Source organism: Metapseudomonas resinovorans (assembly GCF_002003485.1).
Lineage (GTDB): Bacteria > Pseudomonadota > Gammaproteobacteria > Pseudomonadales > Pseudomonadaceae > Metapseudomonas > Metapseudomonas resinovorans_D.
Window position 1 is genome coordinate 56,494 of record NZ_BDMA01000057.1, and the last position, 56,883, is coordinate 113,376.

A 56,883-nucleotide genomic window follows, 5' to 3' on the forward strand; every position below is an offset into this window, starting at 1 on the left:
GAAGGTATCGCTGTGGCCCTTGAACCAGTCGTAGCGCAGGCCGACGTTGAAGTCCCACTGCTCGCTCAGGGCGATGGTGTCGAAGACATACAGCGCCTTGTCGTCCAGCTGGTTCTCGGTGTAGCTGCTGACGGTCTTGTTGACCGGGCCTACCCAGTGGCCAGGCGGATTGGCCAGGTCATAGCCATTGCCCGGATAGACCGAGTTGCCCAGGCCGTGGTTGTAGCTCTTGAGATCGAAGTCCTCGCGGGAGATTTCCGCGCCGGTGACCAGTTCGTGGCCAAGACCGAAGGTGTCGAAGCTGGCACGCAGGTTGGTCTGGTTGATCCACATCTCGGTGGTGGTGTCACGACCGGAAGCCTGCGGGCCCGCCGGGCGATAACGGCCGGGTGGCACGCCGTCGAGGTTGACGTGGGACGCGGAAACGATGGTGTTCCGGTCGATGCGGCTGTATCGGGTCAGGTTCTGCAGGCGCAGGTTGTCGTTGATGTCGTGCTCGAGGTTCGCAGTGAAGGCGTTCTGCTCGATCTCATCCTTGTCCAGGTTGTCCCAGCCGAAGTAATCCTCGCGGCTGACACCGCCGAGCTTTTTGCCGTTCAGGGCCGGCACGCCATAGTCAGGCAGGTTGTCGTCGGTCTGATGGAACGCGCTCAGGGTCAGGCGGGTGGCATCGTTGAAGCCCAGGCGCAGGGAGGGCGCAACGCCCCAGCGCTCGCGATCGATCTCGTCGCGGCCCGGCACGTCGTTCTCGTGGGCCATCAGGTTCACGCGGAAGGCGCTGTTGCTGCCCACACCGTCCAGCGGCTGGTTGGCGTCCAGGGTGAGGCGATGGTAGTTGTCCGTCCCGAGGCCGCCACCGAGGGTGGTGAAGGCGCGGTCCATGGGCTGCTTGCTGATGATGTTGATGCTGCCGCCGGTGGTGCCGGCGCCGCCGAACACCGAGTTCGGGCCTTTGATGACCTCGACCTGCTCGATGTTGAAGGTGTCGGTACGGCTGGTCTGGGCGCTGTCGCGCAGGCCGTCGATCTGGATGTTGTTGTTCGCGGAGAAGCCGCGAATGTTGATGCTGTCGCCAGAACCACCGCCGCCTTCACCGGCGTTGAAGGTGATACCGGACACGTTGGACAGCACCTGGCGCAGGCTCAGGGCCTGCTGCTCCTGGATCACTTCCTTGGGCACCACGGTGATGGTTTGCGGAGTATCCAGCAGCGGGGCGGTGTATTTCACCGAGGAGGATTGCTCGACCTTGTAGGTTTTCTTGGCCGCTTTGCCATCGACCTTGACGGTGCCGAGTTCGAGGGCCTTGCTCTGTTCCGCGGCAATGGTCAGGCCGGTAGTGGAAGCAGTGGCGATACCGATGGCAGATGCCAGAAGAGCACGCTGCGACAAATTATTCTTTTTGCTCATAAGAATCACTCCCCAGTGAATTTGAGGCGCGATTCTATTTGAGAATGTTTATCAGTAAAGATTTTTATACGAACTTTACACAGTCTTTACATTTCTCGCGCATTGGTACGGAATTACTAAAAAAGCATGCTTTCTCGATCATGCGCCAATAATTCACAAAAATGACTGGATAAAGCGACATCTATACGACGCTAAGGCTCGCAAGAAATACCGTGACCGGCCGGTCACTTTCTAGCCTTGAAAGGAAGCCTGACGAGCTCATCAATCAGAAAAAACCAGGCAGATGGGCCCTGATCAGGTCATTGCTCGCTGCTGGCAGGGTCGGCAGGTTCAGCGCCAGATCAGCGAAGCATCAATATCGGTCAGCCTGGCACAGCCAGTAAGCGCCATGGCCACCTCCAGCTCAGTGCGCAGCAGGTGCAGCACATGGGCCACGCCGGAGGCCCCCGCAACAGCCAGGCCGTGCACGTAAGGCCGGCCGATCATTACGGCACTGGCGCCCAGGGCGAGTGCCTTGAATATGTCCGTGCCGCGACGTACGCCACCATCCAGCAACAGCGGCACCCTGCCCTGCACCGCCTGGGCGATCGCGGGGAGCACATCCAGGGTCGCCGGCAGGCTATCCAGGGTGCGGCCGCCATGGTTCGACACCACGATGCCGGCCACGCCCTGCTCCACCGCCCGAACCGCATCGCGCGGGTTCATCACGCCCTTGACCAGTACCGGCAGGCGGGTGAGCGATTGCAGCCACTCGAGGTCTTTCCAGGTTGGCGCGCTGGCCAGCAGCGGGCTGCCGAACAACGGACTGGAGCCTGGCTGGGCGACGCTCGGCGGTAGGCTGCGCATGCCCTTCAGGTTGATTGCTTCGACGTTGGCGGGAAGCGTGAACGCGGCCCGCTGTTCGCGGTTGCGCAGGCCGTTCACTGGCGCATCGACCGTCACGACCAGTGCGCGATAACCCGCCGCTTCGGCGCGCCGCACCAGTTCGCGGGTGAATTCGCGATCCGGCTGGATGTAGAGCTGGAACCAGAGCGGCGTTTGCGCCGCCTGGGCGATGTCTTCCAGGCTGACGCTGGCCTGGGTACTGACCACCATCGCCGCACCCATGGCGGAGGCGCCGAGCACGCTGGCCAGTTCGCCGTCCGGGTGGGCCAGCTTCTGGTACGCCACAGGCGCCAGCAGAATCGGGTAATCGAGTTCGAGCCCGCAGAGTTCGAGGCGCGTATGTCCACCGCCAAGGTCTTCCAGCACCCGGTTGAGCAGGCGCACGCGCTGGAAGGCGGCCAGGTTGTCCGCCAGGGTCAGCTCATCGGCCGCTCCACCGTTGAGGTAGGCCCAGGCCGCGGGCTTCATGCGCTCGCGGGCGAAGGCTTCGTAATCGGCGACAGCGGCGATTTCAGCGGGTATTTGGACAGTCACGGCGGCAGGCACTCCTGGCCCGCAGGGAGCCGGCTGACAAGCGATTGCAAATGGAAACGGCGCTCATCTTACTGCCGCTGCGTAGCGCGCGAAATGACAGGCGCTGCGACACGGAATCGCCCCGTACAAACGACAAGGCCCGCCATGAAGGCGGGCCTTGTGTGAAGCACTCGAAGGCTTACAGGTAGAAGGCCTTCAGCGGCGGGAAGCCGTTGAATTCCACCGCGCTGTAGCTGGTGGTGTAGGCGCCGGTGGACAGCCAGTAGAGGCGGTCTTCAGCGGCCAGGTTCAGCGGCAGGCCGTACTTGTAGTTCTCGTACATGATGTCGGCGCTGTCGCAGGTCGGGCCGGCGATCACCACTTCTTCCATCTCGCCTTTCTTCTCGACCCAGATCGGGAACTTGATGGCCTCGTCCATGGTTTCGATCAGGCCGGAGAACTTGCCCACGTCGGTGTAGATCCAGCGCTCGACGGCGGTGCGCGACTTGCGCGCCACCAGCACGACTTCGCTGACCAGGATGCCGGCGTTGGCGATCAGGGAACGGCCTGGTTCGAGGATGATTTCCGGCAGTTCGTCGCCGAAGTCTTCCTTGAGGAAGCGAATGATTTCCTCGGCGTAGGTTTCCAGGCTGTTGGTGCGCTGGATGTAGTTGGCCGGGAAGCCACCGCCCATGTTGATCATCTGCAGGGTGATGCCGTCTTCTTCCTTCAGGCGCTCGAAGATCACCTTCACCTTGGCGATGGCGGCGTCCCAGACGTCGATGTCGCGCTGTTGCGAACCCACGTGGAAGGACACGCCGTAGGGCACCAGGCCCAGTTGCTTGGCGAGGATCAGCAGGTCCAGGGCCATGTCCGGGTTGCAACCGAACTTGCGCGACAGCGGCCAGTCAGCCGAGGTGGAACCTTCGGTGAGGATGCGCACATAGACCTTGGCGCCCGGGGCGGCCTTGGCGATGTTGCGCAGGTCGGCTTCGGAGTCGGTGGCGAACAGGCGCACGCCCTTCTCGAAGAAGTAGCGGATGTCGCGGGCTTTCTTGATGGTGTTGCCGTAGCTGATGCGCTCGGGGCCAACGCCGGTCTTCATCACCTTGTCCAGCTCATAGATGGAGGCGATGTCGAAGTTGGAACCCTTGTCACGCAGCAGTTCGGTGATCTCGGTGGCCGGGTTGGCCTTCACCGCGTAGTAGACCTTGGCGAAGGGGAAGCAGCTGACCAACTGATCGTAGGAATCAGAAATGGTCTGCTTGTCGATCACCACGAACGGGGTTTCTTGCTTGTCGGCGAATGCCTTCATGCGCTGGAAAGTTTCGGGCGAGAAATAGTCTTCGACCTTGATCGACATGCGAGGGACTCCATATGGCAAAACAAACGAAAGTTGTTAGGGGTGGCCCGGTGTTGCGTTGGACAACAGGCCTGAACGTCTGATCAGTTTCCCCACTTTGGTTCGCCTACTTCCCAAGGCATGTCGCCGAGGATCTTCAGTCGTTTCCGACATCAAACCTCTCGTCGTCAGTACTTGAGCCGGATGGATCGTTGCCAGCATGGACGTTCGGGCGCGAACTTTAGGACCACAAGAAGCGCAGATCAATCAAAAATTGCCGCTTTCTCGCATCCCTTTGTCGCTTGCCCTGTTGACTGTTTCGAATCCTCAACAAAACGTCATGAAATGCTGCACACATGCGGGTTTCAGGGTGATGACAGGGGGGGCTCTGGCGGAGGTGATTTGATGAGCCCTGTAGGAGCGAGCTTGCTCGCGAACAGCCCCAAGCACGATCTTTCGCGAGCAAGCTCGCTCCTACAAAGTGTGTAGGCCCGGCTGGTGATCCGGGCGTAGGGTGCCCCCGAATGCCCGGCGGCGCTGAACGACCGCCCATTTCCCGTTATAATCCCGCGTTTTTCCGGGCCGTCCGCTGCCCGTCACATTTCCAGTCAGGCACGCACCCATGACCATCCAGGCCGCCGAAGTCGCGAAACGCCGCACCTTCGCCATCATTTCCCACCCCGACGCCGGTAAGACCACCATCACCGAGAAGCTGCTGCTGATGGGCAAGGCCATCGCCGTGGCCGGTACCGTGAAGTCGCGTAAATCCGACCGTCACGCCACCTCCGACTGGATGGAGATGGAAAAGCAGCGCGGCATCTCCATCACCACCTCGGTGATGCAGTTCCCCTATCGCGAGCACATGATCAACCTGCTCGACACCCCCGGCCACGAAGACTTCTCCGAAGACACCTACCGCACCCTGACCGCGGTGGACTCGGCGCTGATGGTCCTCGACGGCGGTAAGGGCGTAGAGCCGCGCACCATCGCCCTGATGGAAGTCTGCCGCCTGCGCGACACGCCCATCGTCAGCTTCATCAACAAGCTGGACCGTGACATCCGCGATCCCATCGAGCTGCTCGACGAAATCGAAGCGGTGCTGAAGATCAAGGCTGCGCCCATTACCTGGCCGATCGGCTGCTACAAGGACTTCAAGGGCGTCTACCACCTGTCCCAGGACAAGATCATCGTCTACACGCCGGGCCACGGCCACGAGCGCACCGAGATGAAGGTGATCGACAAGCTCGACTCCGACGAAGCGCGCACCCACCTGGGTGACCTCTACGACCGATTCATCGAGGAGCTGGAGCTGGTGCAGGGCGCCTGCCACGCGTTCGACAAGGAAGCCTTCCTCAATGGTCAGATGACCCCGGTGTTCTTCGGTACCGCCCTGGGCAACTTCGGCGTCGACCAGGTGCTCGATTGCATCGTCGACTGGGCGCCGAAGCCGCTGTCCCGCGCCACCCATGAGCGCAGTGTCGAACCGATCGAAGAGAAGTTCTCCGGCTTCGTGTTCAAGATCCAGGCGAACATGGACCCGAAACACCGCGACCGCATCGCCTTCATGCGCATCTGCTCGGGCAAGTACGAGAAGGGCATGAAGATGCGCCATGTGCGCCTCGGCAAGGACGTGAAGATCGGCGACGCCCTGACCTTCTTCTCCTCCGAGCGTGAGCAGCTGGAAGAAGCCTTCGCGGGCGACATCATCGGCCTGCACAACCACGGCACCATCCAGATCGGCGACACCTTCACCGAAGGTGAAGCCCTGGGCTTCACCGGTATCCCGCACTTCGCCCCGGAACTCTTCCGTCGCGTACGCCTGAAGGACCCGCTGAAGTCCAAGCAGCTGCGCCAGGGCCTGCAGGAGCTGGCCGAGGAAGGCGCCACCCAGGTGTTCTTCCCCGAGCGCAACAACGACATCATCCTAGGCGCCGTGGGCGTGCTGCAGTTCGATGTGGTCGCCAGCCGCCTGAAGGAGGAATACAAGGTCGAGTGCGCCTACGAGGCGATCAACGTCTGGTCGGCACGCTGGATCGAATGCAAGGACGAGAAGAAGCTCAAGGAGTTCCAGGACAAGGCCTTCGAAAACCTTGCCGTGGACGGTGGCGGCCACCTCACCTACCTGGCCCCGACCCGCGTGAACCTCAGCCTGATGGAAGAGCGCTGGCCGGACGTGAAATTCCGCGCCACTCGCGAGCACCATTGACGGCTGCCCGTGCTGCCATCCCCTCCGTAGGGTGCGCCATGCGCACCGAGCCCCAGCGCGGGAGTCGCGGTGCGCGCAGCGCACCCTACGGTCGGAAGGCGCCGAATCACGGATCGAGGGCGCCGGAAGTCCAGGTGCTCGAGGGCGCAGAACCGGTGAACTTGGCAGCTATCGCGCCTTCCGGGATCAGCCGGTCGCGATAACGAGTGACCATCACCCCCGCCTGAGGCGCCAGCAGTCGGTGTTCGCTGGACGGATCGCCGGGGATGGTGATGACACGGGCGAAACATTCACCGGCCTGAACGGCGTCGCCAAGCTCCCGCTCGAACACCAGGACCCCGGAAGTCGGCGCGAACACGGTTTCCATATGCCCGATAGGCACCGCCCTGCCCTGCCACGCCGGTAGCTGCTCCGGCTCGGCGATAAGGCCACGGGCACAAAGGAAGGTGTAAAGCCCATCGGCGTCCTGTTGCGCCAGGGTGTCACTGACGTCCGCCTGCCCACGCAACTCGACGGTGGACACCAGGCGACCTTCCACACGTCCCTCCGCCAGCCAGGGCGCAATCACCACCTCTTCGAAGGCGCCATCGCCATCTCCCTCCCAGATGATCGCGACCTCGGCCCCAAGGGCTGCCGCAAGGTCCTGGCCGGCGGGCCAGAAGCACTGGTGCAGGTAGACGTATTGCAGCGCTTCGTCGTCCGTGTGCAGGTCAAGAACGATGTCGGCATCTGCCGCCAGTCCGGACAAGGCCTTTTGCCAGACTGCCAGGTTGCCCACGGGCCGGGCCTGCGCCGCTGACCCGGGGAAGCCGCGATTGAAATTGCGGCTGCTGGACTCGTGCACGCGACCCAGGATGCGCCCATGACGGAACTGGCCGATGCCCAATGGGTTGGCCTGGGGCACCACGGTGACGCAGCCGCGCAACAAACCGTTATCAGCGGCCTGGACGAGGAGCGGCAGCAGCTTGTGCAGCACCAGCATGCCGGCGATCTCGTCCGCGTGGACCCCTGCCTGCAAGTGAACCCTGGGGCCCGGTTTGCCACTGTCCAGGCGCCAGGCCGGTACCCGCAGCTGGACACCGGAATCACTCGGAACATACAGGGAGACGTCTTCGATCATGTCCTACCTCCTCTTGGCCGCCAGACGAGTCCGGACGGTTGGTTTGTCCTCGGGCCAGGCGGTACTATCCAGGCCCATCGAGCGAAGGAAATCGCCCCTTGGATACGCCCCGCGAACGACAGCCCCGCACCAACCCCGACGAACGCCGTGAACATCTGGTGCGCGCGGCGCTGCGCTGCCTGGTCGCCGAGGGCCACGCGGGTATTTCGGTGCGCCGCATCGCCAAGGAGGCCAACGTCGCCGTTGGCTTGATCAATCATTACTTCGGCAGCATCGACGCCCTGGTCGCACAGGCCTACGAGACCCTCGCCAGCGAGGTCGCCCAGGCCCTGGTCGCCCGCATCGATGCCGCCGGCCCGGCACCTGCCGCGCGCCTCGAAGCCTTCCTGACCGGCTACTTCTCGCCGGTCACCCTGGATCCCGACCTACTCAGCCCCTGGGTGGTGTTCTGGAGCCTGATCCGCCATTCCCCGCAAGTGAACGAAGCCCACGAACGCACCTACGGCGGATCCCTGGTGCTGCTGGAAAAGCTGCTCTCGGAGCTGGCTCGCGAAGAAGGCTTTTCCATCGCCAAACCGCGTCTGGCGGCCATCGGCCTTTCGGCCATGCTCGACGGACTGTGGCTGGAGTGGTGTCTCAATCCCGCCAACTTCAGCGCTGAAGAAGGCCTCGAGATCAGCCGCCGCTGGGTCGATAGCCTGCGGCGCGGGGCTTATGCCTGAACCTATAAAAAGCCCCCTTCGCCCCTCATCACCACGCGTCCTAATTCGCCCGGCGAAACATGCTTCGTCGCTCCGCCAGGCCGAAGCCCATTTCGATCATGAAGGTCAGGCAGACGTAGATGCCCGCCACCAGCAGCAACGGTTGATAGATCTGAAAGGTCTGCGCACGCACCACGTTGGCGGCCCCCAATAGGTCGACCACTGCAACGGTGGAGGCCAGGGCGGTGGACTTGAGCAACATCACCGTTTCACCGGCCAGCGTCGGTAGCAACAGACGGATCGCCCTGGGCAGCCAGACGCGGAGCAGCACCAGGCGCTGGCGCATGCCGAAAGCCGCCGCGGCCTCCAGCTCGCCCCTGGGCACGGATTTCATGCCGCCACGGATGACTTCGCCGACATAGGCCCCCACGGAGAGCACCAGGGCGAAGACGATGTACCAGAAGCCATCGCGCAGGTACGGCCAGAGGAAGCTGCCGCGAATCAATGGGAACTGGGCAAACAGGCTCCCCAGGCCGTAGTAGAAGATGTAGATCTGCACCAGCAGCGGCGTGCCGCGAATCACGCTGGTGTAGGCAAGGCTCGTCCCCGCCAGCAACGGGTTGCGCGACATCCGCGCCAACGCCACCAGCAGTGCGAGGACGAAGCCCAGGCCGGCGGAGATGACGAGGATGAGCAAGGTGGTGCCGAGGCCGTTGAGCAGCAATTTGCCGTAGTCGAATATCCAGGTAACGGTCATCACAGGCCCTCGCTCACACCGACGGGGTCCAGCGGCGGAAGCGCCGCTCGAGCCAGCCGGAAAACAGGTTGGAGAGCACCGTCAGCAGGTAATAGAAGGCTGCGGCGGTGAGGTAGAAAGTCAGGTATTGGCGGGTCGAGCCGGCCGCCTGCTTGGCGGTGAAGAGCAGCTCGTTGGTACCGACCACGCTGATCAGGGCGCTGTCCTTGATCAGGTTGACCCAAAGGTTGGCCATGCCGGCCAGGGCGTTGGGCGCCATGATCGGCAAGGTCACCCGGCGGAACAGGCTGAACCCATTCAGGCCGAATGCGCGTGCCGCCTCGATCTGCCCATGGGGGATGGCCTCGATCGCACCCCGGAATATCTCCGAGGCATAGGCGCCCTGTACCAGGCCGAGCACAGCGATGGCCACCACCGTGCCGTTGAGTTTGAGGTCACCGTAGCCGAGCCAGGCGAACAGCTGGTTGAGCCCCATCGAACCCACGTAGTAGAGCAGCAGGATCAGCAGCAGCTCGGGCACCGCGCGACACAGGGTCGTGTAGCCACGCATGAGCTGCGCAACCGGGCGCGGACCGTTGAGCTTGCCCATGGCGACGGCAAGGCCGATCAGCATGCCGACCAGGAAGGCACCGACGGAAATCTGCAGGGTTACCCACAACCCCTTGAGCAGCGCTGGGCCCCAGCCCTGGGCACCAAAGCCGACCAGTTCAAAGTAAGACTGCATTGCAGGCCCTCATCGAGGCGGAAATGCGCCATCCCGGTCGGGCCGGGATGGCTCCGGAGGTCACTGCTTCGGCGCGACGCTGACGTCGAAGTACTTGGCGGAGATGGTCTTGTAGTCCTCGCTGGCGAGCAGCTTGCCGATGGCTTCGTCGAGACGGGCCTTGAGGGCGGTGTCTTCCTTGCGCAGGCCCGCGCCCACGCCACGGCCGAACAGCGGATCGTAGGGCACCTCGCCCTTGTTCTCGATGCCGGCGGCCTGGGCATCAGGGGATTTGACGAAGGCGCTGACAGCAATGCCATCGGCCATCATCAGATCGATGCGCCCCGCCACCAGATCGGCGTTCACCGAGTCCTGGGTGTCGTAGTAGCGCACGTCGGCGATGGCTTCGTAGTGCTGCTTCAGGTAGTTGGAGCTGACGGTGGAAAGCTGCACGCCGACCACCTTTCCTTTCAGTCCTTCGGGGTTGACGGTGACATCCAGCGCCTTGGGCGCCGCCACGGCGACCGGGGTGTCGTAATAGGCGCGGCTGAAGGCGATCTGTTTCTCGCGCTCCTCGGTGACGGACATGGAGTTGAAAATGACATCCACCTTCTTCGCCATCAGGGCCGGAATCAGGCCATCCCAGGCCACCTCGTCGATCTCGCACTGGGCCTGCATCTGTGCACAGAGCGCGCGGATCAGGTCAGGTTCGAAGCCTGCCCACTGGCCGTCCGGCTGCTTGCTGGAGAACGGCGGATAGGGTTCCGCCGCCATCGCGAACTTCAGGGTTTCGGCCTGCGCGCCCACCGCGCCGGCCATGAGCATTACCGCACCCGCCATCCAACGTGCCAGTTGAGACTTCTTCATGGTTTCTGCCCTGCTTGATGTTGTTGTGGTTAGAGCTTGTCGAACTGGCCGTGCCCGGCGGCCGGAATCAGCGATTCTGGTGGGCGGTGACGAACTGCCGGCAGCGCTCGCTGCGCGGTCTCAGGAACACTTCCTGCGGCGGCCCTTCCTCTTCGATGCGCCCCTGGTGGAGGAAGGCGACATGGCTGGAAACGTCGCGGGCGAAGGCCATTTCGTGGGTGACCAGGATCATGGTGCGGCCCTCTTCGGCCAGGGAACGGATCACCCGCAGCACTTCACCCACCAGTTCCGGGTCCAGCGCCGAGGTCGGCTCGTCGAAAAGCATGACCTTGGGCTCAACCGCCAATGCGCGGGCGATCGCCACACGCTGCTGCTGGCCGCCGGAGAGGAACGACGGGTACTCATGTCGCTTGGCGGCGAGGCCCACCCGCTCCAGCAATGCCTCGGCCCGCTCAGTGGCTTCGGCACGGCTTTCACGCAGCACCTGGATGGGCGCCTCGATGAGATTTTCCAGCACGGTGCGGTGGGGCCAGAGGTTGAAGCTCTGGAACACCATGCCAAGACGCGAGCGAATCCGGGTCAGTTGCTTCTGGTCCGCCACCATCGGTTCGCCGATACGGTTGGTGGTGAGACGAATGCTCTCGCCATCGACCGTGACGGTGCCCTGGTTGGGGATTTCCAGCATGTTGATGCAGCGCAGCAAGGTGCTTTTGCCCGAGCCGCTGGCGCCGATCAGCGACACCACTCCGCCCTCCCGGGCGGTCAGGGAAACGCCCTTGAGCACCTCGAACTGGCCAAAGCGCTTGTGGATCGAGTCCACCTCCACCATTTTCGGCCGCTCGATTTTCTCGGCCCGAACATCGGCGGGAACGGTCGGGCGCACGTCGATGAACGAGCCTGATCCCAGGGTGCTGGCAAAGCGGCGAATGCGTGCGCAGGCGTCCGCCAATTGCGCTTCGCCCAAGCTGTAGGACAGGCGCACGAAGCCATCTGCGGAAGGGCCGAAGGCGGCGGCGTCCAGCACCGCGACGCCGGTTTCGCGGAACAGTTTCCAGGCGAAGTCGAGGGAACTGAGGCCGCTGCCGCGTACGTCCAGCAGGACGAACATCCCCGCCTCGGGCTTCAGTACCTTGAGCGGTGCGCAATTCTGCAGCGCATCGACCACCAGGTCGCGGCGACGGCGGTAGAGCTCACGCATTTCCCCAGTCACCTGGTCGTATGTGCGCACGGCGGTCAACGCCGCTTCCTGCACGAAACCAGGAAGTCCATACAGAACGTTCAACGCCAGGTTTTCGATGTGGGCCACCAGCTCGGGGCCAGCCACCACCCAGCCGGTGCGCCAGCCGGTCATGGCGTGGGACTTGGACAGGCTGCCGATACTGACGGTGCGCTCGTGCATGCCCGGCAATGTGGTGAAGTAGCGATGCGGCTGTTCGAAGGTGAGGCTCTCGTAAACCTCATCCACGACAACCCATAGGTCATGCTGTTGCGCCAGCCCGGCGATGGCCTGCAGTTCCTCGGTGTTGAGTACCACGCCGGTTGGGTTGTTGGGGTTGGCGAAGAAGATGGCGCGAGTTCGTTCGCTGACGGCCGAGCGCAAGGCGTCGAGGTCAGGCCTGAAGCCGCCCTCCGCCGGGCAGGGCACACGCACCAGCGTGGCGCCGGTAGCCTTCAGAGTCGCTTCGTAGGTGACGTAGACCGGATCGAAGACGATGACCTCATCACCAGCTTCCAGCAGGCACATGGCCGCCGCATAGAGTCCGTTCTGCGCGCCAGCCACGAGGATCGCGCTGTCCGCCGTTACCGGCTGGCCGGTCAGGCGGCCGTGCAGATCGGCGATGGCTTGGCGCAGCTCGGGGCGGCCGGCGACGTCGCAGTAGTGGGTGTCACCCGCTTGCAAGGCCTGGATGGCGGCGGTGGTGATGGGTTCCGGGGTGGCGAAGTCCGGGTCGCCGATGCTGAGGACGATCACATCTTCGCCCGCACGTTGGGCGGCGATGGCCGCGTAATGAATATCCCAGGCGGCTGTGCCTGGCCCTGCCATTCTCTCCACAAGCGAAGCGAAACGCATGTTCGGGCCCCATTTCTAAGGGTGGAATCCGGGTCACGTGGCTGCATCGGCGAACCGGCGAGTGGGCCAACCATAGCCCAGCATGAACGAGTGTTCAATAGCGTTTTCAGCCTTGTCTCCCTGGCCCTCCTCGATGCCCCGAGGCAGAGCGGATGCACCGCAAAAATCCGCCCGAACGCCCCGGGAATGGGCATGTCGAACCGGGAAAAGGCGGTATATGCTGGCGCCATGCTGATCGATACCCACAACCACCTGGACTTCCCGGACTTCGACGCCGACCGCGACGAGGTACTGGCGCGCTGCCGCGCACGGGGCGTGCGCCGCCAGGTGCTGCTCGGCGTATTCCGCGAGAACTGGGAGCGGGTCTGGGACATGGCCAACGCCGGGGATGACTTCTGCACCGCACTCGGCCTGCATCCGATCTACCTGGCGCAACACCGGGACGAGCACGTGCGGGAACTGCGCCAGTGGCTGGAACGCCATGCGGGCCACCCCCGGCTTTGCGCGGTCGGGGAAATCGGCCTGGACTACTTCGTCCCTGAACTCGACCGCGATGCCCAGCAGCACCTGTTCGAGGCCCAGCTGAAGCTGGCGGCGGAGTTCGAGCTACCGCCGCTGCTGCATGTACGACGCAGTCATGCAGCGGTGATCGCCACCCTGAAGCGCTTCCGTCTCAAGCGTCCCGGCATCATCCACGCCTTTGCCGGCAGCCTCGAGGAAGCGAAGGAGTACCGCAAGCTGGGCTTTCGCCTGGGCCTTGGCGGTGCGCCCACCTGGCACCAGGCCAATCGCCTTCGCAAGGTGGTGGCGCAGTTGCCGCTGGAGGACATCGTCCTGGAAACCGACTCGCCGGACATGGCCCCCGCCATGCATCCCTATGGCCGCAACAGCCCGGAGTTCCTGCCGGACATTTGCCTGGCCCTGGCGGAGATCCGCGGCGTTACGCCGGAAGAGCTGGCCCAAGCGAGTACGCGCAATGCTTGTGCGGTATTCGGCTGGAGCGATCTGGCAGGGTGAACATTCCGTTGTAGGGGCGAATTCATTCGCCAAGGGCAACGCAGTTGTCCCTCCTGACCACGTTAGGCAGACCTTCGGCCTGCTTGGCGAATGAATTCGCCCCTACAGAAAGACCGCGAACACCGAGCACAAAAAAAGCCCGCCAATCGGCGGGCTTTTTCATGAGGTCAAACCTCAGACCCGGAACGCACCAATCAGCTGCTTGAGCTGCGCGACCTGGCCGGACAGTTCGCGACTGGCCTTCTCGGTCTGGTTCGCCCCTTCGGCGGTGCGCTCGCCCGCGTGGTTGATCTCCACGATGTTCTGGTCGATATCGTGGGCCACTGCGGTCTGCTGTTCAGCGGCTGCGGCGATCTGCTGGTTCTGGTCGACGATCATGCCCACCGCGCCAAGGATGTTCTCCAGCGCTGCCTGCACCTTGCCGGACTGGTTGACGGTGCCGTCGGCCATCTGGTGGCTGACGTTCATTGCCTTGACCGCAGCGCCGACACCGCCCTGCAGCCTGACGATCATCTGCTCGATTTCCTCGGTGGACTGCTGGGTACGCTTGGCCAGCGTACGCACCTCATCTGCCACCACGGCGAAACCACGTCCCTGCTCGCCGGCACGCGCCGCTTCGATGGCAGCGTTCAGGGCCAGCAGGTTGGTCTGCTCGGCGATGCCCTTGATCACTTCCAGCACGCGGCTGATGGAGGCGCTGTCCGCAGCCAGCTGGTTGATCACGTTCACCGACTGGTCGATCTCGCTGGCCAGTTTCTCGATGCTGCCCAACTGGGACTCCACCAGAGCGCGGCCGCTGACGGTTTCCTGGTTGACACTCTGGGCGCTGTCCACGGCTGCGGCGGCACTGCGCGCCACTTCTTGCGCGGTGGCCGACATCTGGTTCATGGCCGTGGCCACCTGCTCGATCTGGCTGCGTTGCCCGGCGACGGCGATGTTGCTTTCACCCGAAACCTGCTCGACGCGCCCGGCCTGGCGCTCCACTTCGGACACGGTATGGCCAACCAGTTCGATCAGGTCGTGGATCTTCGCGACGGTGCCGTTGAACACCTGGCCCAACTCACCCAGCTCATCACGACTCTCAGCCCGGAAACTCACGGTCATGTCGCCGCCGGCAACCTGATCCATCACCTTGCCCAGGCTCTTCAGGGTAGTGCGCGTGGACACATAGAAGCCGCTGTAGAGGTAGACGATGGCGAGGAACACCACCACCAGCGCTACCACCAGCAACACGGTCTGTACGCGCTTGCCAGCCAGGCGGCTTTCCAGCTCTGCCTTGAGGAACGCCAGGGCGCCGTCGTTGAGCTGGTAGGTCTTTTCCAGAGAGGTGCTGACCTGGTCGTAGAACTGCTGCCAGGGCGTGTCGAGAGTGTCGGCCATGATGACCTTGTCCTCGAACAGCGTGGCGTTCTGCTTGAGGGTGTCGCGGCTGGCGGCGGTCAGCGCGTCCAGTGCCTGATGACCGCGCGGGCTGCCGTCGAGGGCATCGGCGATCTTCAGGCCGTATTCGGCGTTGAGTTTGTCCAGGTCCAGCAGCAGGTCGTCGAGCTTGGTGCTGGCGGCGGAGTTGAGGAAGCCCTGGCCCAGGGAATAGGCGCCAATGGCGCGGCCTTTGCCGAGTGCCATGGTGACTTGCGGCGTGGTAGTGGTGACCAGCTCGGTGATCTGGCGAACGTCAGCCTGGTCGTCCTGGCCGAGCCCGGCCTGCCCGGCGACGAACTTCATGAAGACCTGGGAGTTGCCCAGCAACTTCTCGATCATCGCGCTCTTGCTCTGCAGGGACGTCTCGCCCTTGGCAGTCTGCAGGGCAGCGACCAGCTCGTCGCGCTTGGCATTGAAGGCTTCGACCTGCTCAGGCTCGGAGGCGACCGGCGCCAGGCCCTGGAGAGTCTTGAGCAGATCCTGCTCGAGACTGGTGATGCGCTTCTCCAGGTCCCCGGCCTGACCCGACTGGCCAATCATCGAATTGATCAGGACCAGGTCGTTGAGACTTTCCAGATTGCGCCGCACATTCAGGCTGGCACCCAGCAGGTCCAGGCTCTGCAGCTCGGAACGGGTATTGACGAATTGACGGTAGGAGTCGCGCACCAGATAGAAATTGGTGATCAACATCGGCAGGAAGAACAGAACACTGATCAGGCTGAACTTCATGCCGAAGCTGAGTCGGTTCATTAGGGCGATGGCAGGATACAACAGGGTCTTCACGAGACTTCTCCTGTTCTCATTTATTGTTATGGGCGCGTTCCGAATGACTGACAGTGCTCCGCCGAGGCCCGGCAGCTTCTCCCCACTGCCAGACGGCGGCCGGATTTCAATCAGCTGCTTCTGTGAGCCATGTCAGACAATTCTGGCGCGCTCATCTGTGTACCCGATATCGGCAGGAGTTTCTGTAACTAAAGGTTAAGCAGGAAGGGCCCGCCCGACGGTTGCGTCAGGCAGGCGATGGAGCGGAGATCAGAACAGGAGCGCCCAGACGGCGAAGCCGGCGTACCAGAGCACGGCGGCGCGAACCAGCAGTTGCCAGAGAGCGTCCAGGGTTGCCACGCCGGCATCGCCACTGACGGGCTCCGGCAGTTCGGCAGCGGCACGACCGGCCAGTTCGATGTACTGCCGAGCCGAGATGTCCCAGTTCAGCAATTCATGCAGCAGCACCCGGCTGACCCCGACGAAATTGCCCACCAGCGAGAAACTCGCTGCCAGCACGCGGACAGGTAGCCAGTCGAAGGCATGACGAATCGACTCCGCACGCTCTTGCAGGGCAGGCGTCGCAGCATGCTCGGCCGCCAGCGCAAACAGCCGGTAGGCCAGGGCCGCCACGGGCCCCAGCAGCGCATACCAGAAGATCACCGCAAAGAAGCCTTGATACGCCTGCCAGAGCTGATAACCCTGAACCTGTTGCAACAGGTCGCCGCCCTCGTCCGCCTCCAGTCCGAGGTCGCGTTCGGCGACGTGATAGGCAGCCTGGGTGTCACCGCGACGCCAGGCATCACGGAAGGGGCCGAGGTCGGCCAGCACGTCTCCACGTCCCAGGCTGTAGATGATCACCAGCAGGTGCACCGGAAATGCCAACCAGCCATAGGCCACCGGCTCCAGGAGCAGCAGGAGCAGCGCCAGCAACACCAGGGGCGGCAAGACCAGCAGCGCCAGAATCGCCCAGGGACGCTCGCTCAGGCGTGGATTGTTTTCAGCCTTGGCCAGCTCGCGCAGCCAGAAGCCGTCTTGCTGGATATGCCGACGCCAGGCGGAGAATTTCTCGATCCAGAGCACCAGCAACAACACCAGAAAATACATGGGTCCCTCCTCTTCCTAAGGTTTGAGTGCAGCCCGCAGACGCGCCCAATCGAATGCCGGCCCCGGATCGGTCTTGCGCCCCGGGGCGATATCGCTGTGGCCACAGATCCGCTCCGGCGTGATGGTCGGGAACACGAGGCGCAACTGCTCCACCAATGCGATCAGCGCAGCGTACTGAGGTTCCGTGAACGGCAGATCATCGGTGCCTTCCAGCTCAATTCCCAGGGAAAAATCGTTGCAGTTGTCCCGTCCATCGAACAGGGAAACGCCCGCGTGCCACGCGCGTTCATTGCAGGACACGAACTGGGTGACGGCGCCATCGCGCTCGATCAGGAAATGCGCGGACACCTTGAGATCGCGAATACCCTCGAAGTAGGGATGCTCGGCGGGATCAAGGCGATTCTGGAAGAACTCCTGCACCTTCCCCGTGCCGAACTGCGCGGGCGGCAGGCTGATGTTGTGGATCACCAGCAGGGAGACTTCCCCCTGCGGGCGACAGTTGAAGTTGGGCGATGGGCAGTGGCTGATGCCCTGGCACCAACCGGATGCGAGGTCCAGCTGCATGTCGGCTCCTTGGTATGCCGCCCACTTTAGGCGCAGTGGAGCCATTTTAGCGAGAGGCGCAATACGGAGCGGAGCCTTGTAGGGTGCGCTGCGCGCACAGCAACCCTCGCGCGGAGGCGTTGGTGCGCACGGCGCACCCTACCTTCGCTCTAAGTCGTGCCCCCACCAGGCCGACTCAATCAAGCCCCCTTGAGCCGCCGCAGGTTGCCGATCACCGACTCCAGGGCACGATCAAACAGCAGGGCGTCGTCCAGCAGGCGAATCGCCTGACGGCGGAACTCCACCGCGAGGCCCATGCGGGTCTTCTCCAGCACTTTCATGCCGGTACGGTTGACGAAGATATACTTGCCGGTGGGCTTGATCAGCGCCGCCAGCTTGCAACGCAGCTTGTGCTCTTCGTCTTCCTGGAACTCGACCCAGCTGCCGACGCGCAGGTTGTCGACGAAGCCAAGGGCCTCATCGTCATCCGCCAGGCTGACCTCGGGCTCCTGCACCTGGGTTTCACCGGGTGCGGCCAGGACGATTTCCTCGACCACGGCAACCATGGCCGGTGCGTGCTCATCTTCCGGCTCATCTTCATCCGGCAGATCAAGCAGCAGAGGCGGTGACTCGAGGCCGTCGTCGGCAACCACTTCCACCGGTTCGGGCTTGCGGAAACGCTGGAAGGCCTGGACGTGCAAGGCCTCCAGCTGGCTGAAGAATTCACTGGTGGAGAAGGGATCGAACGCGGCGCTGGCCAACCCTTCGCGCAGGGACTTGAGCAGGCCCGGCACCAACTCCAGCAGGCGGGCACGCGCCTCGGGAGCCTCGTGGGGCTCCACGCTCCAGATCAGGTCGTCCATGGTCTGCTGGCTGGCTTGCCATTCAGACGACTCCACGCCGTGCTTGAGGCAGCTCAGCAGCATGACCTTGCTCCAGGCTTCCTGCAGCAGGCGCACCACCACTTCCGGCAGGGTGCGGCCCAGCAGACGCTGGTTGAGCGCTTCCTCTACCTGCCGACGAGCCAGTTCTGCCTTCGCGCGGCCTTCTTCGGCATCGCGGGTGCGCTGCTCCAGGAGCTCGCTGCGACGGCGCTCGTCACCGGTGTAGGAAAGGAACTCGGCAAGCAGCTCGGAGAAGATCGCCGGATCGTCGACGAAGTCGTTCAGCAGGCGCTGCACCACTTGTTCGATGCGCTGGTAGAGGTTGTCGCGCTGGGCATCGTCCTGCTCCACCCACCCCAGGGCGGCAGAGGCAATTTCGTTGAGCAGGCGACGTGCTGGATGGCTGCCGCGGCTGAAGAAGGTCTTGTCCAGCAGGGCGACCTTGAGCATGGGGATCTGCATCCGGCCGATGAGGGCCTTGAGCGAATCCGGCAGGGTGCGGTCGTCGAGGATGAACTCGAAGAGCATGGACACCAGGTTGATGACATCGTCGTCCACCTGACCCACCACCCGTGAACGGCCGCTACGGGCACTGGCGCGGGTCAGCAACTGGTCGAGGCTCACGCGCAGGTCGTAGTCATCGTTGTGCTGTTGTGGCAGGTGCTGCTGCAGGTGCGATAGCAGTCGCATCAGATCGATGCTGCTCACCGGCACCGCGTCGGCGGGATGCTGGCGTGCTGGCAACGCGGTGCCACGAACCTGGGACAGCAGGTCCTGGAGCACCCCAAAAACTTCCTGAACGCCTTCGTCATGGGCCTGGCCAGCGCCCACAGTCGCAGCACCGGACTGGGTCGACGGCGCACTGGGGGCGGAATGATGCGACTGGCGCCGCGCCGGAGCCGAGCGCAGCTCCGGCAGCACGCCGGCCGCCACCAGTTGTTGGTTGGCTTCGGCGTAGATCTGGTCCAGCTCGGTGAGAACGTACTTCTCGAACAGCTTGAGGATGATCAGCTTGACCTTGATCTCGACGCCAAGGCTGCGGCACGCATCGAGGAAAACCTCGCACAGCAGGCGCGGGCCCAGCGGGTTGGACTTGTCGTCGACCTTCTTGCTGACCAGGGTGTTGAGGCGAGTGGTGAGGTGGCCGAGGGCAATACCATCGCGTGCCATCACCTTGGCGACCATGGCGTCCAGCGCCACGGCTTCCTCGAGTTCGTCGTTCTGCACCAGGGACAGGCTATCGAAGGACACCGCGTCCAGTTGCGGCGCCTTGCCTATCTCGTACTGATTGAGGGACGAGAATGACTCGAAAACCTTCTGCAGGAAGGTTCGCTCGATGCTCTTGCGCTTGAGCCGCAGGTCGCGCATCGCCTCGAAGAAGGCATTCTGCTCGGCGTTACTGGTGGCACGGTCCGCCATCTCGAAGAGGGTGTCGTCCGCATTGTCGAACAGCACCTGAAGCGCCTGCTTCAGCTGCAATGCCACTTTGTCGCGCACCTGGATCAAGGCCACGGGCAGCCTTCCTACCGGCGAGGTTGGCGATTGCTGGGCGGCCCCCTTGTTCAGCGGCACCACCTTAGCGTCGGTCTGCATCACGAGCCTCCCGCAGGCCGAGCCCTTCCAAAGGACCTATCGGACCACGATTCGAACATGGGGAGTCATCCATAACGTCAAGCATCTGGCGTCAAAAATAGAAATTTCCGACGTCATTATAGGGATGCTGCCGTGACAACCAAGCGGCGTTTTCCTACAGACATGAATTAAGTCACAGATGCAGGGCTTCCCACCGACAAACGCACGGCACGCCCCGTGACTTCTAGCAGAAAGCGCGGACCGGTTGTTCATCGGCACTGCGCCGGTCGTCGGCAGCCTTTATAATCGCCGCCATCCTGCTTGCGGAGCCCACCATGCCCAACCTTCTTCTCGCTGACCTCGCTGCTGAAATCGAGGCCAACGTACGCACCGCCCTCAAGGAAGACATCGGCAGCGGCGACATCACCGCCCAGCTCATCCCGGAGGATCGCCAGGCCCGCGCAACCGTGATTACCCGCGAAGCGGCCATCATCAGCGGTACCGCCTGGGTAAACGAGGTATTCCGCCAGCTCGATCCGCGCGTGAAAGTGGAATGGCAGGTCCAGGACGGCCAGCGCGCCGAAGCCAACCAGGCCCTGTTCCATCTCGAGGGCCCGGCCCGCGCCCTGCTCAGCGGCGAGCGCAGCGCTCTCAACTTCCTTCAGTGCCTGTCGGCCGTCGCCACCCGCGTTGGCCACTATGTGGAGCTGGTGAAAGACACCCAGGTGAAGCTCCTCGACACCCGCAAGACCCTGCCCGGCCTGCGCCTCGCGCAGAAATACGCCGTGACCTGCGGCGGCGGCCACAACCACCGCATCGGCCTGTACGACGCCTTCCTCATCAAGGAAAACCACATCGCAGCCAGCGGCGGTATCGCCCAGGCCATCGAAGCAGCCCACCGCATCGCCCCCGGCAAGCCCGTGGAAGTTGAAGTGGAAAGCCTGGACGAACTCCAGCAGGCCCTCGACGCCGGCGCCGACATCATCATGCTCGACGAACTCAGCCTCGACGACATGCGCACCGCCGTCACCCTCACCGCCGGCCGCGCCAAACTCGAAGCCTCCGGCGGCGTCAACGAAACCACCCTGCGCACCATCGCCGAAACCGGCGTCGACTACATCTCCATCGGCACCCTGACCAAAGACGTCAAGGCCATCGACCTGTCGATGCGCCTCAGCCTCTGAGCCAAACGCCAGACAACAAAAAGCCCCGCGATTGCGGGGCTTTTTGTTTGGATCATGGTGCCGGTGAAAGGAATCGAACCCTCGACCTTCTCATTACGAATGAGCTGCTCTACCGACTGAGCTACACCGGCGTGCGATGCGCCTCTAGGGCTGCGCGATGATACCCAAACGCGCTACGCAGAAAAAGCCCATCAATCAACGAGCAACAGCTGGAAGCTGCCCATCACGCACATTACTTCGCATCCGGACGAACTCCCTGACTTGGGGGTTGTCCCCACGCCAAATAACGTTATCGATGAAGTAGTGGTGAATATTGATAAAGAGAATAAACGACAGCAGGAATAAGTTAGGCGTGATCTCACCGGAATGCAGTGCCATACCGTCCAAACCTTTCGGTATCAGATAGAAAGCCAATGCAGCGAGAACGAACGCCCCGCCCCACCATAGCAAGTGCCCCTCTACTACACCACGCCCGGAATGCTCGACTTTGTTACGCGTAAAGACGCCACTGAACAGGAGGTACTGTAGGGAATGGAAGAATGGAATCATGTAAAAGAAGAAGTGGTGCGACAGTAACGGCGAGAGCCAAAGATAAATCACCAGCAAGGGCGTCACAGCCGTAAGGCTCGGCAATTTTTTATTGCTCAGGCTTCTTGCAATGAACAGACCTAGCAGCGGAACCACTCCCAAGAAAGAAGCGGCATAGATGAGGTCCGCCCAGTTGGAAAGCAGGGAAAACGTCGCATACTTCAATCCCCAGTAGTCAACCTGTCCCTTCCCCGTGAATAGCTTGAGAAATGACACCCACCACAGGGGAAACAGCGAGTACCTGACAATACACTGCTCTAGCTTACTGAAGTAAACACCTTGGCCGCCCGAATACACAATGAAGCAGCCATAGGCTTGCTTTACATAGTGCCAACCGACGAAGAAGAACATACTATAGAGCAAGCCACTGAAAAGCTGAGATGAGTCTTGAACAAAGCCAAATACGATGACACCCAGCAGTACGAGCGGCACTACAATCCCTGCAAAGAAGAAACGAGGGCTTTTCAAGATTTTTGAGAAATGCCCTCCATAAAAAATCTCATAGCTGATCAGAAAGTGGGGGCCATTTACAAAGAAGGCCAGCACCCACATCCACCAAGCAATATCAAGAATGTCAGAATCAATCCCACTCGCCAAAACCGATATATACACGATTATCGACAAGCCACCGATCAATAGGAAATCAGTGACTGGACTAAAGAACGACCTACTGGCTACGGTATTCATTTTTCTTCACCTAAAAGAAAATGCACCACTGAGGGTGCATTTTCTATACCAATACCGTCGTAAAGATTACGGGGTGGTCGGACCAGGAGTAGCCGGACCAGGAGCAGCGGGAGCAGTGATGTTGTTCTTGGTAATAGCACCTTGAGCAACGGTGTTAGTAACGGTGGTAGTGTTGTTCCAAGTGAGCGAAGAACCACCGGCGTTTGGTGCAGGAGTCATGGTGATAACCAGACCATCCACACCGGTGCCAATGCCAGTTGCCAGGGTCAGAGCAATGACTCCGTCGGTAACAGTTGCGCTAGCAACTTCTTTAGTCGGAGTGAAGGTCGGAATACCAGTTGCACCACCATCACAGGAAGTCAGAACGCCACCTGCTTCTTGCGAGCACAAAGCAACCGCAGTCTTAAGCGAGTCAGCAGCAGTCAGCGCGTTACCAACCTTCGCTTTGATGGTGTAGTCCTGATACTGCGGAATGGCCACAGCAGCCAGAATACCGATGATCGCAACCACGATCATCAATTCAATCAGGGTAAAACCTTTTTGTGCCTTCATTCGTTGATCCTCAAATGTGTCAGGCAAGTTGCCTACGCCACATCTAGCAGAAGGCATGCCAATTCACCCAGCCGCTCTTATATGGCCGAAAATCATTGACCCCAGCGCGCTGCACCGCTGCTGCGGAATCTTGACCGTAGCACTCCATCGAAACTCACAAGCCTCCCCATCCAGCCACTAACTGCCATTTTTTGTCACTCGCCATGGACGCATTTGGCGCCATGGTTCAACTACGTTATAAGGCAGAGTCAAATCCGGCAGACTGACGCTTCCTCATGAACGAGACCGCTCCCACGCTATCTGGCCTGGCCAAACAACTGGTGCTGACCAATCTCCTCGATGAGCGGAGCGCCCTGCAGGCCCATACCCAGGCGCAGCGCAACAAGATCCCGTTGATCACCTACCTGGTGCAGAACAAGCTGCTGAAAAGCCGGGACTTGGCCGAGATGGCGGCAGAACAGTTCGGCGTTGCATTCCTGGACTTGAGTTGCATCGACAAGGACTCACAGCCCAAGGAGCTAGTCAGCGAGAAGCTTATTCGGCAGCACCGAGCCCTGCCCCTGTGGCGGCGCGGTAACAAGCTGTTCGTGGCTATCTCCGACCCCACCAATCATCAGGCCGTAACGGACATCCAGTTCAGCACCGGGCTCAACACCGAAGCCATTCTGGTAGAAGACGACAAGCTCGGCGATGCCATCGAGAAGTTCTTCGACAGTGCCAATAGCGGCATGGAAGACCTGGGCGACGTCGATCTGGATGGTGTTGATGTCGAGGCCGTGGATGACGACAAAAACGACAGCTCCGGCGGCGTAGATGCCGACGATGCCCCGGTCGTTCGTTTTGTCAACAAAATGCTATTGGATGCAATTCGCGGCGGCTCTTCAGACCTGCACTTCGAACCCTACGAGCGCTCCTACCGGGTTCGATTCCGTACCGACGGCATGCTGCATGAAGTGGCCAAGCCTCCGATCCAATTGGCCAGCCGGATTGCCGCGCGCCTCAAGGTAATGGCGGCCCTGGATATTTCCGAGCGACGAAAGCCTCAGGACGGCCGGATCAAGATGAAGATTTCCAAGGCGAAATCCATCGACTTCCGCGTCAACACCCTGCCCACCCTCTGGGGCGAGAAAATCGTGATGCGTATTCTCGACCCTACCAGTGCACAGATGGGTATCGATGCGCTGGGTTATGAGGAGGAACAGAAAGAGCTGTATCTGATGGCGTTGAAGCAGCCACAAGGCATGATCCTGGTGACAGGCCCAACTGGCTCAGGGAAAACAGTTTCCCTCTATACCGGCATCAATATTCTCAACACAGTGGACATCAACATTTCCACGGCCGAAGACCCGGTGGAGATCAACCTTGAGGGCATCAACCAGGTCAACGTCAACCCAAAACAGGGCATGGACTTCGCCCAGGCGCTACGTGCTTTCCTGCGTCAGGACCCGGACGTGATCATGGTGGGTGAGATTCGTGACCTGGAAACGGCCGAGATCGCCATCAAAGCGGCCCAGACTGGCCACATGGTCCTCTCGACGTTGCACACCAACAGCGCCGCAGAAACCCTGACCCGCCTGCGCAACATGGGCGTACCTGCCTTCAACATTGCCACGTCGGTCAACCTGATCATCGCGCAGCGGCTGGCACGTAAATTGTGTAGCCATTGCAAGAAGGAAGTGGATGTCCCTCGGGAGACGCTCATCAATGAAGGCTTCCCGGAAAACCGGATTGGCAGCTTCAAACTTTACGCTCCCGTCGGCTGCGAAAACTGCAATCAGGGTTACAAGGGGCGAGTAGGTATTTATGAAGTGGTTAAAATCACGCCCCCCCTGCAGCAGCTTATTATGGAGGAAGGCAACTCCATCCAGATCGCCCAGCAGGCGCGCCGCGATGGCTTCAATGACCTGCGAACCTCCGGCCTCGTGAAAGCCATGAACGGCATCACCAGCCTCGAGGAAGTCAACCGCGTGACCAAGGATTAAGCATGGCGGACAAAGCGCTGAAAACCAGTACCTTCGCCTGGGAAGGTACCGATAAGAAAGGCTCGAAGGTCAGAGGTGAAATTTCCGGCCAGAACCCTGCACTGGTAAAGGCCCAATTGCGCAAGCAAGGCATCAATCCCACCAAGGTACGCAAGAAGTCTGCCTCACTGCTTGGCGCCGGCAAGAAGATCAAGCCTCTGGATATCGCGCTTTTCACCCGGCAGATGGCGACCATGATGAAGGCTGGCGTGCCGCTCATGCAGTCCTTCGAAATCATTGGGGAAGGCTTCGAAAAGCCGGCAATGCGCAAACTGGTGGAAGAGGTGAAGCAGGAAGTCTCTTCCGGTAACAGCCTTGCCAACTCGCTACGCAAAAAGCCAGAGTACTTCGACGAGCTCTATTGCAACCTCGTGGATTCCGGCGAACAAGCCGGCGCACTGGAAACCCTGCTGGATCGTATCGCCACCTATAAAGAGAAAACCGAAGCTCTAAAGGCCAAGATCAAGAAGGCGATGAACTACCCCATTGCGGTAGTCGTGGTAGCCATCATCGTGTCGGCGATTTTGCTGATTAAAGTGGTACCTCAATTTCAATCGGTTTTCTCGAACTTTGGAGCTGAACTTCCCGCATTTACCCTGTTTGTCATCGGAATCTCCGAGCTGCTGCAGGAGTGGTGGTTTATCGTCTTGCTCGGGTTCTTTGCTGTCGGCTTCCTGCTCCAACAGGCGCACAGGAAGTCGGAGAAGTTTCGTGACTGGCTCGACCATACAGTTCTGAAACTTCCAATTGTCGGCGACATTCTCTACAAGTCCGCTGTAGCCCGTTTTGCCCGCACCCTGGCCACGACTTTCGCTGCCGGCGTTCCCCTTGTAGATGCGTTGGACTCCGTAGCCGGCGCCAGCGGTAATGTGGTTTTCAAGAACGCTGTACTCAAGGTCAAATCGGACGTCTCCACCGGCATGCAGCTGAACTTCTCCATGCGCACCACTGGTGTATTCCCCGCCATGGCCGTACAGATGACCGCCATTGGTGAAGAGTCTGGCGCATTGGATGAAATGCTGGACAAGGTCGCCAGCTTCTACGAAGCCGAAGTGGATAACGCCGTTGACGGCCTTACCGCACTCATGGAACCCATGATCATGGCCGTGCTTGGTGTGTTGGTCGGCGGCCTGATCATCGCGATGTATCTCCCCATCTTCCAGCTCGGCAACGTCGTCTAAACCATGCAATTGATCGACTTTCTGGCCAGCCACGCGCTGGCCTTTGTTTTCAGCGTCCTGCTGCTTGGCCTGCTAGTGGGCAGTTTCCTAAATGTGGTGATCCATCGCTTGCCTGCGATGATGATGCGCGACTGGCAGGAGCAAGCCCGTGAAGCGCTGAGCCTGCCCGCAGAACCCAAGGGACCGGTATTCAACCTGATTCTGCCGAACTCCCGCTGCCCTCATTGCAGCCATGAAATTCGCGCCTGGGAGAATATCCCCGTCGTGAGCTACCTGGCGCTGGGCGGCAAGTGCTCCTCCTGCAAGGCTCCCATCAGCAAGCGCTATCCCTTGGTGGAGCTCTTGTGTGGCGCGCTGTCCACCTATGTCGCCTGGCATTTCGGTTTCGGCTGGCAGGCAGGCACTTTCCTGGTTCTGACCTGGGGCCTGCTGGCGATGAGCATGATCGACGTCGATCATCAGCTGCTGCCAGACGTGCTGGTCCTGCCTCTGCTCTGGCTTGGCCTCATCCTCAACAGCCAAGGTCTGTTCGCCAGCCTGGAAGACGCACTCTGGGGGGCAGTTGCCGGTTACATGAGCCTGTGGTCGGTTTACTGGCTGTTCAAGCTGGTGACGGGCAAGGAAGGCATGGGCCACGGTGACTTCAAGCTGCTGGCGATGCTCGGCGCCTGGGGTGGCTGGCAGGTGCTTCCGCTGACCATCCTGCTGTCGTCCCTGGTGGGCGCGGTGTTGGGCGTGATCATGCTGCGCCTGCGCAACCAGGACACCGCAACCCCCATCCCCTTCGGCCCTTACTTGGCGATTGCCGGCTGGATTGCTCTGCTCTGGGGTGATCAAATAACGGCGACCTATCTTCAATTCGCCGGTTTCAAATGAACAAACCCTGGATTCTTGGCCTTACGGGCGGTATTGGCAGCGGCAAGAGCGCCGTCGCCGCCCACTTCAGCGAGCTTGGCGTGCATCTGGTGGATGCCGACCATGCCGCGCGCTGGGTTGTCGAACCCGGTCGCCCTGCACTAGCGAAAATCGCCGAGCATTTCGGTGATGACGTACTGCAAGCGGATGGCCAGCTTGACCGCGCCGCGCTGCGCCAACGGATCTTCGACAACGCCGACGAACGTCGCTGGCTAGAGGCTCTGTTGCATCCGCTGATCGGCCAGGAAATCAGCCAGTACCTGGCTCGCGCCGAATCCCCTTACGCCATTCTGGTCTCGCCGCTGCTGATCGAGTCCGGCCAGCATCGTCTGACCCAACGCGTGCTGCTGGTGGACGCGCCGGAAGCTCTGCAGGTTCAGCGCACAATGCAGCGGGACAAAGTGCCCGAAGAGCAGGTCCAAGCCATATTGAAAGTGCAGGCCAGCCGCGAGCAGCGCCTCAAGCATGCCGACGACGTGCTGCTCAACGACCGCGGCCTGGATTGGCTGCGTGCCGAGGTGGAGCGCCTGCACAACTTCTACCTGACCCTGCGAGGAGGCCAGCCATGAGTCAACCCGTCACTGTGGAGTGCCCGACTTGCGGCGCTCCGGTGGAATGGGGCCCGCAAAGCCCTTCCCGACCCTTCTGCTCCGAACGCTGCAAGCTCATCGATCTGGGTGCCTGGGCCGCCGAGGAACACGCGATTCCCGGCGACAACCTGGAAGACGAGCTTTTCTCCGGCGACCTGCCCCCGCGCGAACACTGATTCTCAGGGACGCATGAAACCGTAGTCCCGTTCCGGGTCGAGGTTGTCCGCCAGGAAAGTCAGTTCCTGAGCCAGATCGTCCGTCGGGCGCAGTTGCGCGCTGCGCTCGACGACCGCGCTCAGCAAGGCGCGTAGAGCCAGCTCTTCACTGAAATCGTCCCGTTTTGCCGTGTCGAGACTTTGTCCCAATGCGGCTCTCGCCCAATCGTGAATCCCCATGCTGTCTGCCCCCTTGGTTGGCGGATGGAAAAGCGCCATCCACCCTACGAACCCATCCCTGCGAAATACTTGATACAGATCAGGCCTCAGCACGGCATCAAACAGACGAATCCCGGGCAATCAGCGAGGCGTGTCGTCGTCTTTCCAGGGCGCCTGGAGGTAACGGGTGCGATTGAAGGTTTCCAGCCAATCCGGGCAGAACACCACGAAGGCAGTCACTGCCGTGCCGTTGATGAACGCCTCGGGGAACATCACCAGCCAGAGATAGCCGATGAAGTCTTCCAGCCAGGGCGGCATGGGGAAGACGCCATCCATCCACAGCAACCCAAGCCCGATCAGCACACAAAGCAGTGCCGCCAGGGCCGCAGGAAAGAATCCGCAGCAGAAGATGTACACGAACAGATTGCGCGGCTGGTAATGCTCGACCCACTTGGCGCACAGCTCGGTGACCAGGACCGGCAGGAGCACCAGCAAGGCGCCATTGATGCCCAGGGCCGCCAGATCCTGCTTGCCCAACGCCAACAGGGCGAGTTGCGCCGCCAAGCCGCCGAGCACCGCCAAAGGCCAATCCAGCAGCAGAGTAACCGCGGTCAGGCCGATGAAGTGGTAGGACACACCTGACTCGAAATCCCGCCGCATCAACCAGAGCAGGAAGAGCACCAGCACGGTACCGAAAAGCAGGTGCTGGCGGCGGGAATCGCTGAACAGTTCGACCCACGGAGTACGCCAGATCGCCCACACGATGACGGGGAGGTAGATCGCCCAGCCAAGCGTCAGGGTTTCGGTGGACAGGAGCTCTGCAGCAATCACGGCACCAGAGACTCCAGCGCCGTGCGCAATGCCGCAGCGTCACGGAACTCCTGGCGATCTGTCAGCGTTCCGTGGTCCAACTGCAGCCAGAGCACGCTGGACTCATCGCCCGGATAGCGGCTGGCGACGCGGGATTCTCGATCCAGCAGGACGCGATAGTTGTAGTCCTGCATGGCCGGCACCGCAAAGAGCGAGGAAACAAACGAGGGCATACGACTGATATCGGCCACAAACACCGTATTACGCGCTTCCAGGTACCCCTTGGGTTGACCTTCCAGCGCGGATTTCACGAGTTTTCCGCCATCCATGCCGCGGGCTACCAACAGCACCTTCAGGCCTTCGTCGAGGCTGTAGGGCTGATCGAACTGGTCCAGAAGGGTCCAGGGAGCGAGGCGCTCCCCCAATTCGAGCGCCTGACTGAATGAAGTGAGCAGGCAAAGCAGCAGGCCAACGCAGATCCGCATCGATTCAATCTCCAGTGGTCGAGTAAACCCGAATGTCCTCGCGCTCCGACCAGCCCCGCTGCATTTGCCAGAAGGCGAGCGCCTCCGGGGCATCTTCCAGCACGAACACATGGGACTTGCGGATACCCAGCGCGGTCAGCCGTCGCAGCGCTTCCTGCAACAAGGCGCGCGCCCAACCCTTGCCTCGAAACGGCCCATCTACCACCAGGTGCTGCAAATAACCGCGCCGCCCGTCATGACCTACCAGCAGGCTTCCGGCCATATGTCCGTGGTCATCCTCGAGCAGCAGGGAGAGGTCCGGGTTGCGCTGCAGATAGGCGCAGAAAGGTTCAAGTTCATCCTCTGCACGTACGCGAACTCCAGGTGTGCGACGCCAGAGGTCAAGCAGGGCGGCGTGGTCAGCGGAGGTAATGGGGCGAATGCGCATGGTCGGCTCCAGGCAACTGCTGGAAGTTTACACCGCCCAGGCGCCGATCAAGCTGTGTGCATTTGTCGCGAGAGCGTCTCCGCTGGCGCTTCAGGGGTACCCAGGGGCCCAGCGGGAAGGCTAAGCTGCGGAGCATGAACGAGTCCGACTACCTGCGCCTGCTGACGCGGCAGGCCGAGCAAGCCAACGACTTTCTGTCGAATGCGCGCAAGTGGGAACGCGAACGCTGGGTCTGCCAGCGGCTCCTGCAGGCGCTCAACCTGCCCTATCGGCTCGACGACTTCAGTACCGGGCAGGAACCGCCGGACGTGCAATTCCGCGAGGCCAACTTCGAAGTATTCTTCGTGCTCGATGAAGGCCGGCGCCTGAACGAGGAATGGCGAGCTGAACTGGAGCGACGACGCAGCGCGTTTTCTCTCGCGCAACTCGTTCGCCGGGAAAGTCGCCCAAAGCGCATTGGCGCCGCCGAACTCCAGGCGCGTTTGGCACCGACGCTGCGCAAGAAGGCACGCAACTACGGCGAGCGCGGCCTCGATCTGGGCGACCTGGACTTGCTGGCCTTCGTCAATCTCAAACGCGCTACGCCGGACTTCAACAGCCCGTTTCCACCTCCAACCGAGTATTTGCGACAGGGCTGGCGATCGCTGTCGCTCATCGGACCGAACTTCGCCCGAGTGCTTTTCGCCCACGGAGACGCTCCCGACTTCCTGCGCAGCAACCTCGGCCGGACCATTCTCTTCGATGTGGGCATCGGCCTTTGACAAGCACCCCGCAAATTTCCCCCGCCGCGCGTTGAGCCCCTGTGAATTCGCCGGCTAGAATGCCAACCACTCCAGAGTCGAGGCCCCCATGCCCAGCCGCCTGACGCCCGAAGACCAGCAAAAGGTCGACCAGTACCTGAACCTTCCCCAGCACCAGGTGGAACGCCAACCGTTCCGCCCGTGGCGCCTGCTGTGGATCGTACTGGCCATCGTCATCGTCCTGGGCATCCTCAGCCGCCTCCTGAGCCGACTGGTGCTATGAGCTGCCTCCTGCGCTCGCCCTCGGCGAAAAAGAATTCCTATAGCCTTGCGAGACTTTCCCATGTCCCATCGTATCGTGATCGTCGGCGGCGGCGCCGGCGGCCTGGAGCTTGCTACCCGTCTGGGTAGAACCCTCGGCAAGAAAGGCCTGGCCAAGGTCGTCCTGGCCGACGCCAACCTCACCCATATCTGGAAACCCCTGCTGCATGAAGTGGCCGCCGGCTCGCTGAACTCCACCGAGAACGAGCTGAATTACGTGGCCCAGGCCAAGTGGAACCACTTCGAGTTCCAACTCGGCCGCATGAGTGGGCTCGACCGCAAGCGCAAGGTCATCCAGCTGGCCGCGACCCATGACGAGGACGGGCGCGAGTTGGTGCCTGCCCGCGAGCTGGCCTATGACAGCCTGGTCCTCGCGGTCGGCAGCACCACCAACGACTTCGGTACCGAAGGCGCGGCCCAGCACTGCATTTTCCTCGACACCCGCGAGCAAGCCGAACGCTTCCACCGCAAGCTGCTCAGCCACTATTTGCGCGCCCATGCCCAGCAGGACGCGAACGACCAGATCAGTGTCGCCATCGTCGGTGCGGGCGCCACCGGCGTCGAACTGGCCGCCGAACTGCACCATGCGGCCCATGAACTGGCCGCCTATGGCCTGGATCGTATCCAGCCGGAAAACATGCGCATCACCCTGATCGAAGCCGGCCCACGCGTTCTTCCAGCACTGCCGGAACGCATCAGCGCGCCGGTGCACCGTACCCTGGAGAAGCTTGGCGTCACCGTGTTGACCGGCGCGGCAGTGAAGGAAGTAACCGCTGAGGGCCTGCTTACCGCCCAAGGCAAGAATATTCCCGCCAGCCTCAAGGTCTGGGCCGCGGGTATTCGCGCCCCGGGATTCCTCAAGGACCTGGATGGACTGGAGAGCAACCGCATCAACCAGCTCGTTGTGCGCCCGACGCTGCAAACCACCCGTGATGACGACATCTTCGCCTTTGGCGACTGCGCCGCCTGCCCCATGGGCGATGGCACCGAACGCAACGTGCCGCCTCGCGCGCAGGCCGCGCACCAGCAGGCCTCGCTGCTGGTGAAGTCGTTCAAGTTACGGCTGCAGGACCAGCCCTTGCCTGACTATCAGTACAAGGACTACGGCTCGCTGATTTCGCTGTCGAGCTTCAGCGCCGTCGGCAACCTGATGGGCAACCTCATGGGCAGTGTGAAACTGGAAGGCTGGTTGGCGCGGATGTTCTACATCTCGCTCTATCGCATGCACCAGATGGCGCTTTACGGCGCCTTCCGCACAGGCCTGCTGATGCTGAGCGATCGCATCGGCCGCAGCACCGACCCTCGCCTGAAGCTTCACTGATACGCACCAGGCAAGGCGGGGCTTCGAGTACCGAAGCCCCGCCTTGCCTGGCACATCGCGCCGGAGCCCCGTCGTGACACAAAAAATCGACGCAAACAAAAAAGCGGTAAGGCTTTCGCCTTACCGCTTCTTCGGACCTCTCGAGAGGTCTTATATGGTGGGTCGTGTAGGATTCGAACCTACGACCAATTGGTTAAAAGCCAACTGCTCTACCGACTGAGCTAACGACCCAAAATAGAGGTGGTCGGGGTAGAGAGATTCGAACTCCCGACATCCTGCTCCCAAAGCAGGCGCGCTACCGGACTGCGCTATACCCCGTCTGGAAGTTGGCTCCGCGACCTGGACTCGAACCAGGGACCCAATGATTAACAGTCATTTGCTCTACCGACTGAGCTATCGCGGAACTTCGATCTTCCAACTCTTATTCGCTTCACCGTTTTGGTTTAGCGCTTCAGAGGCGCGCCATTTTACGGATAGCGAACGGCCTGTCAACCCCTAAAAAAACGAATTCCTACAATGATTTGCAGATGGCCGTCCGAGTGCTATACCTGAGCCGTGGTGAGATCATTACAGGTCGTGGTCGCGGCCTGTCTCCCTACAGGACAGCTATGAGCAATCAGGATCGCCCTCCACCCCCTACCGGCCCCGTGACGACCCTGGCCAGCCGCGGCATACAACCGCGCTTCGGTGAATTGGTACAAAGCTGCCGCAAGCTGGTCATGAACCGGCTGGCGGAACATCTGACCGGTGTATTTGGCCAGGTGGACGACACGCTCTTCGAATGCGCCGAAAAGGCCGAGAACAACCAGGTCCAGACCCTCTTCTTCGATAGCATGCGGGACATCCGCAAGCAGCGCCCCCAGATAGAACGCGCTTACCACCAGCGCATCGCCAAGACCTTCGAAGATTTTCTCAGTGGAAAGCTCAAACCCGAGCTGAAGGCCAGCGAACTGGACGCGGATCACCTTCAGCTGATGGAAAACGACGAGTACGAGGAAAGCCTGCTGGTCACCAATATGGTCAGCCGGGTCAAGGCGCGCTGCTCGCAATCCCTGTTTGCCCTCGACCAGCGCCTGGCGGTGCTCAACGGAGGGCGCAAGCTGGGTGACGATGAAAACCCCTTCGGCCCGCAAGCCATAGCGTTGGCCTTCCGCGAAGCACTGGAACCCTGCCCATTCCCGCTGCGGATCAAGACCATCCTATATATGCTCTTCGACCAGCATGTGATGCACGGCCTGGACAGCGTCTACGAGGCGCTCAACCAGCGACTGATCCAGGCTGGCGTGTTGCCTAACCTCAAATACGGCGTACAACGCTCCACCAGCGCGACCCAGCCGCAATCGCCCACCGCGAAACAGCCCTCCACCGCCGAGCAACCGCCGCACACGACACAGGGCACTCAGCCCAGCGGCCCGCCGGATCTGACGGGTGCGCCTCCCAGCGACCCCGGCCAGCTGTTCAGTGGCCTGGCCGCGTTACTGGGCGAGCGCCGCACGCACCACAGTGATGCCCCGCTGCCAGGCGGCACACCGAGTATTTCGAGCTTCGCCCCGCGTGGAGCGACGCGCACCTACAGCGCGGCCGAGTTGCTGGAGGCCCTGAACCGGCTGCAGCAGCAATCGGCCCAGGACCTCGCCAGCAAGCTGCGTCAACCGCAGCGGGTCGAGGGCCTGAAAGCCGACCTGCAACAACAACTGGAAAGCCACAGCAGCCTGCCCGGACAGCAGAAACTGTCGGATTACGAAGCCGACGTGATCGACCTGGTGGGCATGCTCTTCGATTTCATCCTTGACGACGACAACCTGGCCGACGTTTACAAGACCGCCCTCTCCCACCTGCACACGCCCTATCTCAAGGTTGCCCTGCAGGACAAGGCGCTCTTCACCCAACACCATCACCCGGCCCGCCGGCTGCTCAACTGCATGGCCCAGGCTGGCGTGCTCTACGCCGGCGAGGGTGAGGAGCGCGGACTGCTGGCGAAAATGCACTGGGTCGTCGAGCGCGTCGTACATGGGTTCAGTGGCGATTTGCTGCTGTTCGACAGCCTGCTGGATGAGTTCAACGAATACGTCGGCACGCTGAGGCACAAGGTGGAGCTGCGCGAACAGCGCGCAGTGGAAGCAGCCAAAGGTCGCGACAAGCTGCTCGGTGCCCGTCAGCAGGCTGTCGATACAGTGGGCCGATTCCTCGCGGGTCGCGAACTCCCCGGCATCATCCAGCACTTCCTCGAACTCACCTGGACCGACGTGCTGGTCTTCGTCCTGCTCCGCCATGGCGACCGCAGCAACGAATGGCAGCGCTCGGTGGAAGTCGCCGAACAGTTGGCATGGAGCGGCACCCCGCTGGACGCCGATGGCCGCGCCCGCCTGCAACAACTGCGCATCCCCATGCTGGAAGACCTGCGCAAAGGCCTGGAATTGCTGGGCGGCTACCACGAAGACGGCATACGCCGCCTGCTGCAGGACCTCGTAGCCTGCCAGCACGCCGTTCAGTCGCAGCAACCCCAGGTGGCCGCGCGCATCGACAGCCCGCTGCCGGAAAGCAAGCTGGGCGAGATGCTCGGTGATGACGCGGATCTGGCCAACACACCGCGCCCGGTCACCCTTTCCAACCGTGCCCAAGCGCTGATCCGGGAACTCTCCCGCCTGGAGTTCGGCACCTGGTTCGAATTCATCGATGGCCCCGACAGCCGAATCCTCAAGCTGTCCTGGTACAGCCCGACCACACGCAACTATATGTTCGTCGACCACAGTGGCCAGCGGGTGGCGATCATGCCTATTACCCAGCTGGCCCTGGACATGGAGCAAGGACTGGCCCGCCTGGTCCCGCCGGACCGCAGCGCCCCGCTGGTGGATCGCGCCCTGGGCGCCATCTACCGGGTACTGCAGCGCTTTACCGGCCGCACCACCTGAGCCCGCCGTAGGAGTTCGCCATGGAAGAACGTCGCCAGCACAGTCGCCATCCCACAGAGCTACAACTGGAAGTATTCGATCTGCACTCGGGACAGCGCCTGGGTCGAATCGTCGATTTGTCGATGGATGGCTTCATGCTGCTGAGCGAGCTGCCACTGGTCGCCGACTCGGTGTGGGAGTGCCGGCTCGTTCCCCTGACCTGGGTGGAAGGGCTGGAGGAAATCCGGCTAGGCGCCGATTGTCTCTGGACGCGCAAGGGCGAAGACCAACACAACTGCTGGGCGGGCTTCCATATCATCGACCTGGCCGAAGACCAGGCCATCGTTCTGGAAGACCTGTTGCAATCCATTCGTACGCCCTGACCCTCTGCGGCGTGACAAAAAAGGGCTATGTCTGCGTTAGCTGTTGCCAGAAATCGATAGTCGGTCCAGGAGCCTTGTAGGAGCTAGCTTGCTAGCGAAAAGAGGCCATTCGCTGGCAAGCCAGCTCCTACGGGCGATGCAGCTACTTACAACACTTAATGCAGACACAGCAAAAAAAGCCCCGCATAGCGGGGCTTCTTCGTATCAGCGGGAATCAGTTAAAGACGATTTCCTCGCCTTCCACCTTGGCCTTGATAGTGGCACCCGGCGCGAATTGGCCAGCAAGAATCTGCTGGGCCAGCGGGTTCTCGATCCAGCGCTGGATTGCCCGCTTCAGCGGACGAGCACCGTAGACCGGGTCGTAACCAATAGCAATCAGCTTGTCCAGGGACTCCGGACTCAGCTCCAGGTTCAGCTCGCGCTCGGCCAGGCGCTTGCGCAGGCGTTGCAGTTGGATCTCGGCGATGCCGCCGATCTGGTCACGCCCCAGGGGCTCGAAGACCACCACTTCGTCGATCCGGTTGATGAACTCTGGGCGGAAGTGCGCACTCACGGCGTCCATCACCGCCGCGCGTTGCGCTTCTCGATCGCCCACCAGTTCCTGAATCTGCGAGGAGCCCAAGTTGGAGGTCATCACGACTACCGTATTACGGAAGTCCACGGTGCGGCCGTGGCTGTCGGTCAGGCGGCCGTCTTCCAGCACCTGGAGCAGCACGTTGAACACGTCCGGGTGAGCCTTTTCCACCTCATCCATCAGCACGACCGAGTACGGTTTGCGGCGAACGGCTTCGGTCAGGTAGCCACCTTCCTCGTAGCCGACATAGCCCGGCGGCGCGCCAATCAGGCGAGCCACGGAGTGTTTCTCCATGAATTCGGACATGTCGATGCGCACCAGCGCCTCCTCGGTATCGAAGAGGAACTCGGCCAGGGCCTTGCACAGCTCGGTCTTGCCCACCCCGGTCGGGCCGAGGAACAGGAAGGAACCGCTGGGACGATTCGGATCGGCCAGGCCGGCGCGGGAGCGACGCACGGCATTGGCCACGGCGACCACTGCCTCGTGTTGGCCGATTACCCGCTTGTGCAGCCCCTCTTCCATCTGCAGCAGCTTCTCGCGCTCGCCTTCCATCATCTTGGCCACGGGAATGCCGGTCCACTTGGAGACCACCTCGGCGATTTCCTCGTCTGTGACCTTGTTGCGCAGCAGCTGGTTTTCGGTCTTGCCGTGCTGATCAACCATCTGCAGGCTGCGTTCCAGGTCCGGAATCACTCCGTATTGCAACTCGGCCATGCGCTGAAGGTCGCCCTTGCGCCGCGCCGCTTCCATATCCTGACGAGCCTGCTCGATCTTCTGCTGAATCTGCGCCGAGCCTTGTACCTCGGCTTTCTCGGACTTCCAGATTTCCTCCAAGTCAGCGTATTCGCGCTCCAGCTTCTGGATGTCCTCTTCCAGCTTGGCCAAACGCTTCCGGGTAGCTTCGTCCTCTTCCTTTTTAAGGGCCTCGCGCTCGATCTTCAGCTGGATCAGGCGACGATCGAGCCGGTCCAGTGCCTCCGGCTTGGAATCGATCTCCATGCGGATGCGGCTGGCGGCTTCGTCGATCAGGTCGATGGCCTTGTCCGGTAGCTGGCGGTCGGTGATGTAGCGGTGCGACAGCTTGGCGGCTGCGATGATGGCGCCATCGGTGATGGTCACGCCGTGGTGCACCTCATAGCGCTCCTTCAGGCCGCGCAGGATGGCGATGGTGTCTTCCTCGCTCGGCTCGTCCACCAGTACCTTCTGGAAGCGGCGTTCCAGCGCAGCATCTTTCTCGATGTACTGGCGGTACTCGTCCAGGGTGGTCGCGCCAACGCAGTGCAGCTCGCCACGGGCCAGGGCCGGCTTGAGCATGTTGCCCGCATCCATGGCGCCTTCGGCCTTGCCGGCGCCGACCATGGTGTGCAGCTCGTCGATGAAGAGAATGATCCGGCCCTCCTGCTTGGAGAGCTCGTTGAGCACACCCTTCAGGCGCTCCTCGAACTCGCCACGGAACTTGGCGCCGGCGATCAGGGACCCCATGTCCAGGGCCAGCAGGCGCTTGTCCTTGAGACCGTCCGGAACTTCGCCATTGACGATGCGCTGGGCCAGGCCTTCGGCGATGGCGGTCTTGCCGACGCCGGGCTCGCCGATCAGCACAGGGTTGTTCTTGGTGCGGCGCTGGAGAACCTGGATGGTCCGGCGGATTTCGTCGTCACGACCGATAACCGGGTCCAGCTTGCCTTCTTCGGCACGCTTGGTCAGGTCGACAGTGAATTTGTCCAGTGCCTGGCGGGACTCCTCGACATTGGGGTCATTCACGGCCTGGCCACCGCGCAGGTTGGCGACGGCATTTTCCAGCGCCTTGCGGGTCACGCCCTGGCCAAGCAGGAGCTTGCCGAGGCGGGTGCTCTCGTCCATGGAGGCGAGCAGCACCAGCTCGCTGGAGATGAACTGGTCGCCCTTCTGCTGGGACAGGCGATCAGCCTGGTTGAGCAGGCGCGCCAGGTCCTGGGACAGGTTCACGTCGCCCGTGGGATTCTGGATCTTTGGCAGGTGATCGAGCTCGCGGGTCAGGCCCTGGCGCAGGGCCGCAATGTCGAACCCCACCTGCATCAGCAGCGGCCTGATGGAGCCGCCCTGCTGGTCGAGCAGGGCCAGCACCAGGTGCACGGGCTCTATAGCGGGGTGGTCATGGCCTACTGCCAGGGACTGCGCATCGGAGAGCGCCAGTTGCAGCTTGCTGGTCAAACGGTCAATTCGCATGGATTCGTCCTTCCTTCAGATAGCGGGCGGCACGATGAAGGCGCCGGAAACGAAAACCCGCCGGGATGAAGCTTAGATAGGGACGATTCCTGGCGATTCAACCTTTCCGTGATTGACCGGCATCATGTGGCGTTGCAGCAGACGGCCTGTCGGCGCGAACTCGCTCGCTCCGGTCAGGGAGCGAATCCGCAAACCCCGTAGGATGGGTTGAGGAACGAAACCCATCATCCGAGTCCGATGGCTTGCACAAGACCGTTACAGGCAGTCAGTCGGCCAACCAGACCAGGCTGGCGAAACGGCCGGTGCACGAAGCACGACGGTAGGAGTAGAAGCGAGGGTCGCTTACGGTGCAGAAGCCACCGCCAGAAACGGCGTGCACGCCTCGCGCCGCCAGGCGGATGCGAGCCAGTTGGTAGATGTCGGCCATGAACTTCCCAGCGTTGCTACTGGCCTGAAATGCCTGTTCAGCCTGCGGATGCGGGGTGACGAAGGCTTCGCGCACTTCGGGGCCGACTTCGAATGCCGAGGGGCCAATGGCCGGCCCCAACCAGACCAACACCTCTTCGGGCGGCAGGACCAGCGCATCCAGCGTGGTTTCCAGCACGCCGTTGGCCAGCCCACGCCAGCCGGCATGGGCGGCGGCAACCTTGGTGCCGGCGCGGTCGCAGAACAGAGCGGGCAAGCAATCGGCGGTCAGAACCGCGCTGGCAACACCCGGTTCGTCGGTCCAACTGGCATCCGCTTCGTCCACTTGGGACGGATCGGCCCTGGAAACCCGTACGCCGTGCACCTGGCTCAGCCATGCGGGGCGGCAGCCCAGGGCGGACGTCAGCAGAAGACGGTTCTGTTCCACCGCCTGCAGGTCATCGCCGACATGGCTGCCAAGGTTCAGATCTTCATAGGGAGACTGGCTGAATCCACCCTCGCGAGTGGTGACGCACGCCTTCACCCGCGCCGGGGCGGGCCAGTCGGGCGTCAGCCAGGTATTCATTGCTCGAAGGACTCGCGGTCCTGACGCAGCAGGCTCAGCAGCCAGACGAAATCATCAGGCAGCGGAGACTCCCACTTCATGCGCTCACCGCTCACGGGATGATCCAGTTCGAGGAAGCGCGCATGCAGGGCCTGGCGCGGAAACTCCTTGAGGGTCTGGACCAGCGTCGGGCTCGCCGCGGGCGGAATGCGGAAGCGACCGCCGTAGACCGGATCGCCCACCAGCGGGAAGTTCACATAGGCCATGTGCACGCGAATCTGGTGGGTACGGCCGGTTTCCAGCTTGACGCGGGTATGCGTATGCGAACGGAAGCGCTCCAGCACCCGGTAATGACTGACTGCGGGCTTGCCACCGGCAACCACAGCCATGCGCTGGCGCTGCTGACCATGACGACCGATGGGCGCATCAACCTTGCCGCCAGAGGTGATCACCCCGACCACCACAGCCTCGTAAATACGGCTCACGCTACGCGCCTGCAGCTGCGCCACCAGGCTGGTATGGGCCTCGAGCGTCTTGGCGACCACCATCAGTCCGGTGGTGTCCTTGTCCAGGCGGTGGACGATACCAGCGCGCGGCACGTTCTCCAGCCCCGGCACATGGTGCAGCAGTGCGTTCAGCAGGGTGCCGTCGGCATGGCCGGCGGCCGGATGCACCACCAGTCCTGCGGGCTTGTCCAGCACCAGCAGGTGATCGTCTTCAAAGACGATATCCAGCTCGATGTCCTGGGCTATCCACTCGCCCTGGGACTCCTGCTCGGCATTCAGCTCCAGCAGAGCGCCCCCGTGCACGATGTCGCGCGGACGCAGGACGCTGCCGTCAACGGTAAGGAGCCCGTCCTTGATCCAGCCGGAAAGGCGGGAGCGGGAGTGCTCGGAAAAGAGTTGCGCTGCGATCTGGTCGAGACGTTGCCCGCCCAGTTCGGAAGGCACTTCGGCGCTGAGTTGAATGACCTGCTTGATATTGGAAGACATGCTCGGGAACGGAGGGGGCGCAGCCTTTGGTTTCGGTTGCGCGCTTGTGGTTAAATACTGCGTCTTTGTCCCGGGGGTACCGGGGCGCCCATCATAACAGGACGGCTCCAGCCAAGACAGCCAGCCGTCACAGGGACGCAAGCCGCCATGCAAGTGAAACACCTGCTGCTGATCGCCATTCTCGCCCTCACCGCTGCCTGTTCCTCCAACAAAGAAGTAGTGGACGAGAACCTGAGCGAAGCCGAGCTGTATCAGCAGGCCCAGGCCGATCTGGACAACAGCAGCTACACCCCCGCCATCGCCAAGCTCAAGGCCCTGGAATCCCGCTATCCGTTCGGCCGCTATGCCGAACAGGCCCAGCTCGAGCTGATCTACGCCTATTACAAGAACGTCGAGCCGGAGGCTGCCAAGTCCGCCGCTGAGCGCTTCATTCGCCTGCACCCGCAGCACCCGAACGTCGACTACGCCTATTACCTGAAGGGCCTGGCGTCCTTCGAACAGGACCGTGGCCTGCTGGCGCGCTTCCTGCCGCTGGACATGACCAAGCGTGACCCGGGCGCCGCCCGCGACTCCTACAATGAGTTCGCCCAGCTCACCAGCCGCTACCCGAACAGCCGTTATGCCCCGGACGCCAAGCAGCGCATGATCTACCTGCGCAACCTGCTGGCCGCCTACGAAATCCACGTTGCCGACTACTACCTGACCCGTCAGGCCTATGTCGCCGCTGCCAACCGCGGCCGCTACGTAGTGGAAAACTTCCAGGAAACCCCTGCTGTCGGCGACGGCCTGGCCGTGATGGTTGAGGCCTACCAGCGTCTGGGCCTGAACGACCTGTCTGCTTCCAGCCTGGAAACCCTGAAACTGAACTACCCGGACCACCCGCAACTGGTTGACGGGCAGTTCGTGGCTCGCGAAGAGGAAGCCGACAACCGCTCCTGGCTGGCCAAGTCGACCCTCGGCCTGATCGAGAGCGACGCGCCGCTGCCGCCGGGCGAAACCCGCGCCGCGCAGGACGTGATCAAGCAGTACGAAAACGCCAAGGAAGAAATTCCTGCAGAACTGCTGCCGGAGAACCAGGACGAAGTGCAGGAAGAAGAGCACGAGTCCGAAGCCAACCAGAACGATCGTTCCTGGTTCAGCTACATGACCTTCGGCCTGTTCGACTGAACAACGCTGCAAGCGATAGAGAAGGGAGGCCACTGGCCTCCCTTCTTCGTTTCAGCCGCCTGCATCAGTCCCCCAATCGCCATCCGGAGGTGACCGGATAACGCCGGTCCCTGCCAAATCCCCGCTGGGTCACGCGGATACCGATCGCCGCCTGGCGCCGCTTGTGTTCGTTGCGATCGACCATGGCCAGCACGCGATTCACCATGTCCGCATCGAACCCCTCGGCGATGATGGCGTTGGCCGACAGGTCGTGCTCGATGTAGAGCTTGAGAAGCTCATCCAGCACCGGATAAGGCGGTAACGAGTCCTCATCCCGCTGTCCGGGTGCCAGCTCCGCAGAGGGCGGTCTTTCGATCACCCGCGGCGGAATCACCGGCCCAAGGCTGTTGCGGTACTCGGCAAGACGGAACACCAGGGTCTTGGGCACATCCTTGAGCACATCGAAGCCGCCGGCCATATCGCCATACAAGGTCGAGTAGCCCACGGCCAGCTCGCTCTTGTTGCCGGTGGTCAGCACCAGGCTGCCCTTCTTGTTGGAAATCGCCATCAGGATCGCCCCACGGCAGCGCGCCTGCAGGTTCTCCTCACTGGCATCGCGCGAATGGCCGTCGAATACCGGCGCCAGCACCTGCTGGAATCCGTCGAGGGCAGGCGCGATGGGAAGCACGCGATACGCCACGCCGAGCAGATGCGCCTCGGTCTCGGCATCCTCCAGACTGATCTGCGACGTGTACTGGTAGGGCATCATCACTGCCTCCACGCGCTCGGCGCCCAGGGCATCGACAGCCACGGCCAGGGTCAGCGCCGAGTCGATACCGCCGGACAACCCCAGCACCGCCCCCTTGAAGCCATTCTTCCGCACATAGTCGCGCACGCCCACCACCAGCGCCTGGTAAACGCTGGCTTCCACCTCTGGCAGCTCGGCGCAGTGGGTCCGGCGAGGCAACCAGCGCCCCTCCAGCAATTGCAGGTCCACCGGGTACAGGCCTTCGACGAACGCTGGCGCACGCTGGCAGATCATCCCACTGGCGTCCATGACACAACTTCCGCCATCGAACACCAGTTCGTCCTGACCGCCGACCTGGTTCACGTAGATGATCGGCATCTCACCCTCGGCGCCCCGCTCGGCCAGCACTTCCTCACGCTCCAGTTGCTTGTCCAGATGGAAGGGTGAGGCATTGAGACTGAGCATCAGCTTCGCCCCGGCAGCGCGGGCCTGGGCCATGGGCTCGGGGAACCAGATGTCCTCGCAGATCGACAGCGCCACCGGCACGCCCTTGATATCCACGACGCAAGGTTGGTGCCCCGGCTCGAAATAGCGTTTTTCGTCGAACACCCGGTAGTTGGGCAGGCATTGCTTGTAGTAGCTGGCCAGCAGCTGGCCGTCGGCGATCACCGCGCAGGCGTTGTAGCGCAGCTCTTCTTCGAGCCACGGATACCCCACCACCAGATAGATGCCACGGACTTCGTCGCGCAGTTGCCGCAGCCCCTGCTCGATGCGCCGCTGCATGCTGGAACGCAGGAGCAGATCCTCCGGTGGATAACCACACAGGGACAGCTCAGGGAAGACGATGACATCCGCTTCCCAGGCCTCACGGGCGGCGTTCGCTTCCTCGATCATCCGCTCGACATTGCCCTGGACATCACCGACTCGGAGATTGAGCTGGGCCATCACGATTCGCAGGCTCTGGCGCATGACCGCCTCCCGGGCGTTGAACACGGCATCGAATACGTCTCAACGCCAACATACTCCGCAGCGCCCGCAGCGGAAACCACGCAAGTCGCAACAGCGTGCGACGGGTCTCTGTGCGAGGAGAACCGGCTTGGCTAAACTGCCAGCTTTCCAACAAGAAGAGAGCACCTTCGGCATGTTTCGCCTGCTGTTCTGGATTGTCGTGATCTTCGCCGCCATCTGGCTGTGGCGCCGCTTCAAGACCCCTTCCAAGCCCCGACCCCAGCCGCGCCAGCAGGACGACAACCAGCCCATGGTGCGCTGCGCACAATGCGGCGTGCACGTTCCCCGTAGCCACGCCCTGTCCCAGGACAATCGCTGGTATTGCAGCCGGGCCCACCTGGAACAGGACCAGAGCACTGGTGAGCGCTGATACCCTACCCGCCCCCGCTGCACTCAGCGCCCAGGGACGGCGCATCTTCCGTCTGTACAGCCTGTATCGCCTGCTGATCGGCCTGGCACTGGTCCTCCTGATCTCCAGCGAACTAGACGACAGCCTCCTGGACCTGGCGCGACCGGAGCTGTTCCGCAACGCCAGCTGGTTCTACCTGATCCTCAACACCCTGATCGCCGCGCTGGTACCTCGCCCGCGCAGCATGGTGCAGGTCTTCAGCCTGGCGGTAGTGGACGTGCTGCTGTTGTGCTGCCTGTTCTTCGCGGCGGGTGGCACCCCCAGCGGCATCGCCAACCTCATCGTGGTTTCGGTCGCCATTTCCAACATCCTGCTCCGCGGACGCATCGGCCTGCTGGTGGCCGCGGTCGCGGCGATAGGGCTGATCTACCTCACCTTTTACCTGAGCATCAGTCACCCCCAGGCTGCCAGCCAGTTCGTCCAGGCCGGCGGCTTTGGCGCCTTGTGCTTCGCCGCGGCGCTGCTCCTTCAGGGCCTGAGCCGGCGCCTGCAACTCAGCGAAAACCTCGCGGAGCAACGCGCGGCGGATGTGGCCAATCTGGAAGCACTGAACGCGCAGATTCTCGAACGCATGCGCACCGGCATCCTGGTACTCAACCCGCAGAACCTGATTCTCCTCGCCAACAATGGCGCACAGTCCCTGTTGGGCAAGGAATCGCTGGCCGGACGCCCCCTGGTCGGCCAGTGCCCCGAACTGCTGGAGAGCCTGCAACAGTGGCTGGCCAACCCCACCTTGCGCCCGCAGAGCCTCCAGGCGTTCGCCAATGGCCCAACGCTGCAGCCCAGCTTCGTTCACTTGCAGAGTGGCAATCAGCAGAACGTCCTGGTCTTCCTCGAAGACATCTCGCAGATCACCCAGCAGGCCCAGCAGCTGAAACTCGCCTCCCTTGGCCGCCTGACCGCAGGCATCGCCCATGAGATCCGCAACCCGTTGGGCGCTATCAGCCATGCGGCCCAGCTCCTGCAGGAGTCGGAAGAGCTCGAAGGCCCGGATCGGCGGCTGGCGCACATCATCCAGGACCATTCGCGACGCATGAACCTGGTCATCGAGAACGTGCTGCAACTGTCCCGACGTCGACAGTCGGAACCGCAGCTGCTGGACCTCAAATACTGGCTGACCCGCTTCGCCAGTGAGTTCCGCACCTCTGCCGGCCCCAACCAGACCCTGCATCTGACCACCCTTGGCAGCACCTTGCAGACCCGCATGGACCCGCACCAGCTCACTCAGGTGCTGACAAACCTGGTACAGAACGGCTTGCGCTACAGCACCAAGAAAAACCCCCAGGGCCAGGTCTGGCTCAAGCTCTTCCGCGATGCTGAAAGCGACCTGCCGGTGCTGGAAGTGGAAGACGACGGGGACGGTGTTCCATCCGAGCAGGTGCACAATATCTTCGAGCCCTTCTTCACCACCGAAAGCAAGGGCACCGGACTTGGCCTTTACATCTCCCGCGAACTCTGCGAGAGCAACCAGGCCCGACTCGACTACAAACCGCGCGAACAAGGTGGCAGTTGCTTCCGCATCACCTTCGCCCATCCGCGCAAATTGAGCTGACCATGACCCGACAACGAGCCCTGATCGTCGACGACGAACCCGATATCCGCGAGCTGCTGGAGATCACCCTCGGGCGGATGAAGCTCGACACGCGCAGCGCCCGCAACCTCAAGGAAGCCCGCGAGTGGCTCGCGCGCGAGCCCTTCGACCTGTGCCTGACCGACATGCGCCTGCCCGACGGCACCGGCCTGGAACTGGTGCAGTACATCCAGCAGCGTCACTCGATGGTCCCGGTGGCGATGATTACCGCTTACGGCAGCCTCGACACTGCGGTGAATGCGCTCAAGGCCGGCGCCTTCGACTTCGTGACCAAGCCGGTGGACCTTGGCCGCCTGCGCGAACTGGTCAACACCGCACTGCGTCTGAGCACCCCGGATGAAGGCGAAGCCCCTGTGGATGGTCGCCTGCTGGGCACCTCGCCGCCCATGAGCGCCCTGCGCAAGCAGATCCAGAAACTCGCCCGCAGCCAGGCGCCCGTGTACATCAGCGGCGAATCAGGTAGCGGCAAGGAACTGGTCGCACGGCTGATCCATGAACAGGGTCCGCGCACCGAGCGCCCCTTCGTACCGGTCAACTGCGGCGCCATTCCGTCCGAACTGATGGAAAGCGAATTCTTCGGCCACAAGAAAGGCAGCTTCACCGGCGCGGTCGAGGACAAGCAGGGCCTGTTCCAGGCGGCCAACGGCGGCACACTGTTCCTCGACGAAGTGGCGGACCTCCCACTTGCCATGCAGGTCAAGCTGCTGCGCGCCATCCAGGAGAAGGCCGTGCGCGCTGTGGGTGGTCAACAGGAAGTCGTCGTCGACGTGCGCATCCTAAGCGCCACTCACAAAGATCTCGCTGCTGAAGTCGCGGCCGGCCGCTTCCGCCAGGACCTCTACTACCGCCTCAATGTGATCGAACTCAGCGTGCCGCCACTGCGCGAACGTCGGGAAGACATACCGCTGCTGGCCGAAACCATGCTCAAACGCCTGGCCCAGCAAAGCGGACTGCCCGCCGCCAGCCTCGCCCCTGAAGCCCTGGACAAGCTCAAGTGCTATCGCTTCCCAGGCAACGTGCGCGAGTTGGAGAACATGCTCGAGCGTGCCTACACGCTCTGTGAGGACGACCAGATCCAGGCACGCGACCTGCGGCTGGCCGAAGCGGGCGGTGCGGTCGAAGGCGGAGAGGCCAACCTCGCGCACATCGACAATCTGGAAGACTACCTCGAAGACATCGAACGCAAGCTGATCATGCAGGCGCTTGAGGAAACCCGCTGGAACCGCACGGCCGCAGCCCAGCGCCTGGGCCTGACGTTCCGATCCATGCGCTATCGCCTGAAGAAGCTGGGCATCGACTGACATTCACCAGCAAGCAGGCTCCCGCAAAAAGTAGGAGCCAGCTTGCTGGCGAATAGGTTCCTCACGCCAATCTACCGGCAGGAGCGTACGGCGCCGGGTCAATAATGGGCGCCCGCTCCAGCATCAGGTCCGCCAGCAACCTGCACGAGGCCGGTGCCAGCACCAGTCCGTTGCGGTAGTGACCACAGTTCAGCCAAAGCCCATCCGCCCCCGGCACCGGACCGATGAAGGGGATACCTTCCGGTGAACCGGGACGCAACCCCGCCCAGTGCCCCACCAGTTCGGCCTCAGCCAGTTGCGGCAACAGTTCGAAAGCCGAGGCCTTGAGACTTTCCAGCGCGTCCCCCGTGGGCGTCTTGTCGAAGCCGGCATGTTCCAGGGTGCTACCCACCAGGATATGACCATCCCGGCGCGGGATCGCATAGCGCCCCTTGGCCAGCACCATGGCCGGCAGGAAATCCGCAGCGCACTTGAACAGGATCATCTGCCCCTTGACCGGCTCCACCGGAAGCGTCAGCCCGAGCAAGCCAAGCAGCTCACCGCTCCAGGCACCAGCAGCCAGCACGACCCGATCTGCCAGCACCTCGCCCAGGGCCGTTTCCACTCCGATCACGCGCCCGTCCCGACGAACGAATCCACGTACTTCGCAGTGTTCCTGCACAGACACGTTAGGCATCCGCAGCAGCGCTTCACGCAGCGCTCGCGTCAGGCGCGGGTTACGCACGTTTGCGACACCGGACATATAGATAGCCCGCTGGAATCCCGTTCCCAGCGGCGGCACCGCGGCATGTACCTGGGCGATTTCCACTGACGCCAACGGCCGCCCTTCGCGCGCTGCCCAGGCCAGGGCCTCGGCTTCGTCGTCCAGATCCAGCCAATAGAGGCCGGTCTCGTGGACCTCAGGATCTATCCCGGTTTCAGCGAGTAATCGCTGACCGAGTTGTGGGTAAAAGTCCTGGGACCAATGCGCCAATGCCGTCACTGCACTGCTGTATCGCCATGGGTACAGCGGCGAAACGATACCGCCTCCCGCCCAGGAAGACTCGCGCCCCGTGTCGCCGCGCTCCAGAAGGCAGACCTGCTGCCCATTGCGCGCCAACTCGAGCGCACTGAGAAGGCCTATGGCACCGCCACCCACAATGGCGACGCTTTTTCCTACATCGGTTGGCATCAAAAAACCCCACCTTAGACTGCCCGCACACACATTTCCGCCCCGGCAAGGACGCCGACCATGAAATCACGTTACGGCCATACGCTGGTCGAGCTTCTCTTTTGTTTGCTCATTGCCGGCATCCTGCTTGGCCTGGCCATGCCTTCTTTCGTAACGACCATCGAACGCAGCCGCGAGACGGCAGCGGTCAACCAACTAATCGGAGCGCTGCATTATGCACGCAGCACCGCGGTGATGGAGCGCAAGGTGGTAGGGATATGCGCTGGACAAGGCTTCTGCGCTGACAAGCCACATTGGCAAGGTCAGGTACTGATCTTCAATGACCGGAACAGGAACGGGCAGCTCGACACCGACGAAGATCTGCTTCGCGCCTTACAACTTATCGACAATTTCGATCTGTACTGGCGAGGATTTCGCCGAACCAATTACCTGCACTTCAAGATGGACGGCACAACGCCAGCCATGAATGGCACGTTCACTTTCTGCCGCGCAGGCTCAGCCAGGAAGCAAGTCGTGATCAACCTATCAGGCAGAGTGAGAACCCACGCACCCTCTGATGACGCACCTTGCAGCTAAGGTGCAACTCGTCGTGGATTCTGCTCGCTGGTCATCTGAAAAGCGCTGATAATCCGTTCATCGGGTAGGGTAAGCCCAAGCAGATATGGATCGCGGCGATGCAGTTACGAAATGGATTCACTTTGATCGAATTGATGGTAGTGATTGCCATAGTGGCAATCCTGGCGAGCATTGGTATTCCAAGCTTTCAGGCACTAATGCAGAACAACAGCATGACCAGCCAGACCAACGGACTGTTGGGCGTATTGCAACTGGCGCGCAGTGAAGCTGTGACTCAGCGGCAGCAAGCCACTGTCTGCCCCAGCAACGACCAGGGCACGTGCAATAGCGCCAGTTGGAATGACGGAACGCTTGCGCGGCGCGATGACGGCACGGTCATCCGCGTCATGCAAGCCAATGCAGACTTCAATATTGTCGGACCCGCCTCGATCGTCTACGCAGCGGACGGTACGAGTGTCGGCGGAACCCTGCGAGTCTGCGACTCACGCGGCAACGCCGACTCCAGAACCATAATTGTCAATGCTGCGGGCCAGGCCGGTAGCCGTACTTATCAAGCTGGAGATTCGGCATGTCCTCCGTAAGAGCCTTAGCCCGAGAAAATGGCTTCAGCCTGATCGAAGTACTGATCGCACTGTTGGTTCTTGCCATCGGCCTGTTAGGCATGGCCAGCCTGATGCTTACCAGCATGAAGTCCAACCAGAGCGCCTACCAACGTAGTCAGGCCAATTGGCTTGCCTACGATATAGCCGAGCGCATGCGGCTCAATCGGAATGTGGCGATCACCGGTAACAGCTATGTGGTCACTACTGCCACAGCCACTCCGAGCGACCCCGGGTGCAAGGCAAACGGCTGCTCCGCTACGAATGTCGCGCAACTGGACGTACACGAATGGATGACCCAACTGGCCCTAGCAGGAGTCAGGGGCACAGTGGCGCGCCTCAATACCAACCAATACACCATCACTATCAGTTGGCAGGAAGACAGTTCCAGAGCCTGCGCACCGGTCAACGGCACTCCTCAGTGCTCCTTCGTATTAAGGGTCAACCTATGAAGTATCGGTATCACTCTTCGCGGGGAAAGCAGCTAGGACTCTCATTGATCGAGTTGATGGTCGCAATCCTGCTCAGCTCTCTGCTGCTCTTGGGCATACTGCAAATGTTCAGCAACACAAGTGCAAGCGACAAGGCCAATACCGCTCTTGCCCGCCTGCAGGAAAGTGGTCGGGTGGCGCTCGAAATACTCAAGGAAGACTTACGGAGTACGGGCTACATCGGCTGCGCAGATCCTAACCCATCGAAACTAGAAGACTTGTATCCCAGCGACCACAAACCTGTCCGCGAATTTCCAGCTGCTGCCATAGGCCAAATAGGCACAGACACTCGTGAAGGGGCCGGCACCTCAAGTGACGAGATAACAATTGTTCATGGTTCTTCTATCCGCGCCGAACTGTTCAACGTTACTGGCGCCACCGCGACACTGGTCACCAGCGACCCTAACCTTCGAATTGGCAATGGCCAAGGTCAGGAGTTCGTCTTGACCGATTGCGAAATAGCTTACGTATTTACTGCAACCGTATCCACATCCAGCTCAAACGATGTTTCCAGCAGTACTGATAGCCGCACCAAGATGCCGTTCAAATACTCCCTGACGCAAATAAAAGACAAAAACGGCAATACCCCAAACTTTTTTGGAAACACCACGGCCGAAGGTTCGGAAATCACGCGACTTGGTCAAGTGAAATATGACGTCAGCAATGGCGCCCTGCGAAAGAACGGCAGTGAAGTAATTGCCAATGTCGAGAACTTCCAGGTGCTCTACGGCATCGACAGCGGTGGGCAAACACGCTGGTACGACGCCAATGGTTTGGCTGGCGATCCCAATCTGCCGGTTCAGGTCCGTCAGGTGAAGATCAGCCTGGTGATCGCCAGCCCCGAGAACGCCGCCAGCGGCACCAGCAATCAGGTCTTCGACATCGCTAATATCAGTGCAGACAACCAGTTTGCCGCGGTTAACGATCAGAAAATTCGTCGCGTATTCAATACCACAATCGACATGCGGAACCGGAATTGACCATGACAACTCTTGCCCGGAATCAGCGCGGTGTTGCCCTGATCGTCAGCTTGATCTTTCTGCTGCTATTAACCGTACTCGCAATATCGGCCTCCAGCACCTCCTCACTGCAGGAGCGCATGGCATTCAACTCCCAGGAAAACAATATCGCGTTCCAGACTGCGGAGAGTGGTCTTGCCTCGATAAACATCAGCAAGATGACTACGTGCTCCGCCCCTGAGAGCCAGACAATTCAGTCCGTCACTTATGCCAGCGGTCGCGTCACCCGGGCTCTTGTGACTGTCACTTACGACGAAGTAGGCGACTTGGACGTGAAGCCGGGGTCTCCCATAACCGGGCGTTACGACATCACCAGCACGGCAACTCTCGAACCCGCTGCGACCACCGCAGCCGCTATCGAAGACAATACCCACTCATTGCACCGTCGCGGCTATCGCTGCCTTGGATTCAATTGAAACTCGCTGATGCAAGATGAGGGCACAGCCTTGAAAACTCGTATAAGAACCCTCCACCGCCTGGCCCTCAGCACGCTTTCCAGCTTGTTGATCTTCAGTGCAGCGAATAGTTATGCAGATGACACCGAGATTTTCTTCGGTGGGCCGGCGATCGATACCGGTATTCGCCCCAATGTACTTTTCATCCTCGACAACTCCGGTTCCATGGCCTGGCGGACGGCCAGTAACAACACTCCGTCGGGTAGCGAGAAATCGCGGATGCAGATCCTCAAGGAATCCTTCTCTAGCATCATAAATAGTGCTGGCGCCATCAACGCCGGGATCATGGTGCTCAACGAACGCAGTGCGTACAACAATACGCGCATGGTCTACCCGGTCAGCAATATAGATGCTCCGCTCCCTGGTTCTGTGCAACAGGTTGCCAGTACGCCGGAGATTCTGGTCAGCGGTGACGACGCAACGCAGAGCAATCTCGGTGGTGGAGCGACGATCGACGGTCACACACTGCAGATGGGCTATATCACCACCAGCACCACGACGGTCAATAACAGCAAAAGCGTCCTGGCGCACAACGACGCATTCTTTCAGAGTCGCTACAACAACAAGGATTGGGCGTGCCGCCTGAACGAACCCAGCGACGATCACGATGCGTCGAACGACGCCTGCGGCAACAACGACAGCGAGAGGATCAATGTCCGCTCCAACAGCGACACCAACACCGGTTCCGCAAGTGGTGGGGGAAACCCCACAGTAACTGGTAGCGCACTGCTTTATTTTCGAAGCTTGAGCATTCCCGCGGCCGTCCACAACGACGCAAGTTTCAAGGCTTACCTAGACCTACGACCGACCAACAACCAGAACAACAACCTTCCTACCGTTCAGGTAACGATGCAGGACAGCAAGGCCCCTGTCGTGCCGAACGACCTGAGCGAGATCAATCCGAATCGGACCTACATCACGGCCAACATCGCCGCAACGTCCTGGAACTCGTCGAGCACTACGACGCTGGACATCACCGATCTGGTCAAGCAGGTGCTGGACAATGATGCCGACGCGCTGCAATCCATGCTCATCAAGCTGCGCGCGACTGGTGCGAATGACTACACCTTCTGCGCCATAAGCGGCTCAAGCAGCAGCCCGGGTTACTGCGGCACCAGCAATGGCATGTTCAACGCTCCGACCATCCGTATCACCTACAACAGTACCGCGCTCCAGAATGAGGTTAAGACCGGCCTGTTGCGCTTCCAGAACGTGGGCATCCCCCAAGGAGCCACTATCACCGGAGCGCACCTGAACTTTGCCCCGGCGACCACCAATGGCGACCCGCTGACCCTCGAGATAAAGGCTGAGCAGGCCGTGGACGCGGCTGTGTTCACAAGCGGCAGTGATGCTGCAGGCCGAACCCCCAAAACGACAGCGGCAATTGGATGGAGCGCCCCGGCCTGGACTAACCAGAATCCGCCTGTGCATGAGGAAGGTCCGGACATCAGAGCATTGGTACAGGAAGTGGTTAACCTGCCAGGCTGGTGCGGGAACAATGCCATGGCCTTCTACCTCAAACCCACCTCGGGCACCGGCTCACGCACCGCCCATAGCCTGGATGGCGCGCCCGGCCTGCAGCCGACTCTGACCGTCAGTTATACCGGCGGTACCGGCGGTTGCCTCAATCCGATCATAGAAGCCAGCGTCACCAACCCGAAGAATGATGCCTTCGAGGAGAATGACGGTGACATGGCGCTCGGTGGCAACACCCTCCCCATGGACAGGAGTCGTTTCGCCGCTCGTTATGAGAACGTCCCGCTTATCAACAGTGCGACCATTCTCGATGCCCAGGTGATCCTGACGCCCGCCAATACCGTCAACACGCCTAACGTAACCACCACAGTGCGTTTCGAGAACGCCGACAACTCGGCCCCCTTCACCAATTCCGAAGACAATATCAGTGACCGCAACGACACGTCGGACAGCAGTTGCGTAATCACCAGCTGGGTCACCGGAAGTCCGGTCACCTGCCATGGCACCCAGCTCAAGACCGGCCTGCAGAGCATCGTCAACCGAGGCGGCTGGACACCCGGCAACGCCCTCACTGTGATGTCGGTGCAGAGTAGCGACACCAACCTGGACGTCCAGGCCTACGAAAGCAACCCGGCGCAATCGGTGAAGCTGCGCATCAAGGTTGCCAGTGGTGGCTTGGCGAACAGCACCTACACCGTGCGCCAGCACCTGAATGCTCTTGTCCAAGCAATGACCGCCAATGACGGTACACCAATAGTGCCGACCTACTATGAGGCCGCGCAGTACCTCAAAGGCCAACTCAGTGGGTACCCGAGCCCCGTTACCAGTGCCTGCCAAGCTACTCACGTCGTGTTGCTGACTGACGGCCAGGCAAACGGCTCGACCGATGCTTCGAGAGCCGGTATTGGCACTTGGGCCGGCAGCTCTTGCACGGGAGATGCAAGCGCTAGCGATGAAAAATGTGGCCGAACTTTGGCGACCTATCTGGCCGACAACGACCAGTCCACCTTCGACGGAGACAACTTCGTCACCACCCATACCATCGGCTTCGCCCTGGGCGCCCTGGCTCCGAACACCGCGCCACAGACGTTCCTGAACGATCTTGCCAGCAACGGCAACGGCAACGCCTATACCGCCGCCAACGCCAGCGAGCTGAGCGCGGCATTCAGCCAGATCCTGCAGAACGTGCTGAGCATCGACACCACCTTCGTCAGCCCCGGTGCTGCAGTGAACCAGTTCAACCGCCAGAGCAACAAGAACGAGGTCTACTTCGCCTTGTTCAAACCCTCGGAAACCAACCGCTGGCCCGGCAACCTGAAGCGCTACGCCCTCAACAGCAGCTCAGGTGATGTCATTCTCGATGCTGACAATGTCGGCGCTGTCGACCCCCTTACCGGGTTCTTCAAGACCACTGCCCGCAGTTTCTGGACCGCTTCGGCCGATGGCAACAACACCGTACTTGGCGGTGTCGCCAATCAACTGCCGGCGGCCGCCAGCCGCCGTACCTTCACCTTTATCGGCACCTCGCCCAGTGGCGTCTCAGGGACAGCGGTCAGCCTGAATAGCAGCGCTCATCGCCTCGAAGATGCCAACGCGGCAATCACCAGTGCTGCACTGGGTGCAGCCAACGCGACTGAGCGCACCGAACTGATCAACTGGATTCGTGGCTTGAACACCGATGGCAGTGCCCGAAATGCGATCGGCGATCCGTTGCATTCGGTACCACGCTTGGTCACCTATCAATGCAATAGCTTCACGGACAGCAGCCTGACCGCGTGCGCAAGCGAGGACCAGAGCGCCTTCGTTGGTACCAACGAGGGGTTCTTGCATGCGTTCAATACCAATACGGGCGTCGAGCAACTGGCCTTCATGCCGCAGGAGCTGCTCGGCAACATCAAGCAATTGAAGACGAACGCCCGCTCCACCTCACTGGTGCCACGCAAGTACGGGATGGACAGCACCGTTGCCATCTGGGTCAACGATGCCAACCGCAACGGCGTCATCTACGGCGGCCGTGACCCGGACTCCACGACGACGCCTCCAGCCAGCCTTAGCGGGCTGAACACTGGGGAGTTTGTCTATGCCTATGCCACCATGGGCCGGGGAGGACGCAGCCTCTATGCGCTGGATGTCACCGACCGAGACAATCCGAAAATGCTCTGGTTCAAGGATAACAGCAGCACCGGATTCTCCCGCCTCGGCCAAACCTGGTCGGTGCCGGTGGTCACCAAGGTCCAGATCGGCGCCGCGAGCAGCAGTAATCCGCCAACCGATGTACTGGTGTTCGCGGGCGGCTACGATCCGAATCAGGACGAAATCAGCGCGCGGACAGCCGACACCATGGGCAATGCCGTCTACATCGTCAACGCCAAGACTGGCGCCCTGATCTGGTCTGCCAGCAGCGCTACTGGCCACACCCTGCAGTTGAGCAAGATGGTCTACAGCATGCCTGCCAGCTTGCGGGTCATTGATATCGACCGCGACGGGGTCGCCGATCAGTTCTTCGCCTCCGACATGGGCGGTCAGGTCTGGCGCTTCTTCATCAATAACGGCAGTGATGCCAGCAGCCTGGTCAGCCCCTTGGACAGTGCATCAGGCAGCGCTGACGACGGAATCCTCGCCAACGTGATCCCGGCCGATACCGGTAGCGAGACCCCAGCCCAGCTGGAGTCCAAACTCCGGCGTTTCTATAACGAACCCAGCGTTGCCCTGCTGACCGTAGCAGGCGGCAAGACTCTGGTAGTCAGCATCGGCTCGGGCTATCGCGGTCACCCGCTGGACAACGGAACGGCTGATCGCTTCTATTCCTTCCGCACGCCGATCATCTCCAGCAATGCATCCCACACGGTTCTGACTGAAAGCAACCTGTACGACGCTACCGACAATTTGATCCAGAACGGCAGCACTGCGGAGAAAACAGCAGCCGCCAGTGCCTTCGCCAGCTCACCTGGCGGCTGGTATATCCGTCTGACCAATACTGGTGAGAAGGTTCTTTCGGATGCCCTCACCTTCTCTGGCAAGTTGTTCTTCAACACCTATGAGCCGACTGCAGCCAACAATTCGTGCAAGGCGGTACAAGGGATCGGTCGTGCCTACGCGGTCAATCTCTACGATGCCACTCCCGTTTCACAGGAGGCGGGCACTACTCCAAGTGCACGCGCGGATGTCCTGAAAGCCGGCGGCATCCCCCCACGCCCCATTGTGCTGTTCCCGGAAGGCCAGTCGAAGGATCCGGTAGTGTGCATTGGCACCGAGTGCGTTGAAGTGGGCTGGCCTGAACCCGGTTCAACTTACTGGATCAACGAGAGCAGATGAACATGCACCGAGGGAATCATGGTTTTACCCTGATCGAACTGATGATCACGGTCGCAGTGGTAGCCATTCTGGCCGCTATCGCAATTCCTAGTTACCAAGGCCACGTACGGCGCACGGCCTGTGAGGACGCCAAAGGCGCCCTCACAGGGCTGGCCAATGCGATGGAGCGATTCAGGTCTCAGCAAGGTACTTATCTAGCCGCTGCGGCAGGTGGCGCTGATACTGGCGCGCCTTCAATTTTCGCCAACCAAAGCCCAGTCGATGGCACGCCCAAACAATTCGACCTGACCATCAGCGCCGCCACGGCCAGCACCTATACTCTGACGGCCGCCCCTATAGCCGGCAGCATCCTGGCAGGTCAGGGCAGCCTAACCCTGACTTCGGCTGGAGTTCGCGCGGGTAACGCACCTCTTGGAAATCTGTGGGGAAGCTGCCGCGGCATCTAAAGGCACGCAAACGAAAACGGGGCCATCAGGCCCCGTTCTTCATTCAGCAGGAAAAGCTCAAACCGCCTTAACCCGCAATTCCTTCGGCATCGAGAACGTCACATTCTCCGGCCGGCCATCCAGTTCAACGGCTACCTCGGCGCCCCACTCTCGGAGCTGGTCGATCACGCCTTGCACCAGGACTTCAGGTGCGGATGCGCCGGCAGTGATGCCCACCCGCTGGGCCTTTTCGAACCACTCGCGCTTGAGGTCTTCGGCACCGTCGATCAGGTAGGCCGGGGTGTTCAGGCGCTCGGCGAGTTCGCGCAGGCGGTTGGAGTTGGAGCTGTTGGGGCTGCCGACCACCAGGACGACATCGCTCTCGTGAGCCAGTTGCTTCACCGCATCCTGGCGGTTCTGGGTGGCGTAGCAGATGTCGTCCTTGCGCGGGCCGCCGATGCTCGGGAACTTGGCGCGAAGCGCGTCGATGACGCGGCTGGTGTCGTCCATGGACAGGGTGGTCTGGGTCACGAAGGACAAGGCCTCCGGATTGCGGACCTGCAGGCGTTCCACGTCCGTTTCGTCCTCCACCAGGTAGATCGCGCCGCCGTTGCTGGCATCGTACTGCCCCATGGTGCCTTCCACTTCGGGGTGGCCGGCGTGGCCAATCAGGATGCATTCGCGGCCGTCACGGCTGTAGCGTGCGACTTCCATGTGCACCTTGGTCACAAGCGGGCAAGTGGCGTCGAACACTTTCAGGCCACGGCGATCAGCTTCCTGGCGCACGGCCTGGGAAACGCCGTGGGCGCTAAAGATGACGATGACGTTGTCCGGCACCTGATCCAGTTCTTCGACGAAGACCGCGCCACGGGCGCGCAGGTCCTCGACCACGAACTTGTTGTGCACCACTTCATGGCGCACGTAAATCGGCGGACCGAAGACTTCCAGCGCGCGGTTGACGATCTCGATGGCGCGATCGACGCCGGCGCAGAAGCCGCGCGGATTGGCGAGTTTGATTTGCATGGCGGTTACCTCGTCCGGCCGCAGGGGATCAGGCCGGCTT

At 61.5% G+C, this 56,883-nt stretch carries 51 protein-coding genes and 4 tRNA genes (2 of these 55 cut by a window edge); 25 read left to right on the top strand and 30 right to left on the bottom strand.

Annotation, left to right across the window (positions count from 1 at the left end; genetic code table 11):
- The 3 genes from MnOB_RS15125 to MnOB_RS15135 all read right to left on the bottom strand — a co-directional run.
- Positions 1-1,407 carry the 5' portion of a TonB-dependent receptor gene (locus MnOB_RS15125; RefSeq protein ID WP_077525050.1) on the bottom strand. 801 nt of this gene lie to the left of the window's left edge, so the window shows 1,407 of its 2,208 coding nt (coding positions 1-1,407); it begins with the start codon at positions 1,405-1,407; the stop codon falls past the left edge of the window.
- A gap of 330 nt (positions 1,408-1,737) precedes the next feature.
- Entirely contained in the window at positions 1,738-2,826 is a 1,089-nt protein-coding gene (locus tag MnOB_RS15130; protein ID WP_234358268.1) for an alpha-hydroxy acid oxidase, read from the bottom strand.
- 178 nt (positions 2,827-3,004) lie between these two features.
- Positions 3,005-4,168: a type III PLP-dependent enzyme gene (locus MnOB_RS15135; RefSeq protein WP_077525051.1), complete on the bottom strand. Its 1,164-nt coding sequence runs from the start codon at positions 4,166-4,168 to the stop codon at positions 3,005-3,007.
- A gap of 601 nt (positions 4,169-4,769) precedes the next feature.
- Between MnOB_RS15135 and MnOB_RS15140 the strand changes: the two genes are divergently transcribed.
- The gene (locus tag MnOB_RS15140) at positions 4,770-6,353 is read left to right on the top strand and encodes a peptide chain release factor 3 (protein WP_077525052.1); all 1,584 of its coding nucleotides are present in this window, start codon (positions 4,770-4,772) and stop codon (positions 6,351-6,353) included.
- A gap of 106 nt (positions 6,354-6,459) precedes the next feature.
- On the opposite strand, the gene MnOB_RS15145 is transcribed toward MnOB_RS15140, so the two are convergent.
- On the bottom strand, positions 6,460-7,473 hold the full coding sequence (locus MnOB_RS15145) for a M14 family metallopeptidase (protein WP_077525053.1): 1,014 nt from the start codon (positions 7,471-7,473) through the stop codon (positions 6,460-6,462).
- 98 nt (positions 7,474-7,571) lie between these two features.
- On the opposite strand from MnOB_RS15145, the gene MnOB_RS15150 reads away from it, so the two are divergent.
- Positions 7,572-8,195, top strand: coding sequence for a TetR family transcriptional regulator C-terminal domain-containing protein (locus MnOB_RS15150; protein WP_077525054.1), 624 nt, complete (start codon positions 7,572-7,574; stop codon positions 8,193-8,195).
- 40 nt (positions 8,196-8,235) lie between these two features.
- Here the strand turns inward: MnOB_RS15150 and MnOB_RS15155 are convergent, their stop codons facing one another.
- From MnOB_RS15155 to MnOB_RS29430, 4 genes are all read right to left on the bottom strand, one after another.
- Positions 8,236-8,931, bottom strand: coding sequence for an ABC transporter permease (locus MnOB_RS15155; RefSeq protein WP_077525055.1), 696 nt, complete (start codon positions 8,929-8,931; stop codon positions 8,236-8,238).
- A 13-nt stretch (positions 8,932-8,944) separates the two neighbouring features.
- Entirely contained in the window at positions 8,945-9,655 is a 711-nt protein-coding gene (locus MnOB_RS15160) for an ABC transporter permease (RefSeq protein WP_077525056.1), read from the bottom strand.
- A 60-nt stretch (positions 9,656-9,715) separates the two neighbouring features.
- Positions 9,716-10,501 (bottom strand): transporter substrate-binding domain-containing protein, encoded by a 786-nt coding sequence (locus MnOB_RS15165; protein ID WP_077525057.1) that lies wholly within the window; start codon positions 10,499-10,501, stop codon positions 9,716-9,718.
- A 67-nt stretch (positions 10,502-10,568) separates the two neighbouring features.
- Positions 10,569-12,572: an aminotransferase class I/II-fold pyridoxal phosphate-dependent enzyme gene (locus MnOB_RS29430; RefSeq protein WP_077525058.1), complete on the bottom strand. Its 2,004-nt coding sequence runs from the start codon at positions 12,570-12,572 to the stop codon at positions 10,569-10,571.
- Positions 12,573-12,764: 192 nt separating this feature from the next.
- Between MnOB_RS29430 and MnOB_RS15175 the strand changes: the two genes are divergently transcribed.
- Positions 12,765-13,589 carry a TatD family hydrolase gene (locus tag MnOB_RS15175; protein ID WP_234358269.1) on the top strand — a complete coding sequence of 275 codons (825 nt, stop codon included), beginning with the start codon at positions 12,765-12,767 and terminating at the stop codon, positions 13,587-13,589.
- A gap of 22 nt (positions 13,590-13,611) precedes the next feature.
- Here MnOB_RS15175 and MnOB_RS28865 read toward each other — a convergent pair whose 3' ends face one another.
- The 5 genes from MnOB_RS28865 to MnOB_RS15195 form a co-directional block, all read right to left on the bottom strand.
- On the bottom strand, positions 13,612-13,752 hold the full coding sequence (locus MnOB_RS28865; RefSeq protein WP_158713824.1) for a hypothetical protein: 141 nt from the start codon (positions 13,750-13,752) through the stop codon (positions 13,612-13,614).
- Between the two features lie 11 nt (positions 13,753-13,763).
- Positions 13,764-15,794, bottom strand: coding sequence for a methyl-accepting chemotaxis protein (locus MnOB_RS15180; RefSeq protein WP_077525059.1), 2,031 nt, complete (start codon positions 15,792-15,794; stop codon positions 13,764-13,766).
- Positions 15,795-16,043: 249 nt separating this feature from the next.
- On the bottom strand, positions 16,044-16,880 hold the full coding sequence (gene ampE / locus MnOB_RS15185) for a regulatory signaling modulator protein AmpE (protein WP_077525060.1): 837 nt from the start codon (positions 16,878-16,880) through the stop codon (positions 16,044-16,046).
- A 15-nt stretch (positions 16,881-16,895) separates the two neighbouring features.
- A complete protein-coding gene (gene ampD, locus MnOB_RS15190; protein WP_077525061.1) occupies positions 16,896-17,444 on the bottom strand; it encodes a 1,6-anhydro-N-acetylmuramyl-L-alanine amidase AmpD in 549 nt (182 codons plus the stop codon).
- Positions 17,445-17,623: 179 nt separating this feature from the next.
- Positions 17,624-19,900, bottom strand: coding sequence for a DUF1631 domain-containing protein (locus MnOB_RS15195; protein ID WP_077525062.1), 2,277 nt, complete (start codon positions 19,898-19,900; stop codon positions 17,624-17,626).
- A 314-nt stretch (positions 19,901-20,214) separates the two neighbouring features.
- On the opposite strand from MnOB_RS15195, the gene nadC reads away from it, so the two are divergent.
- Positions 20,215-21,063, top strand: coding sequence for a carboxylating nicotinate-nucleotide diphosphorylase (gene nadC, locus MnOB_RS15200; RefSeq protein WP_077525063.1), 849 nt, complete (start codon positions 20,215-20,217; stop codon positions 21,061-21,063).
- Positions 21,064-21,118: 55 nt separating this feature from the next.
- Here the strand turns inward: nadC and MnOB_RS15205 are convergent.
- The 3 genes from MnOB_RS15205 to MnOB_RS15215 all read right to left on the bottom strand — a co-directional run bounded on the left by MnOB_RS15205 (position 21,119) and on the right by MnOB_RS15215 (position 22,890).
- A tRNA-Thr gene (locus MnOB_RS15205) sits at positions 21,119-21,194 on the bottom strand.
- A gap of 64 nt (positions 21,195-21,258) precedes the next feature.
- Positions 21,259-22,338 (bottom strand): hypothetical protein, encoded by a 1,080-nt coding sequence (locus MnOB_RS15210; protein WP_077525064.1) that lies wholly within the window; start codon positions 22,336-22,338, stop codon positions 21,259-21,261.
- 66 nt (positions 22,339-22,404) lie between these two features.
- Entirely contained in the window at positions 22,405-22,890 is a 486-nt protein-coding gene (locus MnOB_RS15215; RefSeq protein ID WP_077525065.1) for a pilin, read from the bottom strand.
- A 275-nt stretch (positions 22,891-23,165) separates the two neighbouring features.
- Between MnOB_RS15215 and pilB the strand changes: the two genes are divergently transcribed.
- The 5 genes from pilB to yacG are packed head-to-tail and all read left to right on the top strand — an operon-like array spanning position 23,166 to position 27,773.
- Positions 23,166-24,872: a type IV-A pilus assembly ATPase PilB gene (pilB, locus tag MnOB_RS15220; RefSeq protein WP_077525066.1), complete on the top strand. Its 1,707-nt coding sequence runs from the start codon at positions 23,166-23,168 to the stop codon at positions 24,870-24,872.
- Positions 24,873-24,874: 2 nt separating this feature from the next.
- Positions 24,875-26,092, top strand: a complete 1,218-nt coding sequence (locus tag MnOB_RS15225; protein ID WP_077525067.1) for a type II secretion system F family protein — start codon at positions 24,875-24,877, stop codon at positions 26,090-26,092.
- A 3-nt stretch (positions 26,093-26,095) separates the two neighbouring features.
- Positions 26,096-26,968, top strand: a complete 873-nt coding sequence (locus MnOB_RS15230) for a prepilin peptidase (protein WP_077525068.1) — start codon at positions 26,096-26,098, stop codon at positions 26,966-26,968.
- Positions 26,965-27,576, top strand: coding sequence for a dephospho-CoA kinase (coaE, locus tag MnOB_RS15235; RefSeq protein ID WP_077525069.1), 612 nt, complete (start codon positions 26,965-26,967; stop codon positions 27,574-27,576). Before MnOB_RS15230 ends, coaE begins: the two co-directional genes overlap by 4 nt.
- Positions 27,573-27,773: a DNA gyrase inhibitor YacG gene (gene yacG, locus MnOB_RS15240; protein WP_077525070.1), complete on the top strand. Its 201-nt coding sequence runs from the start codon at positions 27,573-27,575 to the stop codon at positions 27,771-27,773. Before coaE ends, yacG begins: the two co-directional genes overlap by 4 nt.
- A gap of 3 nt (positions 27,774-27,776) precedes the next feature.
- Here the strand turns inward: yacG and MnOB_RS15245 are convergent, their stop codons facing one another.
- The 4 genes from MnOB_RS15245 to MnOB_RS15260 all read right to left on the bottom strand — a co-directional run bounded on the left by MnOB_RS15245 (position 27,777) and on the right by MnOB_RS15260 (position 29,693).
- On the bottom strand, positions 27,777-27,992 hold the full coding sequence (locus tag MnOB_RS15245; RefSeq protein WP_077525243.1) for a hypothetical protein: 216 nt from the start codon (positions 27,990-27,992) through the stop codon (positions 27,777-27,779).
- A 120-nt stretch (positions 27,993-28,112) separates the two neighbouring features.
- Positions 28,113-28,802 (bottom strand): energy-coupling factor ABC transporter permease, encoded by a 690-nt coding sequence (locus MnOB_RS15250; RefSeq protein ID WP_077525071.1) that lies wholly within the window; start codon positions 28,800-28,802, stop codon positions 28,113-28,115.
- Positions 28,799-29,266, bottom strand: a complete 468-nt coding sequence (locus tag MnOB_RS15255) for an FAD/FMN-containing dehydrogenase (RefSeq protein ID WP_077525072.1) — start codon at positions 29,264-29,266, stop codon at positions 28,799-28,801. The genes MnOB_RS15250 and MnOB_RS15255 overlap by 4 nt, the downstream gene beginning before the upstream one ends.
- 4 nt (positions 29,267-29,270) lie before the next feature.
- Positions 29,271-29,693 (bottom strand): GNAT family N-acetyltransferase, encoded by a 423-nt coding sequence (locus MnOB_RS15260; protein WP_077525073.1) that lies wholly within the window; start codon positions 29,691-29,693, stop codon positions 29,271-29,273.
- 134 nt (positions 29,694-29,827) lie between these two features.
- Between MnOB_RS15260 and MnOB_RS15265 the strand changes: the two genes are divergently transcribed.
- The 3 genes from MnOB_RS15265 (at position 29,828) to MnOB_RS15275 (ending at position 32,075) form a co-directional block, all read left to right on the top strand.
- The gene (locus tag MnOB_RS15265) at positions 29,828-30,454 is read left to right on the top strand and encodes a DUF1780 domain-containing protein (protein ID WP_077525074.1); all 627 of its coding nucleotides are present in this window, start codon (positions 29,828-29,830) and stop codon (positions 30,452-30,454) included.
- An 88-nt stretch (positions 30,455-30,542) separates the two neighbouring features.
- Positions 30,543-30,716, top strand: coding sequence for a DUF3094 family protein (locus tag MnOB_RS15270; RefSeq protein ID WP_077525075.1), 174 nt, complete (start codon positions 30,543-30,545; stop codon positions 30,714-30,716).
- Positions 30,717-30,776: 60 nt separating this feature from the next.
- Positions 30,777-32,075: an NAD(P)/FAD-dependent oxidoreductase gene (locus tag MnOB_RS15275; RefSeq protein ID WP_077525076.1), complete on the top strand. Its 1,299-nt coding sequence runs from the start codon at positions 30,777-30,779 to the stop codon at positions 32,073-32,075.
- A gap of 155 nt (positions 32,076-32,230) precedes the next feature.
- On the opposite strand, the gene MnOB_RS15280 is transcribed toward MnOB_RS15275, so the two are convergent.
- The 3 genes from MnOB_RS15280 to MnOB_RS15290 form a co-directional block, all read right to left on the bottom strand.
- Positions 32,231-32,306, bottom strand: a tRNA-Lys gene (locus tag MnOB_RS15280).
- Positions 32,307-32,316: 10 nt separating this feature from the next.
- Positions 32,317-32,393: transfer RNA gene (locus tag MnOB_RS15285), tRNA-Pro, on the bottom strand.
- Positions 32,394-32,402: 9 nt separating this feature from the next.
- Positions 32,403-32,478 (bottom strand) — tRNA-Asn (locus MnOB_RS15290).
- A 205-nt stretch (positions 32,479-32,683) separates the two neighbouring features.
- Here MnOB_RS15290 and MnOB_RS15295 point away from each other — a divergent pair.
- A complete protein-coding gene (locus MnOB_RS15295) occupies positions 32,684-34,987 on the top strand; it encodes a DUF1631 domain-containing protein (protein WP_077525077.1) in 2,304 nt (767 codons plus the stop codon).
- A gap of 20 nt (positions 34,988-35,007) precedes the next feature.
- Positions 35,008-35,349, top strand: a complete 342-nt coding sequence (locus MnOB_RS15300; RefSeq protein WP_077525078.1) for a PilZ domain-containing protein — start codon at positions 35,008-35,010, stop codon at positions 35,347-35,349.
- 214 nt (positions 35,350-35,563) lie between these two features.
- Here MnOB_RS15300 and clpB read toward each other — a convergent pair whose 3' ends face one another.
- The 3 genes from clpB to rluD all read right to left on the bottom strand — a co-directional run bounded on the left by clpB (position 35,564) and on the right by rluD (position 40,090).
- A complete protein-coding gene (gene clpB / locus MnOB_RS15305; protein WP_077525079.1) occupies positions 35,564-38,128 on the bottom strand; it encodes an ATP-dependent chaperone ClpB in 2,565 nt (854 codons plus the stop codon).
- A gap of 265 nt (positions 38,129-38,393) precedes the next feature.
- Positions 38,394-39,119, bottom strand: coding sequence for a peptidoglycan editing factor PgeF (pgeF, locus tag MnOB_RS15310; protein ID WP_077525080.1), 726 nt, complete (start codon positions 39,117-39,119; stop codon positions 38,394-38,396).
- Positions 39,116-40,090, bottom strand: a complete 975-nt coding sequence (gene rluD, locus MnOB_RS15315) for a 23S rRNA pseudouridine(1911/1915/1917) synthase RluD (RefSeq protein ID WP_077525081.1) — start codon at positions 40,088-40,090, stop codon at positions 39,116-39,118. Before rluD ends, pgeF begins: the two co-directional genes overlap by 4 nt.
- A gap of 147 nt (positions 40,091-40,237) precedes the next feature.
- Here rluD and MnOB_RS15320 point away from each other — a divergent pair, with 147 nt between their 5' ends.
- Complete coding sequence (locus MnOB_RS15320) at positions 40,238-41,257, top strand: outer membrane protein assembly factor BamD (RefSeq protein ID WP_077525082.1); 1,020 nt, start codon at positions 40,238-40,240, stop codon at positions 41,255-41,257.
- 64 nt (positions 41,258-41,321) lie between these two features.
- On the opposite strand, the gene MnOB_RS15325 is transcribed toward MnOB_RS15320, so the two are convergent.
- Positions 41,322-42,953 (bottom strand): NAD+ synthase, encoded by a 1,632-nt coding sequence (locus tag MnOB_RS15325; RefSeq protein ID WP_077525083.1) that lies wholly within the window; start codon positions 42,951-42,953, stop codon positions 41,322-41,324.
- 172 nt (positions 42,954-43,125) lie between these two features.
- On the opposite strand from MnOB_RS15325, the gene MnOB_RS15330 reads away from it, so the two are divergent.
- From MnOB_RS15330 to MnOB_RS15340, 3 genes are read left to right on the top strand one after another with little or no spacing between them, the layout of a single operon-like run.
- Positions 43,126-43,362 (top strand): PP0621 family protein, encoded by a 237-nt coding sequence (locus MnOB_RS15330; RefSeq protein ID WP_077525244.1) that lies wholly within the window; start codon positions 43,126-43,128, stop codon positions 43,360-43,362.
- Entirely contained in the window at positions 43,352-44,953 is a 1,602-nt protein-coding gene (locus MnOB_RS15335; RefSeq protein WP_077525084.1) for a sensor histidine kinase, read from the top strand. The genes MnOB_RS15330 and MnOB_RS15335 overlap by 11 nt, the downstream gene beginning before the upstream one ends.
- Positions 44,954-44,955: 2 nt before the next feature.
- Complete coding sequence (locus MnOB_RS15340) at positions 44,956-46,293, top strand: sigma-54-dependent transcriptional regulator (protein ID WP_077525085.1); 1,338 nt, start codon at positions 44,956-44,958, stop codon at positions 46,291-46,293.
- Between the two features lie 61 nt (positions 46,294-46,354).
- On the opposite strand, the gene thiO is transcribed toward MnOB_RS15340, so the two are convergent.
- Positions 46,355-47,464 (bottom strand): glycine oxidase ThiO, encoded by a 1,110-nt coding sequence (gene thiO / locus MnOB_RS15345; RefSeq protein ID WP_077525086.1) that lies wholly within the window; start codon positions 47,462-47,464, stop codon positions 46,355-46,357.
- 60 nt (positions 47,465-47,524) lie between these two features.
- On the opposite strand from thiO, the gene MnOB_RS15350 reads away from it, so the two are divergent.
- From MnOB_RS15350 to MnOB_RS15380, 7 genes are all read left to right on the top strand, one after another.
- Positions 47,525-48,040, top strand: coding sequence for a GspH/FimT family pseudopilin (locus MnOB_RS15350; RefSeq protein ID WP_077525087.1), 516 nt, complete (start codon positions 47,525-47,527; stop codon positions 48,038-48,040).
- A 98-nt stretch (positions 48,041-48,138) separates the two neighbouring features.
- Entirely contained in the window at positions 48,139-48,621 is a 483-nt protein-coding gene (locus tag MnOB_RS15355) for a GspH/FimT family pseudopilin (RefSeq protein ID WP_077525088.1), read from the top strand.
- On the top strand, positions 48,609-49,091 hold the full coding sequence (pilV, locus tag MnOB_RS15360) for a type IV pilus modification protein PilV (RefSeq protein WP_077525245.1): 483 nt from the start codon (positions 48,609-48,611) through the stop codon (positions 49,089-49,091). The genes MnOB_RS15355 and pilV overlap by 13 nt, the downstream gene beginning before the upstream one ends.
- Complete coding sequence (locus MnOB_RS15365; RefSeq protein WP_265093688.1) at positions 49,088-50,110, top strand: PilW family protein; 1,023 nt, start codon at positions 49,088-49,090, stop codon at positions 50,108-50,110. Before pilV ends, MnOB_RS15365 begins: the two co-directional genes overlap by 4 nt.
- A 2-nt stretch (positions 50,111-50,112) precedes the next feature.
- On the top strand, positions 50,113-50,565 hold the full coding sequence (locus tag MnOB_RS15370) for a pilus assembly PilX family protein (RefSeq protein WP_077525090.1): 453 nt from the start codon (positions 50,113-50,115) through the stop codon (positions 50,563-50,565).
- Between the two features lie 30 nt (positions 50,566-50,595).
- A complete protein-coding gene (locus MnOB_RS15375; protein WP_234358270.1) occupies positions 50,596-55,395 on the top strand; it encodes a pilus assembly protein in 4,800 nt (1,599 codons plus the stop codon).
- Positions 55,392-55,841, top strand: a complete 450-nt coding sequence (locus tag MnOB_RS15380; protein WP_352230851.1) for a type IV pilin protein — start codon at positions 55,392-55,394, stop codon at positions 55,839-55,841. Before MnOB_RS15375 ends, MnOB_RS15380 begins: the two co-directional genes overlap by 4 nt.
- Before the next feature lie 57 nt (positions 55,842-55,898).
- Here MnOB_RS15380 and ispH read toward each other — a convergent pair whose 3' ends face one another.
- Both ispH and fkpB read right to left on the bottom strand, forming a co-directional pair.
- Positions 55,899-56,843, bottom strand: a complete 945-nt coding sequence (gene ispH, locus MnOB_RS15385) for a 4-hydroxy-3-methylbut-2-enyl diphosphate reductase (RefSeq protein WP_077525092.1) — start codon at positions 56,841-56,843, stop codon at positions 55,899-55,901.
- 28 nt (positions 56,844-56,871) lie between these two features.
- Positions 56,872-56,883 carry the final stretch of an FKBP-type peptidyl-prolyl cis-trans isomerase gene (gene fkpB / locus MnOB_RS15390; protein ID WP_077525093.1) on the bottom strand. It continues 426 nt past the right edge of the window, so the window shows 12 of its 438 coding nt (coding positions 427-438); the start codon falls outside the window, past its right edge; its stop codon occupies positions 56,872-56,874.

Bases quoted from the DNA above. Each gene is read 5' to 3' on its own strand.
- MnOB_RS15165 (WP_077525057.1), bottom strand. From the start codon at position 10,501: ATGAAGAAGTCTCAACTGGCACGTTGGATGGCGGGTGCGGTAATGCTC.
- MnOB_RS15340 (WP_077525085.1), top strand. From the start codon at position 44,956: ATGACCCGACAACGAGCCCTGATCGTCGACGACGAACCCGATATCCGC.
- MnOB_RS15175 (WP_234358269.1), top strand. From the start codon at position 12,765: ATGTCGAACCGGGAAAAGGCGGTATATGCTGGCGCCATGCTGATCGAT.
- MnOB_RS15320 (WP_077525082.1), top strand. From the start codon at position 40,238: ATGCAAGTGAAACACCTGCTGCTGATCGCCATTCTCGCCCTCACCGCT.
- MnOB_RS15370 (WP_077525090.1), top strand. From the start codon at position 50,113: ATGACAACTCTTGCCCGGAATCAGCGCGGTGTTGCCCTGATCGTCAGC.
- nadC (WP_077525063.1), top strand. From the start codon at position 20,215: ATGCCCAACCTTCTTCTCGCTGACCTCGCTGCTGAAATCGAGGCCAAC.
- MnOB_RS15135 (WP_077525051.1), bottom strand. From the start codon at position 4,168: ATGTCGATCAAGGTCGAAGACTATTTCTCGCCCGAAACTTTCCAGCGC.
- MnOB_RS15215 (WP_077525065.1), bottom strand. From the start codon at position 22,890: ATGAAGGCACAAAAAGGTTTTACCCTGATTGAATTGATGATCGTGGTT.
- MnOB_RS15145 (WP_077525053.1), bottom strand. From the start codon at position 7,473: ATGATCGAAGACGTCTCCCTGTATGTTCCGAGTGATTCCGGTGTCCAG.
- MnOB_RS15330 (WP_077525244.1), top strand. From the start codon at position 43,126: ATGTTTCGCCTGCTGTTCTGGATTGTCGTGATCTTCGCCGCCATCTGG.
- MnOB_RS15160 (WP_077525056.1), bottom strand. From the start codon at position 9,655: ATGCAGTCTTACTTTGAACTGGTCGGCTTTGGTGCCCAGGGCTGGGGC.
- MnOB_RS15230 (WP_077525068.1), top strand. From the start codon at position 26,096: ATGCAATTGATCGACTTTCTGGCCAGCCACGCGCTGGCCTTTGTTTTC.
- MnOB_RS15245 (WP_077525243.1), bottom strand. From the start codon at position 27,992: ATGGGGATTCACGATTGGGCGAGAGCCGCATTGGGACAAAGTCTCGAC.
- MnOB_RS15270 (WP_077525075.1), top strand. From the start codon at position 30,543: ATGCCCAGCCGCCTGACGCCCGAAGACCAGCAAAAGGTCGACCAGTAC.
- MnOB_RS29430 (WP_077525058.1), bottom strand. From the start codon at position 12,572: ATGCGTTTCGCTTCGCTTGTGGAGAGAATGGCAGGGCCAGGCACAGCC.
- yacG (WP_077525070.1), top strand. From the start codon at position 27,573: ATGAGTCAACCCGTCACTGTGGAGTGCCCGACTTGCGGCGCTCCGGTG.
- MnOB_RS15300 (WP_077525078.1), top strand. From the start codon at position 35,008: ATGGAAGAACGTCGCCAGCACAGTCGCCATCCCACAGAGCTACAACTG.
- MnOB_RS15355 (WP_077525088.1), top strand. From the start codon at position 48,139: ATGCAGTTACGAAATGGATTCACTTTGATCGAATTGATGGTAGTGATT.
- ampD (WP_077525061.1), bottom strand. From the start codon at position 17,444: ATGCAGCTGGACCTCGCATCCGGTTGGTGCCAGGGCATCAGCCACTGC.
- MnOB_RS15155 (WP_077525055.1), bottom strand. From the start codon at position 8,931: ATGACCGTTACCTGGATATTCGACTACGGCAAATTGCTGCTCAACGGC.
- MnOB_RS15295 (WP_077525077.1), top strand. From the start codon at position 32,684: ATGAGCAATCAGGATCGCCCTCCACCCCCTACCGGCCCCGTGACGACC.
- MnOB_RS15365 (WP_265093688.1), top strand. From the start codon at position 49,088: ATGAAGTATCGGTATCACTCTTCGCGGGGAAAGCAGCTAGGACTCTCA.
- MnOB_RS28865 (WP_158713824.1), bottom strand. From the start codon at position 13,752: ATGAAAAAGCCCGCCGATTGGCGGGCTTTTTTTGTGCTCGGTGTTCGC.
- MnOB_RS15350 (WP_077525087.1), top strand. From the start codon at position 47,525: ATGAAATCACGTTACGGCCATACGCTGGTCGAGCTTCTCTTTTGTTTG.
- pgeF (WP_077525080.1), bottom strand. From the start codon at position 39,119: ATGAATACCTGGCTGACGCCCGACTGGCCCGCCCCGGCGCGGGTGAAG.
- MnOB_RS15265 (WP_077525074.1), top strand. From the start codon at position 29,828: ATGAACGAGTCCGACTACCTGCGCCTGCTGACGCGGCAGGCCGAGCAA.
- pilV (WP_077525245.1), top strand. From the start codon at position 48,609: ATGTCCTCCGTAAGAGCCTTAGCCCGAGAAAATGGCTTCAGCCTGATC.
- MnOB_RS15140 (WP_077525052.1), top strand. From the start codon at position 4,770: ATGACCATCCAGGCCGCCGAAGTCGCGAAACGCCGCACCTTCGCCATC.
- MnOB_RS15225 (WP_077525067.1), top strand. From the start codon at position 24,875: ATGGCGGACAAAGCGCTGAAAACCAGTACCTTCGCCTGGGAAGGTACC.
- clpB (WP_077525079.1), bottom strand. From the start codon at position 38,128: ATGCGAATTGACCGTTTGACCAGCAAGCTGCAACTGGCGCTCTCCGAT.
- rluD (WP_077525081.1), bottom strand. From the start codon at position 40,090: ATGTCTTCCAATATCAAGCAGGTCATTCAACTCAGCGCCGAAGTGCCT.
- MnOB_RS15255 (WP_077525072.1), bottom strand. From the start codon at position 29,266: ATGCGGATCTGCGTTGGCCTGCTGCTTTGCCTGCTCACTTCATTCAGT.
- MnOB_RS15210 (WP_077525064.1), bottom strand. From the start codon at position 22,338: ATGAATACCGTAGCCAGTAGGTCGTTCTTTAGTCCAGTCACTGATTTC.
- MnOB_RS15260 (WP_077525073.1), bottom strand. From the start codon at position 29,693: ATGCGCATTCGCCCCATTACCTCCGCTGACCACGCCGCCCTGCTTGAC.
- MnOB_RS15325 (WP_077525083.1), bottom strand. From the start codon at position 42,953: ATGCGCCAGAGCCTGCGAATCGTGATGGCCCAGCTCAATCTCCGAGTC.
- ispH (WP_077525092.1), bottom strand. From the start codon at position 56,843: ATGCAAATCAAACTCGCCAATCCGCGCGGCTTCTGCGCCGGCGTCGAT.
- thiO (WP_077525086.1), bottom strand. From the start codon at position 47,464: ATGCCAACCGATGTAGGAAAAAGCGTCGCCATTGTGGGTGGCGGTGCC.
- MnOB_RS15275 (WP_077525076.1), top strand. From the start codon at position 30,777: ATGTCCCATCGTATCGTGATCGTCGGCGGCGGCGCCGGCGGCCTGGAG.
- MnOB_RS15380 (WP_352230851.1), top strand. From the start codon at position 55,392: ATGAACATGCACCGAGGGAATCATGGTTTTACCCTGATCGAACTGATG.
- coaE (WP_077525069.1), top strand. From the start codon at position 26,965: ATGAACAAACCCTGGATTCTTGGCCTTACGGGCGGTATTGGCAGCGGC.
- MnOB_RS15195 (WP_077525062.1), bottom strand. From the start codon at position 19,900: ATGCAGACCGACGCTAAGGTGGTGCCGCTGAACAAGGGGGCCGCCCAG.
- ampE (WP_077525060.1), bottom strand. From the start codon at position 16,880: ATGTATTTTCTGGTGTTGTTGCTGGTGCTCTGGATCGAGAAATTCTCC.
- pilB (WP_077525066.1), top strand. From the start codon at position 23,166: ATGAACGAGACCGCTCCCACGCTATCTGGCCTGGCCAAACAACTGGTG.